Source organism: Cellulomonas algicola (assembly GCF_003851725.1).
Taxonomy (GTDB): Bacteria; Actinomycetota; Actinomycetes; order Actinomycetales; family Cellulomonadaceae; genus Cellulomonas; species Cellulomonas algicola.
In genome coordinates this window covers 1-43,728 of the sequence record NZ_BHYL01000070.1, presented here as the reverse complement: position 1 = coordinate 43,728, position 43,728 = coordinate 1, and the positions used below count along the sequence as shown (strand labels likewise).

Annotated in this window: 44 protein-coding genes; 16 read left to right on the top strand and 28 right to left on the bottom strand. The window is 73.7% G+C overall.

Annotated elements, in window-relative coordinates:
- Both CTKZ_RS05640 and CTKZ_RS05635 read left to right on the top strand, forming a co-directional pair.
- Positions 1-1,090, top strand: a 1,090-nt coding sequence (locus CTKZ_RS05640; protein ID WP_124342033.1) for a DUF3516 domain-containing protein, incomplete at its 5' end; no start/stop codon positions are given.
- A 141-nt stretch (positions 1,091-1,231) separates the two neighbouring features.
- Positions 1,232-1,846, top strand: a complete 615-nt coding sequence (locus CTKZ_RS05635; RefSeq protein ID WP_124342032.1) for a VIT1/CCC1 transporter family protein — start codon at positions 1,232-1,234, stop codon at positions 1,844-1,846.
- 31 nt (positions 1,847-1,877) lie between these two features.
- Here CTKZ_RS05635 and CTKZ_RS05630 read toward each other — a convergent pair whose 3' ends face one another.
- Positions 1,878-2,276 carry a YccF domain-containing protein gene (locus tag CTKZ_RS05630; protein WP_124342031.1) on the bottom strand — a complete coding sequence of 133 codons (399 nt, stop codon included), beginning with the start codon at positions 2,274-2,276 and terminating at the stop codon, positions 1,878-1,880.
- An 85-nt stretch (positions 2,277-2,361) separates the two neighbouring features.
- Between CTKZ_RS05630 and ybaK the strand changes: the two genes are divergently transcribed.
- Both ybaK and CTKZ_RS05620 read left to right on the top strand, forming a co-directional pair.
- The gene (gene ybaK, locus CTKZ_RS05625) at positions 2,362-2,865 is read left to right on the top strand and encodes a Cys-tRNA(Pro) deacylase (protein ID WP_124342030.1); all 504 of its coding nucleotides are present in this window, start codon (positions 2,362-2,364) and stop codon (positions 2,863-2,865) included.
- Between the two features lie 29 nt (positions 2,866-2,894).
- Positions 2,895-3,662, top strand: coding sequence for a YggS family pyridoxal phosphate-dependent enzyme (locus CTKZ_RS05620; RefSeq protein ID WP_124342029.1), 768 nt, complete (start codon positions 2,895-2,897; stop codon positions 3,660-3,662).
- Between the two features lie 99 nt (positions 3,663-3,761).
- Here CTKZ_RS05620 and CTKZ_RS05615 read toward each other — a convergent pair whose 3' ends face one another.
- Positions 3,762-3,947: a hypothetical protein gene (locus CTKZ_RS05615; RefSeq protein ID WP_124342028.1), complete on the bottom strand. Its 186-nt coding sequence runs from the start codon at positions 3,945-3,947 to the stop codon at positions 3,762-3,764.
- A 238-nt stretch (positions 3,948-4,185) separates the two neighbouring features.
- On the opposite strand from CTKZ_RS05615, the gene CTKZ_RS05610 reads away from it, so the two are divergent.
- Complete coding sequence (locus CTKZ_RS05610; RefSeq protein ID WP_124342027.1) at positions 4,186-4,551, top strand: YidH family protein; 366 nt, start codon at positions 4,186-4,188, stop codon at positions 4,549-4,551.
- Positions 4,548-4,868: a DUF202 domain-containing protein gene (locus CTKZ_RS05605; RefSeq protein WP_124342026.1), complete on the top strand. Its 321-nt coding sequence runs from the start codon at positions 4,548-4,550 to the stop codon at positions 4,866-4,868. Before CTKZ_RS05610 ends, CTKZ_RS05605 begins: the two co-directional genes overlap by 4 nt.
- 78 nt (positions 4,869-4,946) lie before the next feature.
- Here the strand turns inward: CTKZ_RS05605 and lplB are convergent, their stop codons facing one another.
- The 3 genes from lplB to cimA form a co-directional block, all read right to left on the bottom strand.
- The gene (lplB, locus tag CTKZ_RS05600) at positions 4,947-6,023 is read right to left on the bottom strand and encodes a lipoate-protein ligase small subunit (protein WP_124342025.1); all 1,077 of its coding nucleotides are present in this window, start codon (positions 6,021-6,023) and stop codon (positions 4,947-4,949) included.
- A gap of 25 nt (positions 6,024-6,048) precedes the next feature.
- Positions 6,049-6,924, bottom strand: a complete 876-nt coding sequence (locus tag CTKZ_RS05595) for a sensor domain-containing protein (protein WP_124342024.1) — start codon at positions 6,922-6,924, stop codon at positions 6,049-6,051.
- 90 nt (positions 6,925-7,014) lie between these two features.
- Positions 7,015-8,646 carry a citramalate synthase gene (gene cimA, locus CTKZ_RS05590; RefSeq protein ID WP_268904333.1) on the bottom strand — a complete coding sequence of 544 codons (1,632 nt, stop codon included), beginning with the start codon at positions 8,644-8,646 and terminating at the stop codon, positions 7,015-7,017.
- 347 nt (positions 8,647-8,993) lie between these two features.
- Between cimA and CTKZ_RS05585 the strand changes: the two genes are divergently transcribed.
- Together CTKZ_RS05585 and CTKZ_RS05580 are read left to right on the top strand one after the other, a co-directional pair.
- A complete protein-coding gene (locus tag CTKZ_RS05585; protein ID WP_200829647.1) occupies positions 8,994-9,680 on the top strand; it encodes a DUF6069 family protein in 687 nt (228 codons plus the stop codon).
- 78 nt (positions 9,681-9,758) lie between these two features.
- Positions 9,759-10,064, top strand: coding sequence for a hypothetical protein (locus tag CTKZ_RS05580; protein ID WP_124342023.1), 306 nt, complete (start codon positions 9,759-9,761; stop codon positions 10,062-10,064).
- Between the two features lie 43 nt (positions 10,065-10,107).
- On the opposite strand, the gene CTKZ_RS05575 is transcribed toward CTKZ_RS05580, so the two are convergent.
- The 12 genes from CTKZ_RS05575 to CTKZ_RS05520 all read right to left on the bottom strand — a co-directional run bounded on the left by CTKZ_RS05575 (position 10,108) and on the right by CTKZ_RS05520 (position 22,057).
- Complete coding sequence (locus CTKZ_RS05575; RefSeq protein WP_124342022.1) at positions 10,108-11,217, bottom strand: branched-chain amino acid aminotransferase; 1,110 nt, start codon at positions 11,215-11,217, stop codon at positions 10,108-10,110.
- 126 nt (positions 11,218-11,343) lie between these two features.
- Positions 11,344-12,408, bottom strand: a complete 1,065-nt coding sequence (locus CTKZ_RS05570; protein ID WP_124342021.1) for a 3-isopropylmalate dehydrogenase — start codon at positions 12,406-12,408, stop codon at positions 11,344-11,346.
- A 105-nt stretch (positions 12,409-12,513) separates the two neighbouring features.
- Complete coding sequence (locus CTKZ_RS05565) at positions 12,514-13,056, bottom strand: ASCH domain-containing protein (RefSeq protein ID WP_124342020.1); 543 nt, start codon at positions 13,054-13,056, stop codon at positions 12,514-12,516.
- Positions 13,057-13,159: 103 nt separating this feature from the next.
- Positions 13,160-14,188, bottom strand: coding sequence for a ketol-acid reductoisomerase (ilvC, locus tag CTKZ_RS05560; RefSeq protein ID WP_124342019.1), 1,029 nt, complete (start codon positions 14,186-14,188; stop codon positions 13,160-13,162).
- Between the two features lie 45 nt (positions 14,189-14,233).
- Positions 14,234-14,758: an acetolactate synthase small subunit gene (gene ilvN, locus CTKZ_RS05555; RefSeq protein WP_124342018.1), complete on the bottom strand. Its 525-nt coding sequence runs from the start codon at positions 14,756-14,758 to the stop codon at positions 14,234-14,236.
- Positions 14,759-14,761: 3 nt separating this feature from the next.
- Positions 14,762-16,636 carry an acetolactate synthase large subunit gene (locus tag CTKZ_RS05550; protein WP_124342017.1) on the bottom strand — a complete coding sequence of 625 codons (1,875 nt, stop codon included), beginning with the start codon at positions 16,634-16,636 and terminating at the stop codon, positions 14,762-14,764.
- Positions 16,637-16,922: 286 nt separating this feature from the next.
- Positions 16,923-17,480, bottom strand: a complete 558-nt coding sequence (locus tag CTKZ_RS05545) for an AMIN-like domain-containing (lipo)protein (protein ID WP_124342016.1) — start codon at positions 17,478-17,480, stop codon at positions 16,923-16,925.
- A gap of 178 nt (positions 17,481-17,658) precedes the next feature.
- Positions 17,659-18,225, bottom strand: a complete 567-nt coding sequence (locus tag CTKZ_RS05540) for a pyridoxamine 5'-phosphate oxidase family protein (protein WP_124342015.1) — start codon at positions 18,223-18,225, stop codon at positions 17,659-17,661.
- A 149-nt stretch (positions 18,226-18,374) separates the two neighbouring features.
- Positions 18,375-19,001, bottom strand: a complete 627-nt coding sequence (locus CTKZ_RS05535; RefSeq protein ID WP_124342014.1) for a response regulator — start codon at positions 18,999-19,001, stop codon at positions 18,375-18,377.
- The gene (locus CTKZ_RS05530; protein WP_124342013.1) at positions 18,998-20,278 is read right to left on the bottom strand and encodes a sensor histidine kinase; all 1,281 of its coding nucleotides are present in this window, start codon (positions 20,276-20,278) and stop codon (positions 18,998-19,000) included. Before CTKZ_RS05530 ends, CTKZ_RS05535 begins: the two co-directional genes overlap by 4 nt.
- A gap of 58 nt (positions 20,279-20,336) precedes the next feature.
- On the bottom strand, positions 20,337-21,173 hold the full coding sequence (locus tag CTKZ_RS05525; RefSeq protein ID WP_124342012.1) for an ABC transporter permease: 837 nt from the start codon (positions 21,171-21,173) through the stop codon (positions 20,337-20,339).
- Positions 21,170-22,057, bottom strand: a complete 888-nt coding sequence (locus CTKZ_RS05520) for an ABC transporter ATP-binding protein (protein ID WP_124342011.1) — start codon at positions 22,055-22,057, stop codon at positions 21,170-21,172. Before CTKZ_RS05520 ends, CTKZ_RS05525 begins: the two co-directional genes overlap by 4 nt.
- Before the next feature lie 173 nt (positions 22,058-22,230).
- Here CTKZ_RS05520 and CTKZ_RS05515 point away from each other — a divergent pair, with 173 nt between their 5' ends.
- Positions 22,231-22,977 (top strand): DUF2306 domain-containing protein, encoded by a 747-nt coding sequence (locus CTKZ_RS05515; protein WP_124342010.1) that lies wholly within the window; start codon positions 22,231-22,233, stop codon positions 22,975-22,977.
- 21 nt (positions 22,978-22,998) lie between these two features.
- Here CTKZ_RS05515 and CTKZ_RS05510 read toward each other — a convergent pair whose 3' ends face one another.
- Positions 22,999-23,994 (bottom strand): hypothetical protein, encoded by a 996-nt coding sequence (locus CTKZ_RS05510; protein WP_124342009.1) that lies wholly within the window; start codon positions 23,992-23,994, stop codon positions 22,999-23,001.
- Positions 23,991-24,938 carry an ABC transporter ATP-binding protein gene (locus tag CTKZ_RS05505; protein ID WP_124342008.1) on the bottom strand — a complete coding sequence of 316 codons (948 nt, stop codon included), beginning with the start codon at positions 24,936-24,938 and terminating at the stop codon, positions 23,991-23,993. The genes CTKZ_RS05510 and CTKZ_RS05505 overlap by 4 nt, the downstream gene beginning before the upstream one ends.
- A gap of 104 nt (positions 24,939-25,042) precedes the next feature.
- Between CTKZ_RS05505 and CTKZ_RS05500 the strand changes: the two genes are divergently transcribed.
- On the top strand, positions 25,043-25,678 hold the full coding sequence (locus CTKZ_RS05500) for an AMIN-like domain-containing (lipo)protein (RefSeq protein ID WP_124342007.1): 636 nt from the start codon (positions 25,043-25,045) through the stop codon (positions 25,676-25,678).
- 56 nt (positions 25,679-25,734) lie between these two features.
- Here CTKZ_RS05500 and CTKZ_RS05495 read toward each other — a convergent pair whose 3' ends face one another.
- The 5 genes from CTKZ_RS05495 to CTKZ_RS05475 all read right to left on the bottom strand — a co-directional run bounded on the left by CTKZ_RS05495 (position 25,735) and on the right by CTKZ_RS05475 (position 32,878).
- Entirely contained in the window at positions 25,735-27,453 is a 1,719-nt protein-coding gene (locus tag CTKZ_RS05495) for a glycoside hydrolase family 13 protein (protein ID WP_124342006.1), read from the bottom strand.
- 67 nt (positions 27,454-27,520) lie between these two features.
- Positions 27,521-28,462, bottom strand: a complete 942-nt coding sequence (locus CTKZ_RS05490; RefSeq protein WP_124342005.1) for a carbohydrate ABC transporter permease — start codon at positions 28,460-28,462, stop codon at positions 27,521-27,523.
- Entirely contained in the window at positions 28,459-29,394 is a 936-nt protein-coding gene (locus CTKZ_RS05485; RefSeq protein WP_124342004.1) for a carbohydrate ABC transporter permease, read from the bottom strand. The genes CTKZ_RS05490 and CTKZ_RS05485 overlap by 4 nt, the downstream gene beginning before the upstream one ends.
- Positions 29,391-30,659: an ABC transporter substrate-binding protein gene (locus CTKZ_RS05480; protein ID WP_124342003.1), complete on the bottom strand. Its 1,269-nt coding sequence runs from the start codon at positions 30,657-30,659 to the stop codon at positions 29,391-29,393. The genes CTKZ_RS05485 and CTKZ_RS05480 overlap by 4 nt, the downstream gene beginning before the upstream one ends.
- Positions 30,656-32,878: an alpha-galactosidase gene (locus tag CTKZ_RS05475; RefSeq protein WP_124342002.1), complete on the bottom strand. Its 2,223-nt coding sequence runs from the start codon at positions 32,876-32,878 to the stop codon at positions 30,656-30,658. Before CTKZ_RS05475 ends, CTKZ_RS05480 begins: the two co-directional genes overlap by 4 nt.
- A 163-nt stretch (positions 32,879-33,041) precedes the next feature.
- Between CTKZ_RS05475 and CTKZ_RS05470 the strand changes: the two genes are divergently transcribed.
- The 3 genes from CTKZ_RS05470 (at position 33,042) to CTKZ_RS05460 (ending at position 35,108) form a co-directional block, all read left to right on the top strand.
- Positions 33,042-34,202: an ROK family transcriptional regulator gene (locus CTKZ_RS05470; protein WP_124342001.1), complete on the top strand. Its 1,161-nt coding sequence runs from the start codon at positions 33,042-33,044 to the stop codon at positions 34,200-34,202.
- A gap of 139 nt (positions 34,203-34,341) precedes the next feature.
- Positions 34,342-34,785 carry a hypothetical protein gene (locus CTKZ_RS05465; RefSeq protein ID WP_124342000.1) on the top strand — a complete coding sequence of 148 codons (444 nt, stop codon included), beginning with the start codon at positions 34,342-34,344 and terminating at the stop codon, positions 34,783-34,785.
- Positions 34,782-35,108: a winged helix-turn-helix domain-containing protein gene (locus CTKZ_RS05460; protein ID WP_124341999.1), complete on the top strand. Its 327-nt coding sequence runs from the start codon at positions 34,782-34,784 to the stop codon at positions 35,106-35,108. The genes CTKZ_RS05465 and CTKZ_RS05460 overlap by 4 nt, the downstream gene beginning before the upstream one ends.
- 52 nt (positions 35,109-35,160) lie before the next feature.
- Here CTKZ_RS05460 and ilvD (CTKZ_RS05455) read toward each other — a convergent pair whose 3' ends face one another.
- From ilvD (CTKZ_RS05455) to CTKZ_RS05445, 3 genes are all read right to left on the bottom strand, one after another.
- The gene (gene ilvD, locus CTKZ_RS05455; protein ID WP_124341998.1) at positions 35,161-36,870 is read right to left on the bottom strand and encodes a dihydroxy-acid dehydratase; all 1,710 of its coding nucleotides are present in this window, start codon (positions 36,868-36,870) and stop codon (positions 35,161-35,163) included.
- Between the two features lie 62 nt (positions 36,871-36,932).
- On the bottom strand, positions 36,933-37,352 hold the full coding sequence (locus CTKZ_RS05450; RefSeq protein ID WP_124341997.1) for a type II toxin-antitoxin system VapC family toxin: 420 nt from the start codon (positions 37,350-37,352) through the stop codon (positions 36,933-36,935).
- Positions 37,349-37,597, bottom strand: coding sequence for a type II toxin-antitoxin system prevent-host-death family antitoxin (locus CTKZ_RS05445; protein WP_124341996.1), 249 nt, complete (start codon positions 37,595-37,597; stop codon positions 37,349-37,351). The genes CTKZ_RS05450 and CTKZ_RS05445 overlap by 4 nt, the downstream gene beginning before the upstream one ends.
- A gap of 245 nt (positions 37,598-37,842) precedes the next feature.
- Between CTKZ_RS05445 and CTKZ_RS05440 the strand changes: the two genes are divergently transcribed.
- The 3 genes from CTKZ_RS05440 (at position 37,843) to CTKZ_RS05430 (ending at position 41,659) form a co-directional block, all read left to right on the top strand.
- Positions 37,843-40,281 (top strand): putative bifunctional diguanylate cyclase/phosphodiesterase, encoded by a 2,439-nt coding sequence (locus tag CTKZ_RS05440; protein ID WP_124341995.1) that lies wholly within the window; start codon positions 37,843-37,845, stop codon positions 40,279-40,281.
- A gap of 117 nt (positions 40,282-40,398) precedes the next feature.
- Positions 40,399-40,947, top strand: coding sequence for a hypothetical protein (locus CTKZ_RS05435; RefSeq protein WP_124341994.1), 549 nt, complete (start codon positions 40,399-40,401; stop codon positions 40,945-40,947).
- A 1-nt stretch (position 40,948) separates the two neighbouring features.
- Positions 40,949-41,659, top strand: a complete 711-nt coding sequence (locus CTKZ_RS05430; protein WP_124341993.1) for a GNAT family N-acetyltransferase — start codon at positions 40,949-40,951, stop codon at positions 41,657-41,659.
- Between the two features lie 49 nt (positions 41,660-41,708).
- On the opposite strand, the gene ilvD (CTKZ_RS05425) is transcribed toward CTKZ_RS05430, so the two are convergent.
- Positions 41,709-43,571, bottom strand: coding sequence for a dihydroxy-acid dehydratase (gene ilvD / locus CTKZ_RS05425; protein WP_124341992.1), 1,863 nt, complete (start codon positions 43,569-43,571; stop codon positions 41,709-41,711).
- Positions 43,572-43,728 lie beyond the last annotated feature (157 nt).

Genomic DNA, 43,728 nt, shown 5'->3' with positions numbered 1-43,728 from the left:
GGTCGAGCGGCCGGGGGTCGAGGACCGGTCGGCGCCCCACGGCCGCCGCCGCGCGGTCCGTCTGACGCAGGACCTGCCCGCGAACTTCGCGCTCAACCAGGCGCTGTCGCCGTTCGCGTACGCCGCGCTCGACCTGCTCGACCGCGACGACCCGGCGTACGCGCACGACGTGGTCTCGGTCCTCGAGGCGACGCTCGACGACCCGCGCCAGGTGCTCGCGGCGCAGGAGAACCGCGCCCGCGGCGAGGCCGTCGCCGCGATGAAGGCCGACGGCCTCGACTACGACGAGCGCATGGCGCTGCTCGAGGACGTCACGTACCCGAAGCCGCTCGCGGAGCTGCTGGAGGCCGCGTTCACGACCTACCGGCAGACCAACCCGTGGGTCGCCGACCTCGCGCTGTCGCCCAAGTCGGTCGTGCGCGAGATGCACGAGAAGGCGATGACGTTCGCCGAGTACGTGTCGCACTACCAGCTCGACCGCACGGAGGGCGTGCTGCTGCGCTACCTCGCCGACGCGTACCGCGCGCTGCGCCAGACGGTCCCCGAGGACGCCCGCACCGAGGAGCTGTGGGAGATCGTCGAGTGGCTCGGCGACCTGGTCCGCCGCACGGACTCGAGCCTGCTCGACGAGTGGGAGCGCCTGTCGAACCCGCTCGACGAGCCCGGCGCCGACGCGCCCGGCGGCACCGACGACGACACCCCCGAGCCGATCACCGCCAACCCGCGGGTCTTCCGCGCGCTGGTCCGCGGCGCGCTGTTCCGCCGCGTCGAGCTGCTCGCCCGGGAGGCGTACGACCCGCTCGCCGCGCTCGGGGACCGCGACGACGAGGGCACGCCGTGGACGTCGGACCGCTGGGCCGAGGCGCTCGACCCGTTCTACGACGACCACGACGAGGTCCTCACCGGGCCGGCGGCACGCGGACCGGCGCTCTTCCAGGTGACGGCGACCCCGACGACGTGGCAGGTCCGGCAGCTGCTCGACGACCCCGAGGGCGACCACGACTGGCGGGTCGACGCCGTCGTCGACCTGGCGGGCTCGGACGAGACGGGCGAGGTGCAGCTCCGCGTGACGGCCGTCGGGCCGCTCTGACGGACCCCGCGCACGGGCCTCCCGCTGGCCGTCGGCGGCGGTGAGGCGAGGCTCAGTGAGGTAAGGCTCGACTGTGTTTCCGCAGGTCAGGCCAGCCTTTCCTGCGATGACAAGGCCCGGCGACGTGCCTACGGTGGACGCATGAGCGTCCTGTCGACCCACCTCGTCGGACCGCGTCGCTCCCCCGCCGGGAGCCCTGTCGAGCCGTCCGCACCGACCCCCGAGCCCCTGAGCGCCGGCCGCCTCAACCGGCTCCGCGCCGCCGTCCTCGGCGCGAACGACGGCATCGTGTCCGTCGCGGCGATGGTCGTCGGCGTCGCCGGCGCCGCACCCGCCCGGTCCGCGGTCGTCACCGCGGGCATCGCAGGCCTGGTCGCCGGGGCGCTCTCCATGGCCGCGGGCGAGTACGTCTCCGTCTCGTCGCAGCGCGACGCCGAGCGCGCGGGCATCGCGACGGGCGCCCTCGACGACGACACCGAGCTCACCGACCCGTGGCACGCCGCCGGGGCGTCGCTCGTCGCGTTCCTCGTCGGCGGGCTCGTCCCCGTCCTCGCGGTGCTGCTCGTCCCGACCGCCGGTGCGCGCGTGCCGGTCGTCGCTGCGGCCGTGATCGTCGCGCTCGTCGTGACCGGCGCGCTGAGCGCCCGGGCCGGCAGCGCACCCGTCCGCCGGGCCGTGCTGCGCAACGTGATCGGGGGCGGTCTCGCGATGGCCGTCACCTACGGCGTCGGCAGCGTCGTCGGGCTCGCGCTCTGACGCCGGCGGGTGGCGCGCGGCGACGCCGGCGTCAGGCGCCGTAGGCCGCGAACGGGCGGTCCGTGGGGACGATCTCCTTGCCGAGCGGCAGCAGCGACACCGGGATCATCTTGAGGTTCGCGATGCCCATCGGGATGCCGATGATCGACACGAACAGCGGGATCGCCGTGACGACGTGGCCGATCGCGAGCCAGATCCCCGCGACGACGACCCAGATGACGTTGCCGATCGTCGACCACGCGCCCGCGGTCCGCTTGTCGACGACCGTGCGCCCGAACGGCCACAGCGCGTACCCGGCGATGCGGAACGACGCGATCCCGAACGGGATCGTGACGATGAGCAGGCAGCACAGCACGCCCGCGGCGACGTAGCCGAGCGCGAGCCAGAATCCCGCGAAGACGAGCCAGATGACGTTGAGCAGGGTGTTCACGCCCCCAGCCTCGCACCTCGCGGGACCCGCGTGACGGCCCGGACGGCCCGCCCGGTGCGTGCGTGCGCGTCCTAGGCTGGCGCCCGTGGCCAAGAAGGACGCGAAGCACGCCCCGACCGGCACCCCCGCGCTCGTCGCGCTCGCCGCGGCCGGGGTGCCGCACACCGCGCATCCCTACGATCACGACCCCGCGAGCGACGTCGGGTACGGGCTCGAGGCCGCGCAGGTCCTCGGGGTCCCCGCGGAGCAGGTCTTCAAGACGCTCATGACGAGCGTCGACGGCCGCCTCACGGTCGCGGTCGTGCCGGTCACCGGGAAGCTCGACCTCAAGGCGCTCGCGCACGCGGCCGGCGGCAAGAAGGCGGCGATGGCGGCGAAGCCGGACGCCGAGCGCGCGACCGGCTACGTCGTCGGCGGCATCTCGCCGCTCGGCCAGAAGGCCGCGCACCCGACCGTCGTCGACGAGACGGTGTGGCTGTTCGACACCGTGTTCGTCTCGGGCGGTCGCCGCGGCCTCGACGTCGAGCTCGCGCCCGACGACCTCGTCCGGCTCACGTCCGCGACCGTCGCCGACATCGCGCGCGGCTGACCGCGGGCCGCGCGGTACCGTCTGACGCCGTGACCGAGACCGCGTCCGGCGCCGACGACGAGCGCACCTTGCTGGCCGACCGCCTCGCCGCCGTGCGCGCGCGCGTCGCGGCGGCCTGCGCCGCGGCCGGACGTGACCCGCGGTCCGTGCGGGTGCTGCTCGCCACGAAGACGGTCGACGCCGCGCGCGTGCGTGCCGCGCTGGCCGCCGACGCGTCGGCGGTCGAGGCGGACCCGTCGCTCGCCCCCGTCCTGATCGGCGAGAACCGCGTGCAGGAGCTCGTCGCGAAGGGGCCGGACCTGGCCGACCTGGCGCCCGTGACGCACCTCATCGGCCCGCTCCAGTCGAACAAGGTGAACGCCGCCCTGCGCTGGGTGTCGTGCGTCGAGTCGGTCGAGTCGATCGCGCTCGCGCGGCGCCTGTCGGAGCGCTGCACCGACCGGGCCGTCCCGCTCGCCGTCCTGGTGCAGGTCAACGTCTCGGGCGAGCCGACCAAGCACGGCGTGCCGCACGAAGCGGCGACCGACCTCGCGATCGCGGTCGCGGCCCTCCCCGGCCTGCGCCTCGCGGGGTTCATGACCGTGGGGCTCCGGTCGCCCGACCCTGTGGCGGTGGGCGCGGGGTACGCGGCTCTGGCCGCCCTGCGCGACGACGTCGTCGCGTCCGGCGCCCCGGGGACCGCGCAGGCGCGCGGGCTGTCGATGGGCATGAGCGGGGACCTGGAGATCGCCGTCCGGCACGGCGCGACGCTCGTCCGCGTGGGCTCGGCGGTGTTCGGCGCCCGTCCGCCGCTCTGACCCACCGGCTCACCAGTGCGGCAGCGTCGTGCGCGACGTCGGGCCTCGTGGCCCACGTACCGCCGTCAGCGGGCTGCGCCTGCCAGCGGGCGGCGCACGTCAGCGGGCTGCGCCCGCCTCGGCGCGCCGGCTCGCGGTTCGGTCGGTGCGTGCGGGATGTCCGCCGCGCAGCAGCACCTCCTGGGCCGTGCGCAGCTCCGCGCGGGCGCTGCGGTGCAGGCGCGTGTGCAGCTCGCGCTGGTGCAGCACGTGCATCCGGCGCAGGTCGCGCTCGAGCAGCGTCACGATCGTCCCCTCCCTCACCCGGTCGCCGTTCAGGAGGCGCCACGCGTGCGTCAGATACGTCGCGGCGGCGTGACGCAGGTCGCACGTCCAGGTGACGACGCGGGGCACCGGCAGGCGCGTCGCGCTCCCCGTGGTCGCGCGTCGGCCGTGCCAGTGCCGTCCGAGCCTCGCGCAGCCGGTCCGGTCGGTCGTGTCGTGCGTGACGCTCGACCGCCGCGGCTGACGCGAGGATGGGGCCATGTCCCCCGACACCCGCCGCCCTCGCTGGGTCTACGGCACCGGCGACGAGCCCGACGCCCGGTTCTCGCTCGCCAACGAGCGCACCTTCCTCGCCTGGGTCCGCACCTCGCTCGCCCTCCTCGCCGGCGGGGTCGCCCTCGAGGCGCTCGACCTGCCCGTCGAGCCGCGCCTCCGGCTCGCCGCCGCGACCCTGCTCGTCGTGCTCGGTGCGGCCGCTCCTCTGCTCGCGTGGCTGGGGTGGGCGCGTGCCGAGCGGGCGATGCGCCGCGGCGACCCCCTGCCGCCCCCTGTCGGGTTCCTCGCGCTCGTCGTCGGGGTGCTCGTCGCGGGCGTCCTCGTCCTGCTCGGGCTGCTGCTGTCGTGACCGTCGAGGACGTGGGCCTGGCTGCCGAGCGGACGCGGCTCGCGTGGCGCCGCACCGCGCTCGGGCTCGCTGCGGGCGGCGTCGCCGGTGGGCGGCTGCTGCAGGACGTCGTCGGACCCGTCGCCTGGGTGCTCGGGCTCGCGGGCCTGGTGGGCGCCGGTCTGGTGCTCCTGGCCGCCGGCCGTCGCCGGGGCTGGCTGCTCGCGACCAGCCGCGGTGAGCGGCCCGGCGGTCAGCTCGTGGGCGTGTGCGCCGTCGGCGTCGGGCTGCTCGGCGTCGCCGCGCTGGTGGTCGTCCTGGCGCACGGGACCACCTGACGCCTCGCGGCCGTCGCGGGCCCGCCGCCGGACCGCGTGCGCGCGCGACGGGACGACCGGCGACTCCGGACCCCCGGGTCAGGGCACGCGCGCCGTCCACGCGGGGTCGGCGAACTTGGTGCGCGCGAGCTCCCGCGCCCGCGCGAGCTCGTCGGGGCGCAGCTCCCCCTCGCGTGTGGCGTAGTGCGCCTCGAAGTGCGCCCGGAACGCCGCGATCACCGCCTCGCGCGGCAGGTGCGTCTGCGAGCGCACCGGGTCGACGCGCTTGTTCGCGCTCCGCGTGCCCTTGTCGGACAGCTTCTCGCGCCCGATCCGCAGGACCTCGAGCATCTTCGTGGCGTCGATGTCGTACGACATCGTCACGTGGTGCAGCACCGCGCCGCCGACGACCCGCTTCTGGGCCGAGCCCGCGATCTTCCCCGCGGGGGACGAGATGTCGTTGAGCCCGCTGAGCTCCGCGCGCACGCCCACGTCGGCGAGCGCACCCAGCACCCACTGGTTGAGGAACGCGTACGAGTCCTCGAAGCTCATGCCGTCCACGAGCGACGCGGGCACGACCAGCGAGAACGTGATGCAGTTCCCGGCCTCCATGAACATCGCGCCGCCACCGGAGACGCGACGCACCACCGTGATCCCGTACCGCTCGACCGCCTCGAGGTCGACCTCGTTGCGCAGCGACTGGAACGACCCGATGATCACCGCCGGCTCGACCCACTCCCAGAACCGCAGCGTCGGCCCGCGCCGGCCCGCCGCGAGCTCCTCGGTGAGCACCTGGTCGAGCGCCGTGTGGACCGCGGGCGGCAGCGGGCCGGGGTGCAGGACCTCGAACGTGTGGTCCGCCCAGGCCGTCGACAGCCCGAGCGCGCGGCGCACCGCGACCGCCACGGCGCGCGCGTCGAAGCCGACCATGACCGGCGGCTGCGAGAGGCGGCCCTCCGCGTGCGCCGTCGCGAGCGCGTCGTCCACCACGGCCGCCAACCGCGACGTCGGGGCGTCCGCGGGCTGGCCGTCGAGCGCGGACCGCACGACGTCGAGCGCCTCGTCGGGCTCGAGGAAGAAGTCGCCGCTCACGCTCGTGCCGCTCAGGTCGCCGTCGACCACGTCGACGTCGACCACCACGAGCTTGCCGCCCGGAACCTTGTACTCGCCGTGCACGCCCCCACCCTAGGCGGACTGCGCGTCAGCCCAGGGCGAGCACCGCCTCCTGCGCGCGGTGCTGGACCATCGTGTCGAGCGACTCCGGGTCGCCCAGCGTGTCGAGCGCGGCCTGCGCGTCCGCGTCCGCGAGCGCCGAGGCCGTCCACGTCACGATCGCGTTCCCGACCAGGAGGTGGCCGCGGTACGCCGGCACCTCGTCGCCCTCGGCGGCGTGCACCACCGGCTGCACGATCGACGGGTACACCCCCTGCCCCTCGATCGCCGCGTCGGCGGTCCAGGTCGCACCGTCGACGCCGGGGTTGACCTGGGAGTAGGTGGGGCACGCGTCGACGGTCGTGACGAGCTGCGCGAACGCCTGGCGGGCCGACGCCGGGTCGGGCAGCACCGTCACCTGCTGGACGAACGTCATCGCGTCGTTCGCCCAGATGCGTCCGCCGTAGGCGGGAGGTGGCGCGGCGACCACGGTCACGGCGGTCGTGCACGACGCGGGGTCGACGCTCGAGCCCTCGGGCAGCCCCCAGACCATCTCCCCCGTGTCGGTCCGGTCGATGCCGTCGCGCGCGGCCGGCACGTCGGTCTCGAGGTCCGTGTCCGTGACGAACAGGGAGCCGAGGGTCGTCGCGTCGAACACGGCCTCGTCCGCGGGGGGCACGACGCTCACGGTGGGCGTCGGCGTGGGGGACGAGCTCGTCGTGGTGCTGTCGGCCGAGGGGGTCGGCACGGGCGCGGCGGTCGCCCACGGACGGACGACGAGCAGCACCACCACGACGACGACCGCGACGACGAGGAGCCACCACCAGCCGCGCGCGCGGTGCTCCCGCGGCGGCTCCCACGTCGACCCGTCGGGCGGGCCGCCGTCGGGCGCGGTCCCGTCCGCCTGCGGCTGCGTGCCCGCCACGTCGTCGCTCCTCCCGACGGGCCGGTCCAGGTCAGCGCACCCGTCAGCACCGACCCTAGGTCCCGGCCGGGCAGCCGGGAGGGCGAAATCTCAGCGCGGCGCGACGCCGCGTGCGTGCAGGCCCCAGATGGTCGAGTCGGTGAGCGCCTCCCACGACGCCTCGAGCAGGTTCGGGCCGACGCCGACCGTGCTCCACGACCGCTGGCCGTCGCTCGTCTCGATGAGGACGCGCGTCACCGCGTCGGTGCCGTGCATGGAGTCGAGGATGCGCACCTTGAAGTCGATGAGCTCGAACGTCTCGACCTCCGGGTAGACGCGCACGAGCGCCTGCCGCAGCGCGTGGTCGAGCGCGTTGACGGGGCCGTTGCCCTCACCGGTGCTGACGATCCGCTCGCCGCCGGCGTGCAGCTTGACGGTCGCCTCGGCCGTCGCGAGCGTGCCGCGGCCCCCGACCCGCTCGACGATCGTGCGCCACGACTCGACGCGGAAGTACTGCGGGCGTGCGCCGTGCACCTCCTCGACGAGCAGCAGCTCGAACGACGCGTCCGCGGCCTCGTACGTGTACCCGCGGGCCTCGGCGTCCTTGACGCGGTCCGTGATGCGGCCGAGCACCTCGGGCTGCCCGGACAGGTCGAAGCCGAGCTCGCGGCCCTTGAGCTCGATCGACGCGCGGCCCGCCATGTCGGACACGAGCATCCGCATGTCGTTGCCGACCTGCATCGGGTCGATGTGCTGGTAGAGGTCGGGGTCGACGCGGATCGCCGAGGCGTGCAGCCCGGCCTTGTGCGCGAACGCGCTCGCCCCGACGTACGGCTGCCGCGCGAACGGCGAGATGTTGGTGATCTCGGCGATCGCGTGCGCGATGCGCGTGAGCTCGGGCAGGCCGCCCGGGGCGTCGTCGGCGCGACGCAGCACCGGCAGGCCGTACTTGAGCTCGAGGTTCGCGACGACCGAGAGCAGGTCCGCGTTGCCCGTGCGCTCGCCGTACCCGTTGACGCAGCCCTGCACGTGCGCGCACCCGGCCTCCACGGCCGCGAGCGTGTTCGCGACCGCGCAGCCCGAGTCGTTGTGCGCGTGCATCCCGAGCACCGCGTCCGGGCCGACGGCCTCGCGGATCTCGTGCACGATCTGCGTGACCCAGGCCGGGATCATGCCGCCGTTGGTGTCGCACAGCGCGACGACCTCGGCCCCCGCCTCGAACGCCGCCAGCACCGCGGCCCGCGAGTACGCCGGGTCGAACCGGTAGCCGTCGAAGAAGTGCTCCGCGTCGACGACGGCGCGCCGCCCCTCCCGCACGAGGAGCTGCACCGTGTCCGCGATCATGGCGAGGTTCTCCTCGCCCGTCGTGCGCAGCGCGCGCTCCGCGTGCCGCAGGTCGCTCTTCGCGACGAGCGTCACGACCGGCGCTTCCGAGTCGAGCAGCGCGCGCACCTGCGGGTCGTCGACGGCCCGCGTCCCCGCCTTGCGCGTCGACCCGAACGCCGCGAGCTCGGCGTTCTTGAGGTCGAGCTCCTTCGCCGCGCGCTTGAAGAACTCCGTGTCCTTCGGCACCGCGCCCGGCCAGCCGCCCTCGATGAAGCCCACGCCCAGCTCGTCGAGCAGCGGCGCGATCGCGAGCTTGTCCGCGACCGAGAGGTTCATGCCCTCCTGCTGGGCGCCGTCGCGCAACGTCGTGTCGTAGACCTCGAACGACAGGGCCGTGGGCTGGGGTGCTGCGGTCACGGTCGGCTCTCCTCGGTGCGGGGACGGGCGTCCCGGCGGCGTCCTGACGCTACCTGCGGGTGGCGGCGTCCCGTCGACCCCGGCCCCGCGGTGGTGGGCGGTGACGTGGTCGGCGTGCGGCCGGGCGGGGGTGGTGCCCGACCAACAAAAAGACCCCCCGAGAACGGGAGGTCTGCGCGTCAGCGGTGTCTGCTGACGCGCTACTCGATAATGAGCGTGAAGATGGTCACGGCCTCATCGTGGCACACGTCACGGTGAGTGGTCACTCGTTCCACCCAATGGACAGCCGGGCGGTGCACCGCAGGTGAGGGGGCACAGCCCGCGCGCGACGAGCTGCGAGGAGACCCATGTCCGACCCGAACGCACCCGTGCCCCAGCCGCCCGAGCGGCAGTCGACGCGGCCCGCCGCGCAGCCGTCGGCGCCGACGCAGCCGTACGCCCAGCCCGTCGCGCAACCCGTGGCTCAGCCGGTCGCGCAGCCCGTGGCGCAGCCGGTCGCGCAGCCGCCCGTCGTCCAGCCGGCGGTCGTGCAGCCCGCCGTGGCCGCACCGGCCGCGCAGCCGCTCTACCCGGCGGGCACCCCCGTCGCCGCCGTCCCCGTCACCCCGGTCCGGCCCGGGCTCGACGCGGGCCGGTACTGGGCGGGTGTCGGCGCGACCGCGCTCGTCGCCGCGCTCGTGGCGGTCGCCGGCGTGCTCGTCCTGCAGGAGATCCTCGGCATCGACCTGGTCGTCCAGGACCTCTTCGGCACGGACTCGCCCATGACGTCGCTCGTCGTCGGTGCCGTGGTCGCCGCCCTCGTCGCGGGCGCGCTGCTCCACGTCCTGGTGCTCACCACGCCGCGGCCCCGGTCGTTCTTCGGCTGGATCATCGGCCTGGTCACGCTCGTCGCCGCGCTGCTGCCGCTGACGTGGACCGACGACGCGACCTCGGCGGTCGCGACCGGCATCGTGCACCTCGTCATCGGGATCGCGATCTGGTCGCTGCTGTCGGGCGTCCTCACCTGGACCCGTCGACCGGTCCCGCGGGTCTGACGGAACGGACGCTCACCCGGGGGCCCGACGGGCGCGGCCTCGGACGGACGACCGCGGCCCTGCTGGCACGATGTGGGGATGGACGAGGCACCGGTGCTGGCCGACCTGCGCGCCGCGCGCGACAACCTGAGCGCGCGCGGCGAGGAGGCCGCGGCCGCCGCGCTCGGGCACGTCATCGGCGGCGCGGAGTACGCCGAGTACAAGGAGGGCTGGCCGTGGTCGGACGCGCAGGTCCGGTCGCTGGCCGAGCTCACCGCACGCAGGCTCTCCGACGAGGCGGACCTCTACGCGACGGCGGGCGACGCAGCGCGCGCCGAGGCCTCGAGACGCGGCGCCGCGGCGCTCGAGGCGTACAGGCCGATCAGGCACGAGGGCGGGACCTGATCGCGGTCCCGCCCTCGTCGCCGTCGCGGTCCGGGGGACGCGGTCAGACCAGGCGGTGCAACCAGCCGTGACGGTCGGTCGCGCGGCCGTACTGGATGTCGGTGAGCTCGGCGCGGATGCGGCCCGTGACGGGGCCCGTACCGCCGTCGCCGACCGTGAGGTCGAAGTCGTCGCTCGCGAGGCGCCCGATCGGCGTGACGACCGCGGCGGTGCCGCACGCGAACACCTCGGAGACCGAGCCGTCCTGGATGCCCGCGCGGAGCTCCGCGAGCGGGATGGGCCGCTCGTTGACCTCGTGCCCGGCGTCGGACAGGAGCTGGAGGATCGAGCCGCGCGTCACGCCCTCGAGGATCGAGCCCGAGACCGGCGGCGTCGACGCGCTGCCGTCGGCGCCGATCACGACGATGTTCATGCCGCCGAGCTCCTCGAGCAGCGTGTTCGTCGTCGCGTCGAGGAAGCAGACCTGCTCGCAACCCTTGGCGTACGCGTTCTGCTGCGGCAGGAGGCTCGCGGCGTAGTTGCCGCCGCACTTGGCCGCCCCGGTGCCGCCCGCGCCGGCGCGGTGGTACTCGGTGTCGACCCAGATCGACACGGGCTTGAGGCCGCCCGAGAAGTACGGGCCGACCGGCGACGCGATGACCAGGTACTCGGCCTCGAGCGACGGGCGCACGCCGAGGAAGCTCTCCGAGGCGTACATGAACGGCCGCAGGTACAGGCTGGTCTCCTCGCCCGTCGGCACCCAGTCGCGGTCCGTCTGGACGAGCGCCGTGATCGAGCCGAGGAAGTCGGCCTCCGACAGCGGCGGCAGCGCGAGGCGCTGGGCGGAGCGCGCGAACCGCGCGGCGTTGGCCTGCGGGCGGAACGTCCAGACGGAGCCGTCGGCGTGCTGGTACGCCTTGAGGCCCTCGAAGATCTCCTGCGCGTAGTGCAGGACGGCGGTCGCGGGGTCGAGCTGCAGCGGGCCGTACTTCTCGACGCGGCGGTCGTGCCAGCCCTCGCCGTCCCGGTAGGAGATGCGGGCCATGTGCTCGGTGAAGACCGTGCCGAACTTCGGCGACTCCAGCGCCGCGGCGCGGGTGGTCTCGTCGACGGGGGTGTCCGTCAGCCGGATCTCGAACTGGTCGGCGGACGTGGGTGCTGCGAGGGTGCTCATGTCGGGGGGCCTTTCACCAGGGTCGTTGATGACGGTACCGGTGAGGACGGCCGGGTGGACAGGTCGCGCCAGGACCGCAGGTCGACGACGGGTCGACCGTGCGCGCGGCGGCGCGGGGAGCGGACGTCAGCCGGCGACGCGCGCGGCGAGGTCCTTGCCCACCTCGGCCGTCGACCGTACTCGGTCCGCCGAGCCGCGCTCGACCAGGTCGGCGGCGACGGCGGCCTCGACGCGGCGCGCCGCGTCGGTCTGGCCCAGGTGGTCGAGCAGGAGCGCGACCGACAGCACGGTGGCGGTCGGGTCGGCCTTGCCCTGGCCTGCGATGTCGGGCGCGGAGCCGTGCACGGGCTCGAACATGCTCGGCGCCGTGCGGTCCGGGTTGATGTTCGCCGACGCGGCCAGGCCGATGCCGCCGGTGATCGCCGCGGCGAGGTCCGTGAGGATGTCGCCGAAGAGGTTGTCCGTGACGATCACGTCGAAGCGCGACGGGTTGGTCACGAGGAATATCGTCGCCGCGTCGACGTGCAGGTAGTCGACCGTGACGTCGGGGAACTCGGCGTTGACGGCCTCGACCGTGCGGCGCCACAGGTGGCCCGCGTGCACGAGGACGTTGTGCTTGTGCACGAGCGTGAGCTTCTTGCGCGGGCGGGCGGCGGCCCGGGCGAACGCGTCGCGCACGACGCGCTCGACGCCGAACGCGGTGTTGACGCTCACCTCGTTGGCGACCTCGGCCGGCGTGCCGACACGGATCGCACCGCCGTTGCCGACGTACGGGCCCTCGGTGCCCTCGCGGACGACGACGAAGTCGACCTCGCCGGGGTTCGCGAGCGGGCTGGTCACGCCCGGGTACAGGCGGCCCGGGCGCAGGTTCACGTAGTGGTCCAGCGCGAAGCGGAGCTTGAGCAGCAGACCGCGCTCGAGGACGCCCGACGGGACGGACGGGTCGCCGATCGCGCCCAGGAGGATCGCGTCGTGGCCGCGGATCGCGTCGAGGTCGGTGTCCGTGAGCGTCTCGCCCGTCGCGTGCCAGCGGCGCGCGCCCAGGTCGAAGTCGGTGGTCGACACCGTGGTGCCCGTGCCGTGCAGCGCGGCCTCGAGGACCAGCAGCCCCTGCTCGACGACCTCGGTCCCGATGCCGTCACCGGCGACGACGGCGAGGCGGAGGGCCTGGGCAGGAGCGTTCGGTGCCATGAGAGCACCCTAACCCTCGTCCCAGTGGCCGGAACGGCCATCTCGATACCTGGAATGCGTGCGCCGGGGCCCTCCCGCCCTCGCGGCCTGGTCGACCGCGACGCCTCAGTCGACGGCCGGCGTCGGCCCGCTCGTCGGGTACACGAGCTCGAACCGCTCGGTCACCACCGCCAGGTCGGGCGAGAACCGGTCGTCGCCCAGCACGCGGCGCCAGTACTTCTCGTGCTCGGTGCGCCACGACGCGAGCGACAGGTCGTCCTCGCCCTCGGCGTGCGCGTGGTCGTCGCCGACCTGGTCGAACGGCACGACCTCGACCTCGGTCGTGCGCAGCAGCGCGCGCGGCTCGCCCGTGCCGTCCAGGACGATCGACAGGTCGCCCACGACCGGCAGGCCCAGGCCCTCGTCCTCGAGCTCCGCCAGGGCGGTCGACGTGCCCGTCTTGCGGCCGTCGAGGACGAGCGCGAGCAGCTGGTCGGCGAGCGCCGGGTTGTCGCCGAACGACCACGACGGCGGCGGGACGACGTCCTTCGGCTGCTCCCCCATCACGGCGTCGAGCTTGCCGAGCCCCAGGTGCCCGCGGGCCGCCTGCCAGAACGCGGTGATCCGCTGGTCCTCGCCGTGCGCGCCGATCGTCGACTGGTCGGTCATCGTCGTCCCTCCGTCGGTGGTGCGCCCATCTTGGCGTGAAGCACGACGGGCGTGCGACCTGGGCGGGAACCCTGGTCGCACGCCCGTCGAGGCATGCGGTCCGTCAGCGAGCGGCCGAACCCTCGACATAGTCGGAGTCCGACGGCTTCACCCATGCGAACAGCTTGCGCAGCTCGCGGCCGACCGGCTCGATCGGGTGGTTCTGGCCCTTCTCGCGCAGCTCCTTGAACTCCGGCGCGCCGGCGTCCTGGTCGTCGATGAAGCGCTTGGCGAAGGCACCGTTCTGGATGTCCGCGAGGACGGCCTGCATGTTCGCCTTGACGTCCGGCGTGATGACGCGCGGGCCCGAGACGTAGTCGCCGTACTCGGCGGTGTCGGACACCGACCAGCGCTGCTTGGTGATGCCGCCCTCGAAGATGAGGTCGACGATGAGCTTGAGCTCGTGCAGCACCTCGAAGTACGCGACCTCGGGCTGGTAGCCGGCCTCGGTCAGCGTCTCGAAGCCGTACTGGATGAGCTGCGACACGCCACCGCACAGGACGGCCTGCTCGCCGAAGAGGTCGGTCTCCGTCTCCTCGGTGAAGGTCGTCTTGATGCCCGCGGCGCGCAGGCCGCCGATGCCCTTGGCGTAGGACAGCGCGAGCTTCCACGCCTCGCCCGACGCGTCCTGCTCGACGGCGACGATGACCGGCACGCCACGGCCGTCGGCGTACTCGCGGCGGACCAGGTGACCCGGGCCCTTCGGGGCGACCATGAGGACGTCGTGGCCGGCGGCCGGCTTGATGTAGCCGAAACGGATGTTGAAGCCGTGGCCGAAGACGAGCGCGGCGCCGTCCTTGAGGTTCGGCTCGATCTCGTCGCGGTAGACGATCCGCTGCACCTGGTCGGGCGCGAGGATGACGACGACGTCGGCACCGGCGACCGCCTCGGCGACCGTCGCGACCTTGAGGCCCTCGTTCTCGGCCTTGGCGCGGGACGCCGAGCCCTCACGGAGGCCGACGGTGACGTCGACGCCCGAGTCGCGCAGGTTCAGGGAGTGCGCGTGCCCCTGGCTGCCGTAGCCGATGACGGCGACCTTCTTGGACTGGATGACCGACAGGTCGGCGTCGTCGTCGTAGAACAGCTCAGCCACGGTGGATCTCCTCGTTCGTGTTCGGTGGTGCAGTCAGGAAGGGTGTCAGGCGGAGCGCGAGACGCGCTCGAGCGCCCGGTCCGTGATCGAGCGCGAGCCGCGGCCGATGGCGACCGTGCCGGACTGCACGATCTCACGGATGCCGAACGGCTCCAGGGCGGTCAGGAGGGCGTCGAGCTTGCCGGGGCTGCCCGTCGCCTCGACGACGACGGTGTCCGGGACGACGTCGACGACGTGCGCCCGGAACAGCTGGACGACCTCGAGGACCGACGTCCGCTGGGCGGTGTCGGCCTTGACCTTGACGAGCAGCAGCTCGCGCTGCACCGAGGACGCGTCCTCGAGCTCGACGATCTTGATGACGTTGATCAGCTTGTTGAGCTGCTTCGTCACCTGCTCCAGGGGCAGCTCGTCGACGTCGACGACGACGGTGATGCGCGAGATCTCCTCGTGCTCCGTCGGGCCCACGGCGAGCGAGTGGATGTTGAACGAGCGGCGGGCGAACAGGCCCGCGACGCGCGTGAGGACGCCGGGCTTGTTCTCGACCAGCACGGAGAGGGTGTGGCGGCTCATGGGTCAGTCCTCCCGGTCCCACGCGGGGCTGATGCCCCGGGCGTACTGGATGTCGTCGTTGCTCACGCCCGCGGCGACCATCGGCCACACCATGGCGTCGCGCGACACGGTGAAGTCCACGACCACGGGGCGGTCGTCGATCTCGAGTGCGCGCTTGATGGTCGCGTCGACGTCGGCCTTCGACTCGCAGCGCAGGCCGACGCAGCCGTACGCGTCCGCGAGCTTGACGAAGTCGGGCACGCGCACGGTGCCGTGGCCGGTGTGCAGGTCGGTGTTCGAGTACCGCGACTCGTAGAACAGCGTCTGCCACTGGCGGACCATGCCGAGCGACGAGTTGTTGATGACCGCGACCTTGATCGGGATGTCGTTGATCGTGCAGGTGGCGAGCTCCTGGTTGGTCATCTGGAAGCAGCCGTCGCCGTCGATCGCCCACACCGTGCGGTCCGGCTGGCCGACCTTCGCACCCATCGCCGCGGGCACCGAGTAGCCCATGGTGCCGAGGCCGCCCGAGTTCAGCCACGAGTTGGGGCGCTGGTACTTGATGAACTGCGCGGCCCACATCTGGTGCTGCCCCACGCCCGCCGCGTAGATCGCCTCGGGGCCCGAGAGCTCGCCGATGCGCTGGATGACGTGCTGCGGGGCCAGGTGGCCGTCGGACGGCTCGTCGTAGCCCAGCGGGAACGTCTCGCGCCACGCGTCGAGCTGCTTCCACCACGCCTCGAGGTCCGGCTTGCCGTGCTGGCCGTGCTCGCGCGCGAGCTCCGGCAGCAGGTCCGTGAGGACCTCGCGCAGGTCGCCGACGATCGGCACGTCGACGGCCTTGTTCTTGCCGATCTCCGCGGGGTCGATGTCGGCGTGCACGACCGTGGCGTTCGGCGCGAACGACGCGAGCTGGCCGGTCACGCGGTCGTCGAACCGCGCGCCGAGCGCGACCACGAGGTCGGCCTTCTGCAGCGCGGCGACGGCGGCGACGGTCCCGTGCATACCGGGCATGCCGAGGTGCTGCGGGTGCGTGTCGGGCAGCGCGCCGCGGGCCATGAGCGTCGTGACGGCCGGGGCGCCCGACGCGTCGACGAGCGCGCGCAGCTCCGCGGCGGCACCGGCGCGGATCACGCCGCCGCCGACGTACAGCACGGGCCGGCGGGACGTCGCGAGCAGGCGCGCGGCCTCGCGGATCTGCTTGGCGTGCGGCTTGGTCACCGGGTGGTAGCCGGGCAGCGACACCTCCTGCGGCCACGAGAACGTCGTCTGCGCCTGCATGGCCGACTTCGAGATGTCGACGAGCACGGGACCGGGCCGACCGCTCGCGGCGATGTGGAACGCCTCGGCGATCACGCGCGGGATGTCGTCCGCGTCGGTCACGAGGTAGTTGTGCTTGGTCACCGGGAGCGTGATGCCGACGATGTCGGCCTCCTGGAACCCGTCGGTGCCGATGAGCGACGCGACGACCTGGCCCGTGATCGCGACGAGCGGCACCGAGTCCATGTGCGCGTCGGCGATGGGGGTCACGAGGTTGGTCGCACCCGGACCGGACGTCGCCATGCACACGCCGACCTTGCCGGTCGCGGCGGCGTACCCGGCGGCCGCGTGGCCGCCGCCCTGCTCGTGCCGCACGAGGATGTGCCGCACCTTCGCGGAGTCCATGAGCGGGTCGTACAGCGGGAGGATCGCGCCGCCCGGGATGCCGAAGACGGCCTCGACGCCCTGCTCCTCGAGCGAGCGGACGATCGACTGCGCGCCCGTGACCTTCTCGACCGTCGTCGGGGCGGCCGGGACGCGCTCACGGTCGCCGCGGGCGTGCGCGACGGCGGCGGGGCTGGCCTGCGGGACGGGCGGCGCGGGCGTTCGCGGCGGTGCCGGGTGAGGACCCTGGACCATCGGTGTCTCCCTGGGTGGTGCGGTGGGGTGTTCGTCGGGCCGGAACACAGAAAAACCCCTCGGGCCCCGACGTGGGAGGCGGGACGAGGGGTGCGCGCGCGGACGAGACCTGGTGCGGTGGCCTCAGCCGGCGCGCTCAGGAAGTACTACGAGGATCGTCTGCACGCGAGCGACCCTACGCCTCCGTCGGTGCGGTGTCACGCCGTCTCACATGATGGTTCACGTGTCCACCCGTCGGAACGGTGGCCGCCCGTCCTCGCAGGTCGGGCGGCCATCCCCCGCGCGGTCAGCAGGTCGTCCCTGTCGCGCACCACTGGTGCCCGACGTCCACGACCAGCCGTGAGCCGCTGCCCGGACCGGCGAGCACGAACGCCCGGAACGGCAGGCGCGCCCGGACACCCAGGCCGATCGTCGTGTACCCCTCGAAGCTCCCGGCCCACACGACGTCGCGGAAGGTCCGGTAGGCCGACGTGTCGACCAGCCGGCCGCCGGAGGCGACGAACCATGAGTCGGTCGGGATGACGCCGGCGTCGGCCACGACTTCGAGACGCGCGCCCCCGCGCACGTCGACCGGCAGGCCGGAACCGTCCTGCGTCACGACGGGCACGTACCGGACGGACCAGCCCGTGAGCGGCGCGTTCACGTCGAGCACCAGCCGGTCGTAGCAGTCGTGCCGGCCGGCGCGGACCCCCGTCACCTCCCCGTTCGGGTAGCCGAAGGCCGACTTGTCGAAGGAGCCCCACACCTGGCCGCAGTAGGCGGCCGCGGACGCGGCGGGGGCGGAGAGCAGGTTCAGGCCTGCGACGAGAGCGAGAGCGAGCAGGGAGACGATCGACTTGCGCACGAGGCACCACCTCGGGACGTCGGGCAGGGTGCTTCCCCAGGGTGCGGTGGCTGGCCCGGCGGCGACGGCGTCGTCGGGCCGGCACCGGGACGCGTCCGCCGGTGGGCGCTGTCGGGCGGGCGCGGCGCGAGGCCCACACCGGGAGGAGCCCACCGCACCCCCGCCAGATACGTCGGGGTCAGACCGCGGGCTCCGGGTCGAAGTCGAACGCCGGGAGACCGTCGATGCTCGTGCGGTTCTTCTGCCGCCGGTACGCCGCCTGCCCGTCGGCCCCCTTGCGCTCCATGTACGGCGGCAGCAGGTCCCGCTCGCCGACGTAGTCCATGAGCGGCACGCCGTACCCGCACGAGTCGGAGACGCGCTCGACGTCGACGACCACCACGGCTCGCGCACCGCGTGTCTCGGGGAACAGCGCGAGCAGCTCGGCGAAGCCGTCGTCGTAGAGCGTCACGAACCGGCCGCGGCCGTGCAGCCGCACGATGTTCGGCGGGCCGTCGAAGGCGCAGAACATCACCGTGATCCGGCCGTTCTCCCGCAGGTGCGCGATGGTCTCGGCGCCGCTCGCGGTGAGGTCCAGGTACGCGACGGTGTGGTCGTCGAGGACCACGAACGACCCGTCGACGCCCTTGGGCGACACGTTGACGCGCCCGTCCGGGCCGCTCGGGGCGGTCGCGACGAAGAACACGTGCTGCGCGAGGAGGAAGCGCCGCATGCGCTCGTCGATCCGCTCGTGGACCTTGCCCATCGTGCCGCCTCCCGTCGTGCCACCCTGCCGTCGACCCGTCACGCTAGCCGTCGCGGCGCGCGGTACGACGACCGCGTCCGCGCGCCGGTCACGGGGCACGTGGCAGGCGGGCCGGACTCGGCCGGGTCCCGCCCGCGTCCGGCCGGGTCTCACGCGCCGGGCAGGATGCCGCGTTCGATCGCGACGGTCACCGCGCGCGTCCGGTCGTCGACACCGAGCTTCGCGAACGCACGGAGCAGGTGCGTCTTGACGGTCGCCTCGGTGATGAACAGCTCGCGGCCGATCGCGGCGTTGGACAGCCCGCGGGCGACGCTCGCGAGGACCTCCTGCTCGCGCGCCGTGAGCCGCTCCGCGTCGCCGCGCACCTGCTGCACGAGCCGGCGCGCGACCGACGGCGACAGCGCCGACTCGCCGCGTGCGGCCGCGCGGACGCCCGCGACGAGCTGGTCGCGCGGCGTGTCCTTGAGCAGGTAGCCCGTCGCGCCCGCCTCGACGGCCCGCAGGATGTCGGTGTCGGTCTCGTACGTCGTGAGCACCAGGACGCGCACGCCCGGCAGGGTGCCCGTGATGGTCGCCGTCGCGCTCGCGCCGTCGAGCACCGGCATCCGCAGGTCCATGAGCACGATGTCGGGCCGCAGGGTCTCCGCGAGCGCCACGGCCTGCGCGCCGTCGCCGGCCTCCCCGACGACCTCGAGGTCCGGCTCGACGGCCAGCATCCCGGCCAGCCCCGAGCGGACGACGGGATGGTCGTCGGCCAGCAGCACCCGGATCGTCACGCGTCCTCCCCCGTGGTCCCCGGGCGCGGCCCGGTGGCGCGCCCGTCGTCGCGCGCCGACGTGGCGGGCACCGTGTCGTGGGGCAACGTCACGGCGACGCGCGTGCCGCCGCCCGGGCCGCTGCCGACCTCGAGCGTCCCGCCGCCCGCGTCGACGCGCTCGCGCATGCCGCGCAGGCCGACCCCCTCGACCGCGTCCGCGGGCAGCCCGCGCCCGTCGTCGACGACCTCGAGCCGCACGTCGTCCCCGTCCCGGCCCACGGCGAGCCGCACGACGGTCGCGTCGGCGTGCTTGCGGACGTTCGCGAGGGCCTCCTGCGCGGCACGCAGCAGGACCACCGCGTGCTCCGGCCCGACCGCGCCCAGCTCGCGCAGGCCGTCGACCTCGACGCGGACGTGCGTCTCCGCCTCGAACCGGGCCGCGAGCCGGTCGAGCGCGTCGCCGAGCGTGCCGCGCTCGAGCTCGGGCGGGCCGAACGCCGCCACGAGGGCCCGCGCCTGCGCGAGGTTGTCGCGCGCGACCTGCTCGATCTGGCCGACGCGCTCCGTCGCGGGACCGACGCGGTCCCGGGCGAGCTCGGCCGACGCGGCCTGCGCGAGCATCACGACGCTCGTGAACCCCTGCGCGAGGGTGTCGTGGATCTCCTGCGCCAGGCGCGCCCGCTCGGCGAGCACCCCGCTCGCGTGGTGGGTCGACGCGAGCTCGGCCTGCGCGGCACCCAGCTCCTCGACCAGCGCCGCGCGCTCCTCGCTCTGCTCCGACACCCACGTGATCCACAGGCCCAGGGCGATCGCGAAGACGAGTCCCGTGCCGACCTGGCCGACCAGCTCCGCGGCGTCGGCGACCGTCGCGATCGCGCCCGGCTCGCGCACGACGATCGCCGCGGCGAACGCGACCGTCAGCAGCACGCTCCACAGCACGCCCTCGAGGCGGCGCGTCGCGAAGAACCAGATCTGCGAGTACCCGACGAACAGCAGCACCGACCCGAGCTCCGACAACCCGACCTCCAGGACCACGACGGTGACGAGCACCGCGAGGTACGTGCGGGTTAGCAGCACGTCGCCGCGCTGCGCACCGCGGCGGCCCAGCGCGAGGTAGGCGACGACGAGCGCCGCGAGCCCGAGGACCGCGACGGCGGCCTCGCGCAGCGACCGGACCTCGATCGCGATCGACACCCCCGCGACCGCCGTGATCGCGTAGAAGCCGACGTCCCACCCGCGCAGCGCGCGGACCCAGAACTCGTGCCGCGCGACCGGTCGGGGCGTGCGCCTGGTCATGGCGCCGAGCCTGCCACGTGCAGGTCCGTCGACGGTGCGTCCCGCCCCAGCGCGCACGTCAGCCGTCGTCACGCCGGCGCCAGCGGAACCAGCGCGCCCCGATCACGAGCCCGGCGACGAACCACACGCCCAGCACGAGCGCGGTGGTCACGAGGTCCACGTCACCCGCGACCGCGTCGGGCAGGAACGCCGCCTGCATGCCCTCGACCAGCCAGCGCAGCGGGAACACCGACGCGACCTGCTGCATCCACGTCGGCAGCGAGTCCCACTGGAAGAACACGCCGGAGACGAACTGCAGCACCAGCACGATCGGCGTCACCACGGCGCTCGCCGACCGGCCCGAGCGCGGGACCGACGAGAACGCCACGCCGCACACCGAGCCCGCAGCCGTCCCGAGCAGGTAGACCCACGCGAACGTCGCCCAGTCCCCCACGGTCGACGGCAGCGTCACGTCGAACAGCGTCGCGGCGACCGTCAGCAGGATCGCGGTCTGCACGAGCCCGCTGCCGAGGACCTGGCCGATCTTGCCCAGGAAGTACGCCGACGCGGGCATCGGCGTGCCGCGCAGCCGCTTGAGGCCGCCCTCGTCGCGCTCGACCGAGATCGAGATCGCGAGCGACTGGAAGCTCGACAGCATGACGCCCGTCGCGAGCATGCCCGGCAGGAAGTACTGCGCGAACGGGATCTCGACGTCACCCGCGCGGACGGTCGCGCCGTCCTGGCCGAAGACCGTCGCGAAGATCGCCATCATGATCACGGGGTAGGCGAAGATGAACACGACCGCGTCGCGCTCGCGGAAGAAGACGCGCAGCTCGTAAGCGGCGCGGACCAGGCCGAGGCGCAGGACGCCGGGGACGGCGGCGGGGCGCGCGGCCGACAGCGTGACGGTGCTCATCGCAGGACCTCCACAGGGGTGTCGGCGGGCGAGTCGGCGCCCTGGAGCAGGCCGAGGTACACGTCCTCCAGCGTGGGGCGCAGCACCTCGAGGCCCGGCACGTCGCCGAGCCGGGCGAGCAGGTCGGCGACCGTGCGGGACGCGTCGTAGGTGCGGACCTCGTGCCGGCGGCCGTCCTCGACCCACCGCACGAGCGCCCGGCGCGCGTCGCGACCGCCCAGGTCGGCGGGCGTGCCCTCCGCGACGACGTGGCCCGACGCGACGACGACGACCCGGTCGGCCAGCCGTTCGGCCTCCTCGAGGTAGTGCGTCGTCAGCAGGATCGTCGTGCCGTCGGCGCGCAGGCCCTCGACGAGGTCCCAGAACGAGCGGCGGGCCTGCGGGTCGAACCCGGTCGTCGGCTCGTCGAGGAACACGAGCTCGGGCCGGCCCACGATGCCGAGCGCCACGTCGAGCCGGCGCCGCTGGCCGCCCGACAGCTGCCGGGCGCGCGTACGGACCTTGTCGCGCAGACCGACGGCGTCGATCACCTCGTCGGGGTCGCGCGGGTCGGGGTAGAAGCGGGAGAAGTGCCGGACGAGCTCCCCGACGGTCGCCTCCGCGAGGTCGTTCGTGCCCTGCAGGACGATGCCGAGGCGCGAGCGCCACCCGCGTCCGGCCGCCTGCGGGTCCTCGCCGAGGACGCGGACGTGGCCCTCGTCGCGGTGCCGGTAGCCCTCGAGGATCTCGACGGTCGTCGTCTTGCCCGCGCCGTTCGGGCCGAGGATCGCGACGATCTCGCCGCGGTCGACGCGCAGGTCCAGGCCGTCGACGGCCTGCTTGGGCCCGTATCGCTTGCGCAGGCCCGCGACCTCGATCGCGGGGGCGCCTGCCGGTGTCGTCATGCCCTCAGCGTCGCCCTGGGCGAGGGCGCGCCGCGACGACCGAGGCGTTGTCCCGGCCGTCCACCGATCGGTTGACCCCGGGGCGCGCCGACCGTCCGGGGGTCGGCGACCGGGCACATGAGTGGGCCTGCCATACCGACACGAAACGGACACCGACCGTAGCGTCGGCGGACATGACGACCTCCACGTCCGCGCCTCCCGCGCCGCCGGCCCTGCCCGCCCGCGCACCGCGTCGCCGCCGGTCGGCCGGGCGCCGCGCCGGCTGGACCGCGGTGCTGCTCACGTCGCTCGCGATCGTCGCGTACTCGGGCGTGCCGTACCTCATGGGCGCGCTCGAGGACCTCGACCAGGACCGCGCACCGCTCGCGTCCGCGTACGCGGCCATGCCGCCCGTCGTGCAGGTCGCGCTCGTGCTGCACGTCGCCGGTGCCGCGGTCGCGCTGCTCGTCGGGCCGTTCCAGTTCTGGGCGGCGCTGCGGCGCCGGTTCCCCCAGGCGCACCGCTGGGCCGGGCGCGCGTACCTGCTCGGCGTGACCGTCGGCGGGGCCGCGTCGCTCGTCATGGCGCCGTGGAACACCGCCGGCATGGTCGGGTTCCTCGGTTTCGGCAGCCTCGGCGTGCTGTGGCTGTGGACGGGGTGGCGGGCCTACCGCGCCGTCCGCGGGGGCGACGTCCGGTCGCACCAGGCATGGATGATCCGCAACTTCGCGCTCACCTACGGCGCCGTCATGCTGCGCACGTGGGTCCCGCTGCTGCTCACGGCCCAGGCGTTCGCCGCGGGCGACGCGTTCGACCTCGACGCCGCCTTCGACAACGCGTACGACGCCGTCACGTTCCTCGCGTGGGTGCCGAACCTGCTGGTCGCCGAGTGGCTGGTGCGGCGGCGGGGGCTCCCGTCGTACCGGCTCGTCGACCGCTGACGGCCCGCACCGCCCCGGTCCTCAGACGTCACGAAGCCGGAACGTGAGCCAACCGGCCGCGAGCGCTACCAGGACCACGACCGAGGCGACGAGCGCCCCCTGCCCCGCGCTCACGTGGTGCGCGACCTGCTCGCACAGCTCGGCGCCGGGGACCGCCGGGTCGGGCACACACTCCGGCACCCAGTAGTCCGTCCCGCCGGAGAGCCACGCGCGCACGTTCGTCGACAGCGGGAGGAAGCCCGCGACCGGCAGGACGAGCGGCAGCGCCGTCTCGACGGCCGCCGCCCACCAGACCAGCACGCCGGTCACGGCGGCCGCGTGTCGCAGGGCGAAGGCGAGACCCACCCCCAGCGCGGTCGCGCCGAGCCCGCTCGCGAGCCAGCGCACCGACCGGTCCGCCGACGCGGCCCACTCGGCACCCGGTACGTCCGTCGACGTGCCGTTGACGAGGCACACGCCGACCAGACCGACGACGAGCACCGCGAGGCCGAGCAGGCCGCACGGGAGAGCGGCGAGCAGGGCGGCGGCGAGCTTGCTGACGAACACGCGTCCCCGGCGCGGTGCGAACGTCAGCCAGGTGCCGATCGAGCCCGACGTGAACTCCGCCGTCACCAGTCCGACGCCCACCATGAGCATGGCGAGGACGAGCATCACGCCGACCGAGGGCAGACGGGCGTCCAGCAGCTCGCCGAGGTCGGCACGCCGCGGCTCGTAGACCTCACGCGCGGGCGCGAGCAGCTCGCACGACGCGTCGTAGTCGTCGCCCAGCTCCGCGCGCATCGCCCGCTCGGCCTCGTGGCAGCGGGCGATGATCGCCTCTCCCTCCACGTCCCACGACCTGAGCGCCTCGGCGAAGGCCGCGTCGGCCGCCGCGGACTCCTGCGCCGACGGCGGGCGCGTCTCCCACCAGCCCGTCGCGACCAGGCCGACCGCGCCCAGGGTGAGGGCGACCGCCACGAACCACACGAACGGTCGCGCCCGCGCCCGGGCGAGCTCGGCACGCAGCAGCCCGCTCACGACAGGTCCCCGTTCGACACGCCGCCGACCGCCCCGGCCGTCGCGTCGGGCGGGCCGGTGAGCTCGAGGAACACCGACTCGAGGTCACGTCGCAGCACGACGACCTCCTCGGCGAAGACCTCCCCCCGGGCCAACGCCTCGTTCACCTCGCGCGCGTCACGGGCTCCCGTGACGACGAGGCGCGGGCCGTCGGTGCCGACGGACCACCCGCAGGCTGCGAGCAGCGCCGTCGCGCGCGACCGGTCGGACACGACCACGGCCACCGCGGAGGCGGCCTCGGTCGCGAGCAGGTCGGCGACGCGGCCCTCGGCGAGCAGGCGACCGCGCGCGACGACCGACACGGTGTCGGCGACCTGCTCGACCTCCGCGAGGATGTGGCTCGACACGAGGACCGTGCGGCCCTCGTCGGCGAGCCCGCGCATGGTCGCGCGGATGTCGCGGATGCCCGCGGGGTCGAGGCCATTCGTCGGCTCGTCGAAGATCAGCAGGTCGGGGTCCTTGAGGAGCGTCGCGGCGATCGCGAGCCGCTGCTTCATACCGAGCGAGTAGCGACGGAACTGGTCGACGCCCCGCTCCCGGAGGCCGACACGTTCCAGCACCTCCTCGACGCGGGTGTGCGGGACGCCGACGGCGGTCGCGAGCAGCCGCAGGTTGCGACGGCCCGAGAAGCCGGGGACGAACTTGGGGTTCTCGACGATCGCGCCGACGCGGCCGATCACGTCGGGGAGCCGCTCGGGCACGGGCGTGCCGAACAGGTGGACGGTGCCCGCGTCGGGCCGCGCGAGGCCCAGCAGCATGCGGATCGTCGTCGTCTTGCCCGAGCCGTTGGGCCCGAGGAACGCGTGCACGCCTCCCGCGGGCACGGTGAGGTCGAGGTGGTCGACCGCGACCACCTCCCGGAGCGTGAACGTCCGGTACGTCTTGCGCAGCGCGCGCACGCGCACCGCCGGTTCTCCTGCTGCGTCGATGGTCGCCTCCCCGTGTCCCTGCACGTCCCATCGGCAGGTGACGCCTACGGTGTGAGGACCTGCGACGACGAGGGAGACGGATGACGACGAGGCGCCGGACCGTCCTGACCACTGCCGTGCTGTGCACGCTGCTCGCCGCGTGCGGGCAGGGCACCCCGGGCGCGGACGGCTCGTCCTCGCCGACGGCGTCCGCGACGGGGTCCCCCACCGGGACGCCGACCTCGCCCGCGCCGTCGGCCACGACGCCCGTGCCAGAGCCGGGTGCGGAGGCGGAGGCGGGCGACTTCTCGCCCGCGAACGCGCAGCTCACGGCGGACCCGTCCGGCACGCCGGTGACCGTCACCGACGTGCGCGTCGGGTCGCACGAGGGCTACGACCGCGTGGTGTACGAGGTCGCGGGCGGGGGCGTACCGGGGTACCGCGTCACGTACGTCGACCAGGCCGTCGAGGACGGCAGCGGCGCGACGGTCGACGTCGCGGGTGACGCGGTGCTCGACGTGTGGCTGACCGGCACGGGCTACCCGCACGACACGGGTCACGAGGAGTTCGCGCAGGACGTCGGGCCGCGCGAGGGGACGGTCGTGCAGGTCACGCGGCCGCTGACGTTCGAGGGCATGACGCAGTCCGTCGTGGGCGTCGCCGGCGAGCGGCGGCCGTTCCGGGTGTTCGTGCTGCAGGACCCGGTGCGCGTCGTGGTGGACGTGCAGTCGTCCTGACGCCGGCAGGGCCGCGTCGCCGTCAGAGCGCCGCGCGAGCGCCCGGTCGGCGCGGCTCAGCGTGCGACGCGGCGGACCTGCGACTCCCACGGCCGCAGCCGGACCCGCCCGTCGGCGTCCGGCGCGGCGTCGTCGTCGTAGTTGCCGAGCACGAGCGTCGAGCCCGCGCCGGCGTCGACCGCGACGTCCTGCTCGTCGCCCGAGAAGTTGCCGAGCACCAGCAGGGTGTCGCCGTCGAGGGACCGCGTGAACGCGTAGACGTGCTCGTGGTCGGGCAGCAGCATCGTGAAGTCGCCGAGCGCGACCACCGGGTCGGTGTGCCGCAGCTCGATCAGCCGGCGGTAGTGGTGGAACACCGAGCGGTCGTCGGCGCGCGCCGCGGCCGCGTTGACCTCGACGTGGTTCGGGTGGACCGGCAGCCACGGGGTTCCGGTCGTGAACCCCGCGTGCTCGGTGGCGTCCCACTGCATGGGCGTGCGCGCGTTGTCGCGGCTCATCGCGGCGAGGCCGTCGAGCAGCTCGTCGTCGGTGGCGTGGCCGTGCGCGCGGGCCTCGGCGACGTGCCGCAGCGACTCGATGTCGCGGTAGTCGTCGAGCGAGTCGAACCGCGCGTTCGTCATCCCGAGCTCCTCGCCCTGGTAGACGTACGGCGTCCCCCGGTGCAGGTGGAGCACGGTGCCGAGCATCGTCGCGGACTCACGCCGGTAGGCGCCGTCGTCGCCGAACCGGGACACGATGCGGGGCTGGTCGTGGTTGTTCCAGTAGAGGCTGTTCCACCCGACGTCGGCGAGCTCGGCCTGCCAGCGCCCGAACGACGCCTTGAGGTCGCGCAGCCGCAGCCGTCGCACGTCGAACTTGCCGCCGGGGCCGTGGTCGAGCCCGACGTGCTCGAACTGGAACACCATGTCGACCTCGGCGCGCGCCGGGTCGGTGAACAGGCGTGCGTGCTCGACGGTGACGCCGGGCATCTCCCCCACCGTGAGCAGCCGGTCGGGGCGGCCCGCGAACACCTCGCGGTGCATCTCGGCGAGGAACTCGTGGATGCGCGGGCCGTTCGTGTAGGCCGCACTGCCGTCGCCGAGCACGCCGTCGCGGACCGGCCCGTCGGGCAGCGCCGGGTCCTTCGAGACGAGGTTGATGACGTCCATGCGGAAGCCGTCGACCCCGCGGTCGAGCCACCAGCGCATCATCGCGTAGACAGCGTGCCGGACCTCGGGGTTCTCCCAGTTGAGGTCGGGCTGCTTGCGGCTGAAGAGGTGCAGGTAGTACTCGCCGGTGGACTCGTCGAGCTCCCACGCGGGTCCCGAGAAGAACGAGCGCCAGTTGGTCGGCTCGGCGCCCGGCTGACCCGGTGCCATGCCGTGCCGCGGCGGGCGCCACCAGTACCAGTCGCGCTTCGGGCTCTCCGTCGACGCACGCGACTCGACGAACCACGGGTGCTCGTCGGACGTGTGGTTGACGACGAGGTCCATGACGAGGCGCATGCCGCGCTCGTGCAGCGCCGCGAGCAGCGCGTCGAGGTCGGCGAGCGTCCCGAACGACGGGTCGACGTCCTGGTAGTCGCTGATGTCGTACCCGTTGTCGTCCTGCGGCGACGGGTAGATCGGCGACAGCCACACGACGTCGACGCCGAGTGCGGAGAGGTGGTCGACGTGGTCGAGGACGCCCCGCAGGTCCCCCACGCCGTCGCCGTCGGAGTCGGCGAACGAGCGCGGGTACACCTGGTAGACGACGGCGCGGGTCCACCACGGGGCGTCCTCGACGGTCCACGTCATGCGATGTCGGTCCTTCCGTCAGCGAGCGGTGCGGTGCGGCGGGCGCCGTGCGCGGGCCGCGGCGGGGTCACTTGATCGCGCCGCGCGTGACGCCGGAGATCACCCAGCGCTGCGCGAGCACGTACACGACGAGCAGCGGGACCATCGCCAGCAGGTAGGAGGCGAAGGCGACCGTGTAGTTCGTCGAGAACTGCGCCTGGAAGACGTACTGCTGCAGGGGCAGCGTCGCGGCCTCCGGGTCGGACAGGATGACGAGCGGCAGCATGAAGTCGTTCCAGGCCCACACGCACGTGATGATGCCGACCGTCGCGTTCATCGGCCTCAGCAGCGGGAAGATCACCTTCCAGAAGACCGTCCACGCGTTCGCGCCGTCGACGATCGCCGCCTCCTCCAGCTCCTTCGGGATGGAGTGGATGTAGGCGACGTAGACGAACACGTTGAACGACAGGCCGAACACCGTGTACAGCAGGATCAGACCCGCCTGGTTGTCGAGGTGCAGCTGGGCGGTGAGCTTCGCGACCGTCAGCATGAGGATCGGGAACGGCACGAACAGCGCCGCGATGAAGTAGAAGAACAGCCCCTTGAACAGCCTGCGGTGCATGTTCCGGGCGATCGCGTACGCGACCATCGAGTTCGTCAGCAGCGTGAGGGTGACCGCGCCGACCGTGATGATCGCGCTGTTGAGCGCCGAGCGCGGGAAGTCCGTGAGCCGCCAGGCCTCGCCGAAGTTCCCGAACGTCGCCGGGCTCGGCAGGTCGAACCCGGCCCCCGAGAGCTGGTCGGGCGTCTTGAGCGCCGTGACGACCACGAGGTACATGGGCACGAGGATGCTCAGCGACAGGAAGATCATCAGGCCCGTGAGCCACCAGTTGGTGCGACCGCCGGGCTCTCCCGGCTCGGCCGCGCGGCGACGGTTGCGCCACGACGGGCGGCGCGGTCCGGTGGTGTCGACGGCGTCGGCGTCGTCGCCGACGAGGCCCCCGACGGGTGGTGCTGCGGTGGCGGTCATGCGACGTTCCCCTCTCCACGCTGCAGGACACGGAACTGGACGAGGGCGAACACGATGATGACGACCATGAAGACCACGGCGTTCGCGAGCTGGTAGCCGAACTCGCCGCCCTGGAAGCCGCCCTTGTAGATGAGGACGCCGACCGACTCGGTCGCCGTGCCCGGACCACCGCCCGTCATGGCGATGACGTGGTCGAACACCTGCAGGAAGCCCTTGAGCGCCAGGACCATGTTGATGATGAAGAAGCTCCAGATCATCGGGAACGTGATGCTGGTGAACTTGCGCCACGACCCGGCGCCGTCGAGCGACGCGGCCTCGTAGAGCTCGTGCGGGACGGTCTGGAGGCCGGCCAGGTAGAGCACGATGTTGAACGCGGCCGCCTGCCAGACGGCCAGGACGACGATCGCGATCCACGCGAGGTTCTCGTCGCCGAGGATCGACGTCGAGAACCGCTCGTTGCCGAGGGACTGCGCGATCGCCGGGATCGAGATCGCGAACAGGTACTGGAACACGTACCCGACGACGAGGATCGCCAGCACGTACGGCACGAAGTACACGGCCCGCAGCGTCGTGCGGAACTTGATGCGGCTGTTCAGCGCCATCGCCACGGCCAGCGCGATGACGTTGACGAGGATCGTCGAGACGATCGCGAACTGGAACGTGAACAGGTACGCGTGCAGGACGCGGTCGTCCGAGAACAGCGCGACGTAGTTCGCGAGCCCGACGAACTCGTACGGGCCGTACCCGGGCGAGTCCGTGAAGCTGTAGTACACGCCCTGCAGGACCGGCAGCGTGTGCAGCAGGAAGAACAGCGCGAACGCGGGCAGCACCATCCAGTAGAAGGCGCGCGCGGTCCGCGAGGCGATGCCGCCGCGGCGCACGCGCTGCGGACGGTCCGCCCCCGTCCGTGCGGGGGCCGTCGTGGCGGTCATCCTTCCTCCACCTTCCCCAGGCCCCAGGTGCGGCGGGCCGCGACCTTGTCCCAGGACTCGTCGAGCTGCGTGAGCATGGTCTGGGCGTCGCCCCCGAGCAGGTACTCCTGGAGCAGCGGCGCCAGGGGGATCGCGGGGATGAACTGGTGGTCGGTGAAGCCGACCAGCCGCTGGTCGTCGATGTACGGCTGGACGCCCGCGAGCGCGGGGTCCGTGTTGGCGGCGCCCTCGATCGCGGGAATCGCGACCTGCGCCTCGGCGTACTCCTGCACGACCTCCGGCTGCAGGAGGAACTCGACGAAGCGCTGCGCCTCCTCCGGGTGGGCGCTGTCCGCGCCCGTCGTGACCAGCACGTCGACGCCCGAGACGAGCGTCGTGCGCTCGGGGTCGTCGGTGGCCGGCAGCGCGAACGAGCCGACGGTGAACTGCGGCTCGAACGTGCGGATCTGCGGCACTGCGTACGAGCCGAGCAGCAGCATCGCCGACTCCCCCGCCGCGAACGCGCGCGTGCCCTCCTGGTAGCCGACGGCCGCCGGGTCGGGCTGCGTGTACTCGTAGAGCTCGCCCTCCTTCTCGAGGGCCTCGAGCCAGCCCTCCGCGAACGTCGTCTCGCCGGCGAACCGCTCCTCGAAGAAGTCGTCGGGGGCCGTCTGCGCGGTGAGCGGCGCGAGCGGGGACTGCGCCGTCCACGCGTCGGCGAGCATGCCGTAGAACGGCGTGACGCCCGCGTCCTGGAAGGTCTGGGCCGCGGCGATGAGCTCGTCCCAGGTCGTCGGGACCTCGACGCCGTGCTGCGCGAACAGCTCCTCGTTGTAGAGGACACCGCTCGCGTTCGCGGCGAACGGGATGCCGTTGACCGCGCCGGGCTCGCTCTGCCCGAGCGCCTGCACGACCTCGACGAACCCGGGGTTGATGTCGTCGAGGACCGGGTCGTCCGCGAAGTCCGTGAAGATGCCCGCCGACGCGAACTCCCCGAACGTGCCGTTGCCGTTGAGCGTGAGCACGTCGGGCACGTCGTCCTTCACCAGCCGCGTGCGCAGCGCCGTCTCCGGGTCGGGCACGTTCTGCACGACGACGCGGACGTCGGGGTTCTGCTCCTCGAACTGCGCGGCGAGGTACTCGAAGTACTGGACGGCCTCGGGCTTGAACTGGAAGAACGTGATCTCGGTGCGGTCGTCGCCGCGCGCGCACGCGGCGAGCGGCAGCAGGAGGGCCGCGGCCGCGAGCGCCGCGGTCGTGCGTCTCCTCGTCCGTCTCCTGGTCATGCGTCGTCTCCTGACGTCGGCCGGGCGGCGTCGGCGCCCCCGGTGCCGGGTGCGGGCGGCGCGTCGGTGCGCCGGACCTGCACGAGGACGGTCCGCTCGGGGAAGAGGGTGGGGGCGCGGAGCCCGACCTGCTGCAGGACGCGTCCGGTGGTCCGGACCCCCTCGTCCCACCAGGCCAGGGGCCCCCGACCGTGTCCCTCGATGGTGTTCCCCGGCGGCAGCGGGCGCACGTCGTAGCGCGCGTCCGGGTCGAGCCCGGGGAGCCGGACGGCTCCGGGCGGGCTCGTGACGCTCGTCGTCAGCTGGGTGACGGCGAAGATCGCGGCGGACCGGTCGGGCGCGACGACGCCGTCGACGCGCAGCGCACGGTCGGCGGGCTCGTCGTGCAGGCGGGTGCCGGTGTGCAGCAGGTCGCGGTGCTCCTGGTGCGCGGCGATCCACGTGGCCAGCTCGGCGCGCTCGTCGTCGGTCGCCTGCGTGACGTCCCACTCGACGCCGAAGTGGCCGAAGAACGCGGTCGCGGCGCGGAACGAGAGCGCGTGCCGGCGGCCCGTGGTGTGCGACTCGGGGCCGCCGACGTGCTGGCCCATGAGCTCCGGGGGCAGCAGCAGGCCGGTCCACCGCTGGATCTGCTCGCGCTCGACGGGGTCGATGGTGTCGGACACCCACACGCGGTCGGTGCGCTCGAGGATGCCGAGGTCGACGCGCGCTCCGCCGGACGCGCACGACTCGATCTCGACCCCGGGGTGGCGGGCGCGGAGCTCGTCGAGCAGGCGGTACACGGCCTGCGTCTGCCGGTGCACGCCGGGGACGCCGAGGTGGCCGTGGCCCGCGTCGACGAGCTCGCGGTTGTGGTCCCACTTGAGGTAGGCGATGTCGTGCTCGGTGAGGATCGCGTCCAGGCGCTCGAGGACGTGCGCGAACGCCTCCGGGCGCCCGAGGTCGAGCACCTGCTGGGTGCGTGCGGGCACGGGCAGCCGGCCGGGGACGGCGAGCAGCCAGTCGGGGTGCGCCCGCGCGAGGTCGGAGTCGGGGTTGACCATCTCGGGCTCGACCCACAGGCCGAACTGCATGCCGAGGCCCGTGACGGTCTCGATGAGCGGGTGCAGCCCGTCGGGCCACGCCTCGGCGGAGACCTCCCAGTCGCCGAGCCCGCGCGTGTCGTCGCGGCGCGAGCCGAACCAGCCGTCGTCGAGCACGAACCGTTCGATCCCGAGGTCGGCGGCGGTGCGCGCGAGCGCTCGGAGCCGGTCGAGGTCGTGGTCGAAGTACACGGCCTCCCAGGTGTTGAGCGTGACGGGTCGCGGCGTGCGCGGGTGCTGCGGGCGCGACCGCACGTACGTGTGGAAGCGGCTCGCGAGCTCGTCGAGGCCGGTGCCGTGGCTGCCGTAGAGCCACGGCGACACGTACTCCTCGCCCGGCTGGAGGACGACCTCGCCGGGCAGCAGCAGCTCGCCGCCGCTGAGGACCGCGTCGCCGCGCGGGGTGCGCTCGGCGGCGAACCGGTGGTTGCCGCTCCAGCCGACGTGCACGCCCCAGACGGCGCCGCGGCGCGCGTCGAAGCCCTCCTCGCCCGCGACGAGGACCAGGGTCGAGTCGGCGCCGGGACGACCGCCACGGGCCTCGCGCACGTGGCTGCCGCTGACGAACGGGAGGCGCTGCGGGCTGCGCTCGCGCAGGTGTCGTCCGGTGGTCCCGAGCAGCTCGGTCGCCACGTCGGGGACGGGCAGGGCCGGCAGGACACCGTGCAGGTCGAACGGGGTGTCGGCGGCGTTGCGGACCGCGGCGCGCAGGCGGACGACGCCGCTCGGGTGGAGCTCGAGGTCGACCGCGACGGCGATCCCGGCCTGCGCGTCGGCCGCGTGCGCGGTGAGCCGCTGGACGCCGTCGGCGCCCTGCTCGGGCCCGTCGATCGCGGTCGTCCGCACGCGCGGGCTGAACCCCGCGCCTGCGCGGTGTCCGGTCAGCCCCGGGGTGCCGGCCCAGCCGGTCGACGCCTCGGGCAGCGGGGTGACCGGCACGGCCACGTCGAGGCCGCCGGAGACGGGGATCGCGCACGCGGCGGCCAGCAGGCCGCGCAGCGCGTCGTCGTCGAGCGGGCCGAGGTCGGGCCCCCAGTGGACGATCCGCGGCAGGCCGCTGTCGGTGGTGTCGAGGACGACGCTCGTGCCGCCGGAGCGGAGGTGGAGCGGTGCGGTGAGTCGGGTGGGCGTGAGCACGGATTCATTCCATGGCGGAACTAAGTGTCCTGTCAACTGTGGTCGCGATCCCAATTCTCCGGATCCGTTCACCGGTCTTGCTTCCGTTGCGGAAGGTAAGGTCGGCGGCAGGACGCGTCGTGCCACGATCGCCACGACCGAGACGCCGGGGAGCGGAGGAGCCGTGGTCGCAGACGGACCGGAGTGGGCCGAGGGCGGCAGCGAGCTCCAGGTCGCCCTCGAGGTGCTGCTGCGCGGACCCCTGTCGCGCGCCGAGCTCGCCCGCCGGCTCGACCTCTCGCAGCCGACCCTGACGCGGCTCACCAAGGACCTCGTCCGGCGCGGCCTGCTCGTCGAGTCCGCCGCGCGCCCCGGCCGCGCCGTCGGCCGCCCGAGCCAGCCGCTCGACGTCGACGTGACGTCGCACCACTTCGTCGGGGTCAACCTCGCCGTCGGCACCGCGCACGCCGTCCTCGTCGACATGCGCGGCACGGTCGTCGCGACGCGCTCCGCGGACCTGCCCGAGGACGACCCGGACGCGGTCGTCGCGGTGGTCGGGTCGCTGGTCGACGCGGTCGTCGCCGCGGCGCCGTCGGGTGCGGTCCCGAACGGGCCCACGGGCATCGGCGTCAGCCTCGGCGGGCACTCCCCCGACGGCACGACCGTGCACCTCGCGCCCTTCCTCGGCTGGCACGACGTGCCGCTCGGCACGCTCGTGCGTGCGCGCACCGGGCTGCCGACCGTCGTCGAGAACGACGTCGCCGCCCTCACGTCCGCGGAGCACTGGTTCGGCGCCGGGCGCGACGTGCGGACGTTCGCCGTCGTGACGGTCGGCGCGGGCGTCGGCTACGGGCTCGTCGTGCACGACCGCCTCGTGCGGCACGCCGACATGGGGCTCGGCCTCGTCGGCCACTTCCCCCTCGACCCGAACGGCCCCCTGTGCCCCGAGGGCCACCGCGGGTGCGCGGGCGCGATGCTCACCACCGAGGCGCTCGAGGCCGAGGCCGCCGTCGCGCTGCGCCGTCCGGTCGCGGTGGACGAGCTGCTCGACCTCGCCCGGGACGGCGACCCGGCCGCGCGGCGCATCGTCGACGACGCGGGCCGTGCGCTCGGCCGGCTCGTCGCCGCGGTCGCGAACCTCACGATGCCCGAGCTCGTCGTCCTCACCGGCGAGGGCGTGGGGCTCGCGGTCGTCGCCGGCGACGCGGTGCGCGCGGCGGTCGCCGCCGACCGGCACCCGCAGGCCACGCCGGTCGACCTGGTCGTCGAGCCCGGCGACTTCTCGCAGTGGGCGCGGGGGGCGGCCGTCGTGGCGATCCAGGACTTCGTCCTGCGCAGCCGCTGACGCTCGCGCGCGCCGGTCGACACCGACATGGATTGCCGTTCCCGTGCGCCGAACGGCATCCGTGTGGGTATCAACCCGTCCCGACAGCTCGGAACAACTCCCCCTTGCACATCTACTTTCCGAAGTGGAAACTACTCGCATGACGGAGAACGAGACGACCCCCGCACCCACGCCGGACGAGGCCCGCGCGCTCCTCGCCCGCTCCGCCGCCGCAGCCGGAACCCTGCGCGCGAGCGGTCAGAACCGGCACGCCCTGTGGCTCACCGGCCACGCGGCCTCGACGTTCATGTTCTTCGTGGGACTCTCCACGATCCCCGACGACACGGGCGCCCTCACGCTCGCCGGCGCGTACGGGCTGACGCTCCTCGTGCTCTCGCTGGCGTGGCTCCGCGGCGCGCCCGTCACCAAGCAGGGCATGGGCCTGCGGTGGGTCGCCGCGGTGACGACGTGGGGCGTCGTCTACGCGATCGCGCTGGTCGTCGGCCTCACCTGGCTGCGCGAGTCGGTGCTCTGGTGGCTCGCTGCCGCGGTCCTCGCGACGTTCCCGCTGGCGCGCGGGGCCTGGCGCGAGGCGCAGGCGTGACACCGCCGCTGCCCGGCCCCGACGCGGTCGGCGAACCGGCGCGCGCCCGCCTCGACGAGGTCATCCACTCCCCCGTGCGACTCTCCGTCGTCGCCGCGCTCGCCGCGACCGACGAGGCCGAGTTCGGCGCGGTGCGCGACGCCGTCGAGATCAGCGACTCCGCGCTCTCCAAGGCCGTCACCGTGCTCGAGCAGGCCGGGTACGTGAAGGTCCGCAAGGGGTACGTCGGCAAGCGTCCGCGCACCTGGCTCGCCCTCACCCCTGACGGCCGCACGGCCCTCCGCGACCACCTCGCGGCCCTCCGCGCGATCGCCGGCGACTGACGAGCGGCGGCCCGCGACGCGGCCCGCGCGTCCGTCGAGCGGGCCAACGACGTCAGCTCAGGACCGCACCCTTCGACGCGGACTGGACGAGCTTCTGGTACTTGCCCAGGACGCCGCGCGTGTAGCGCGGCTCGATCGGCGCCCAGCCCTCGCGACGCGCGGCGAGCTCGGCGTCGTCGACCAGCAGGTCGAGCGTCGCGTGCGCGACGTCGAGCCGGATCCGGTCGCCGTCGCGCACGAACGCGATCGGTCCCGCGTCCACGGCCTCGGGCGCGATGTGGCCGACGCACAGGCCCGTCGTCCCGCCGGAGAAGCGGCCGTCGGTGATGAGCAGGACGTCCTTGCCGAGCCCGGCGCCCTTGATGGCCCCGGTGATCGCGAGCATCTCGCGCATCCCCGGCCCGCCCTTGGGGCCCTCGTAGCGGATGACGACGACGTCGCCGGCCTGGATCGTGCCGTCCTCGAGGGCGTCGAGCGCCGCACGCTCGCGCTCGAACACACGCGCGGTGCCCTCGAAGACGTCGGAGTCGAAGCCCGCCGACTTCACGACCGCCCCTTCCGGCGCGAGCGAGCCGTGCAGGATCGTGATGCCGCCCGTGCGGTGGATCGGGTCGTCGAGCGCGCGCAGGATCTTGCCGTCGGGGTCCGGCGGGGCGATGTCGGCGAGGTTCTCCGCGACCGTCTTGCCCGTGACCGTGAGGCAGTCGCCGTGCAGCAGGCCCGCGTCGAGGAGCGCCTTCATCAGCACGGGCACGCCGCCGATGCGGTCGACGTCGTTCATCACGTACCGGCCGAACGGCTTGAGGTCGCCCAGGTGCGGCACGCGCGCCGCGACGCGGCTGAAGTCGTCGAGCGTGAGGTCGACCTCGGCCTCGTGCGCGATCGCCAGCAGGTGCAGCACCGCGTTCGTCGAGCCGCCGAACGCCATGACGACGGCGATGGCGTTCTCGAACGCCTCCTTCGTCATGATCTGGCGCGCCGTGATGCCGCGGCGCAGCAGCTCGACGACGGCCTCGCCCGAGCGGCGCGCGAACTGGTCGCGGCGACGGTCCGCCGACGGCGGCGCCGCGGAACCCGGGAGCGACATGCCCATCGCCTCGGCGACCGACGCCATCGTGTTCGCGGTGTACATGCCGCCGCACGCACCCTCGCCCGGGCAGATCGCGCGCTCGATCCGGTCGACGTCCTCCTTGCTCATCAGCCCGCGGGCGCACGCCCCGACGGCCTCGAACGCGTCGATGATCGTGACGTCCTTCTCGGTGCCGTCGGACAGCTTGACCCAGCCGGGCATGATCGAGCCCGCGTAGAGGAAGACGCTCGACAGGTCGAGCCGCGCGGCCGCCATGAGCATCCCGGGCAGCGACTTGTCGCAGCCCGCGAGGAGCACCGACCCGTCGAGCCGCTCGGCCATCATCACGGTCTCGACCGAGTCCGCGATGACGTCGCGGCTCACGAGCGAGTAGTGCATGCCCTCGTGGCCCATCGAGATGCCGTCGGACACCGAGATCGTGCCGAACTCCAGCGGGTACCCGCCGCCCGCGTGCACGCCGTCCTTGACCGCCTTCGCCAGCCGGTCCAGCGACAGGTTGCACGGCGTGATCTCGTTCCACGAGGACGCGACGCCGACCTGCGGCTTCGCGAAGTCCTCGTCCCCCAGCCCGACCGCTCGCAGCATGCCGCGCGCCGCCGTCGCCTCCAGACCGTCCGTGACCTGCCGCGACCGCGGCTTGATGTCGACCGTTCCGTCCTGCGTCGTCGTCATGAGCCGAGACTAGGCAGCACGCGCCCGCCCGGCATCCGCCTCGCCGGGAACGCCCTTCGAGATCAGACGGTGCGCCACGGGTCGACGACCGCCAGCCCGTCGACGCCCGCGAAGTCGCCGACGTTCCGCGTCACCACCGCGAGGCCGCGCTCCAGGGCCGTCGCCGCGATGAGGCAGTCGCTGTACGGGCGACGGTCCGGCACCGACAGGGACGCCGCGCGCGTCGCCACACCGACGTCGACCGGGACGATCCGGCCGTCGAACTGCACGAGCACCTGCGTCGAGAGCCACTCGCGCAGCCGGGCGGCCTGCGCGGGGTCACGCCGGGCGACCGAGAGGATGCCGACCTCGATCTCGTACACCGTCATGACGGAGATGAGCAGCCCTGCCGCCTCGTGCCGTCGGACCCACGCGACGACCGACGGGTCGGGCTCACGTCGGCGCAGCTCCGCGACGACGTTCGTGTCGAGGAGGTAGGTCACAGGTCGACCGGTCGCGGCGAGAGCTCGACACGGCCCGGCTCGAACTCGATGGCGTCGTCGCCGCGCAGCGCGTCGGCCAACGACGGCCGCGGGGTGGGCGCGCTCAACCGGTCGAACTGCTCGATCGTCAGGAGCACGTGCGACGGGACGCCGCGGTCGGTGATGACGACAGGCCCGTCCGACGCGGCTCTCTTCGCCGCCGAGACGTCGTGGTTGAACTGACGTGACGTCATGGTGGTGGTCATCGCGCGCTCCCCTTGTAGGTACGTACCTACGATACCGGGGTCGCGCCGGCGGCTCCAGACCTCCCGGCGTCAGCGGGTGACGCAGACCACCCTGCGCCGGGCGGGTGCTGTGCGGCCGTGAGGCTCATGCGCGCGCCTGCCCTGCCGATCCGAGGGCGACGGGACCGTGCGGTCCTCGTCGCGTGCGGTCAGCAGCCCCGCCGCACCGCGCCGCGTGCGCACAGGACCGAGGACCCGGAGGCTCGATGACCGCGTCGGACGTGACGCCCGGTCGCGCCCCCGTTCCGGGTGTCCTCACCTGGCGGCGCTTCCTCGTCGCCGGACTCGCGCTGACCGCGGCCGTCATGGTCGTGCCGGGCTGGACCGGCGAGGTGCTGTGGGACGTCGTGCCCCTGCTGGCGTGCGCCGCGATGGTCGTCGGGATCCGCCGGCATCCCGGCCCGCACGCCCGGGCGTGGTGGTGGCTCGCCGCCGGCACGGCGTGGTGGGCGCTCGCCGACCTCGGCTGGACCGCCTGGTACGCGGCCGTCGGGGGCGACGCGGACCTCGTCCCGTGGTGGTTCGACATCGTCTACATGGCGACCTACCCCCTGCTCGTCGTCGGGCTGACCCGGCTCCCCCGCAACTCGCTGCGGTCCCGCCACGAGAGCGCGACGATGGACGCCGTCGTCGTGGTCGTCGGCACCGGCCTCCTGTACTGGGCGCTCGTCTTCCGCAGCTTCCTCGGGCCCGACGCGCTCCAGGACGCGGCGCACCTGGTCTCGGTGGTGTCGCTCGGGGCGGGCCTGGGTGTGGTCCTCATGGCGTCGCGGCTGCTGTTCCGCTACGGCGGGCGCAACGGCGCGTACGCGCTGCTGGGCTGCGGCGTCGCCGCGTCGACGGCCGGCGACGTCCTGTACACGCTCACCCTCATCGGCGACGGCAACCCGGGCATCTCGGTGCTCGACACGTCGCTCACCGAGGGCGTCGGCAGCGCCGCGTGGCTCGTGTGGTTCGTGCTGTTCGGCGCGGCCGCGCTGCACCCGGGCGTCGCGGGCTCCCCCGACGCCGAGCCGAGCCGCGGCCTCACGCTCGCGCGCGGCGTCGTCTTCTTCCTCCTCGCGTCGCTCGGGCCCGCCGCGCTGCTGCTGACGTTCCGCGTCGGGTCGACGGTGACCATGCCCTGGTCCGACCTCGCGGTCCCGGTGCTCGCGGTGACCGCGCTGTCCGCGTTCCTCGTCACGCGCCTCGTGGTCGGCACGAGCACCGCGCAGCGCCGGGCGATCCAGCTCGACCGGCAGGCCGCGGAGCTCGCGCGCGCGCTCGACGAGCAGAGCGCGCTCCAGAAGCTCCTCAGCCACCAGGCCCAGCACGACCCGCTGACCGGCCTCGGCAACCGCACGCGGTTCACCGAGCGGCTGTCCGCGCCGGACCGCCGGGGCAACGGCGAGCGCGCGGTGCTCATGGTCGACCTCGACGGGTTCAAGACCGTCAACGACGACCACGGCCACCACGCGGGCGACGACCTCCTCGTGCAGGTCGCGCGGCGGCTGCGCCGCGTCGTCGGCGGTGACGACACGCTCGCCCGGCTGGGCGGCGACGAGTTCGCCGTCGTGCTGGAGGACACCCACGAGTCCGACGCGCGCGACGTCGCGACGCGCGTGGTCCGCGCGCTCGGCGAGCCGTTCGTCGTCGACGGGCGGACGGTCCGGATCACGTCGAGCGTCGGCGTGCGGCTGGTCGACGCGTCCGTCGAGCCGCAGGCCACGCTGCGCGACGCCGACCTGGCCCTGTACGCCGCGAAGGCCGCCGGCAAGAACCAGGTCCGCCTGTTCGACCCGAGCCTGCGCGTGGCCCAGGACAGGCGCTCGCACCTCGCGGAAGGGCTGCGGCACGCGGTCGAGCGCGACCAGCTCGTCGTGCACTACCAGCCCGTCGTGTCGCTCGGCACCGGCCAGGTGCAGTCCGTCGAGGCGCTGCTGCGGTGGCAGTCGCCCGACGGGCTCGTGATGCCGGACGGCTTCATCCCGGTCGCCGAGGACACCGGGCTGATCGTCCCGATCGGCGAGCACGTCCTGCGCCGGGCGTGCGCCGACGTGCGGCCGTGGTTCGAGCGGCACGGCGTGCGCGTGCACGTCAACGTCTCCGCACGTCAGCTCCGCGAGCCCGACGTCGTCGAGCAGGTGCTGCGCGCACTGCGCGACGCGAGCCTGCCCGGGCGCGCGCTCGTCCTCGAGATCACCGAGACCGCGCTGCTCGCCGCCGAGGAGCCGGAGGCCACCCTCGTCGAGTCGCACCTGTCCCGCCTGCGCGAGCACGGCGTGCGCGTCGCGATCGACGACTTCGGCACGGGCTACTCGTCGCTCGCGTACCTGCAGCGCCTGCCGGTCGACATCGTGAAGATCGACGGCGCCTTCACGCGGTTCGCGGCCGAGCCGGGCGAGGAGGGCCGCCGTCGGCGTGCGCTCGCGAGCGCGATCGTCGACCTCTGCCGCAGTCTCGACCTGCCCGCGGTCGCGGAGCAGATCGAGACCGACGACGAGGCCGACGCGCTGCGGGCGCTCGGCTGCCCCGAGGGCCAGGGCTACCTGTTCGGACGCCCGGCACCCCGGGAGGCGATCGGCGCCCTGCTCGAACGCCCTGCCCGGCTCGGGTCGGTGCCGACGCCCCGGACCGCGCAGGACGCCGCCCGCCGGCCGGTCTGACGCCGTCGGACCGCCCGACCGCAGCGCCGAGGCGGACCTGGCGCGCGGTGGCGCCCTGCGGGATGCTCGGTCCAGACGCCGCGACGGGCGACGGGGAACCGCGGGCAGGTGGGTCGGATGGGCGACTTCAGCATGGGCACGTCCGAGGTCATCGCGGGCCTCGCGCTGACGGCGTCGATCATCTCGCTGCTCATCTCGTGGCGGAGCGCGCACCGCAGCACCAAGATCACCACGTACCGCAGCGCGACCGACCTCACGCTCGACATCGACCACCAGTTCGTCGAGCACCCCGAGCTGCGGCCGTACTTCTACCAGGGCCGCGAGCCGGCCCCCGACGACGCGACGCTCTCCGCACGCGTCGACGCCATGGCGGAGCTGATGCTCGACTGCTTCGAGTGCATCTGGGACATCCGCAAGACGTACTCGGAGTCCGACCGCATCTCGTGGGGCCACTACATCCTCGACATGCTCGGCACGTCGCCCGCGATGGAGCGCATGTTCGCGGAACGCCGCCCGCAGGACTGGTACCCCGCGCTCGACGACCTCCACCGCCTCGCCGACGAGGGCCGGCTGCGACCGCGCTGGACTCGTCCCTGGGCCTTCCGCCGCAGCACGGCCACGGACGCCCCGTCGGAGCCGCTCCCGGTCGCGTCGACGGAGCCGTGAGGTGGGCACGTCCGCCGAGCAGGTCCGACCGCCCGAGCCCACGCTCGTCCGGCTGAGCGAGGTGCCCGCTCCGGTCGTCGAGGACTTCTACGTCCGCATCCTCCAGGCGACGTTCCCGCCGGACGAGCTCGAGCCGTTGGAGTCGCTGCAGGAGTCGCTCGGGGAGACCGGCGACGGGCTGCTGGCGCTGGACGCCGACGGTGGCGTCGTCGGCGGCCTCGTGCACGAGCACTACGTCGACGGCGCCGTCCAGCTGCTCGCCTACCTCGCGGTCGACCCGGCGGGCCGGGCGCACGGCCTGGGCTCCCGCCTGGTGCGGGAGGCGGTCACGACGACGACGGCCACGCTCGTGCTCGGGGAGATCGAGGACCCACGGTCCTGGCCCGTCACGCCGACGAGCGACCCGCCCGCGCGGCTGCGCTTCTGGGACCGCAACGGCTCCCGCCTGCTGCCGCTCCCCTACGTGCAGCCCGCGCTGCGGCCCGTGCTCCGCCGCGTGCGCGACCTGCTGCTCATCGCCCTGCCGTCGCGCGGGGACGACACGGCGGAGACGGTGCCGGGTCCGCTCGTCGCGGCGTTCCTGCGCGAGTACTTCGCCGCGTCCGAGGGCCGGGCCGACCCGGCCGACCCCGACCTCGCGCGGCTCCTCGCGGCGTGCGACGTCGAGCGGCTCCCCCTGTGGTCGCTGGACCGGCTCGACGTGGTCGGCTGAGCGGGACGGCGTCGGGCGCCCGTCCGGGCCGCGCGGCGCGTGCTGCGGGTCAGGCGCGGCGGATGCGGCTCACGTCGCGCACGGCACCGCGGTCGGCCGACGTGGCCATCGCGGCGTACGCCTGGAGCGCGGGCGACACGTACCGGTCGCGGTTCACCGGCTGCCACGGGTTCTCCGACGCCTCCATCTTGGCGCGGCGCTCGGCCAGCACCTCGTCGGGGACGTTGATGCGGATGAGGCGCGTCTCGACGTCGATCTCGATCTCGTCGCCGTCCTCGATCAGGCCGATCGCGCCGCCCGCCGACGCCTCCGGGGAGACGTGCCCCACGGAGATGCCCGACGAGCCGCCGGAGAACCGGCCGTCGGTGATGAGCGCGCACACCTTGCCGAGCCCGCGGCCCTTGATGAACGACGTCGGGTAGAGCATCTCCTGCATGCCGGGGCCGCCCGAGGGGCCCTCGTACCGCACGACGACGACGTGTCCGGGCTGCACCTCCTTGCGGAGGATCTTGTCGACGGCCTCGTCCTGCGACTCGCACACGAGCGCCGTGCCGACGAAGTGGAAGAGCTCGGGGTCGATGCCCGCGGTCTTGATGACGGCACCGTCCTCGGCGAGGTTGCCGCGCAGCACGGCCAGCCCGCCCTCGACGGTGTAGGCGTGCGCGACGTCGCGGATGCAGCCGTTCGCGGCGTCGGTGTCGAGCGACTCCCAGACGTTCGACGTCGAGAAGGCCTGCGTCGTGCGGACACCGCCGGGCGCGGCGTGGAAGAGGGCCAGCGCCCGCTCGGTCGCGCGGCCTCCGCGGATGTCCCAGTCGTCGAGCCACGCGCGGAGCGTCGGCGTGTGCACCGACGTGACGTCGTGGTCGAGCAGGCCTGCGCGGTCGAGCTCGCCGAGCAGCGCGGGGATGCCGCCCGCGCGGTGCACGTCCTCCATGTGGAAGTCGGGGTGGTTCGGCGCGACCTTGGACAGGCACGGCACGCGGCGGCTGATCGCGTCGATGTCCGCGAGCGTGAAGTCGAGCTCGGCCTCCTGCGCGGCGGCCAGCACGTGCAGGACGGTGTTGGTCGAGCCGCCCATGGCGACGTCGAGCGCCATCGCGTTGGCGAACGCCGCGCGGTTGGCGATCGAGCGCGGCGCGACGCTGTCGTCCTCGTCGTCGTAGTAGCGGCGGGCCAGGTCGACGATCGTGCGTCCGGCCTCGAGGAACAGCTCGCGGCGCGCGGAGTGCGTGGCGAGCGTCGAGCCGTTGCCCGGCAGCGACAGGCCGAGCGCCTCGGTGAGGCAGTTCATCGAGTTGGCGGTGAACATGCCCGAGCACGAGCCGCACGTGGGGCACGCGTTCTCCTCGACACGGCCCAGCGCCTCGTCGGAGACGTTGTCGTCCGCGGAGTAGTTGATCGCGTTGATGAGGTTGAGGTGCGTCGTCGCGACACCGTCCGCGACGACCGCCTTGCCGGCCTCCATGGGCCCGCCCGACACGAAGATCACCGGGATGTCGAGCCGCAGCGCCGCGTTGAGCATGCCGGGCGTGATCTTGTCGCAGTTGGAGATGCAGACGAGCGCGTCGGCGCAGTGCGCGTTGACCATGTACTCGACCGAGTCGGCGATGAGGTCACGGCTCGGCAGCGAGTAGAGCATGCCGCCGTGGCCCATCGCGATGCCGTCGTCGACCGCGATGGTGTTGAACTCCTTGGCGACGCCGCCGGCCTCGCGGACCGCCGACGCGACCAGGTCGCCCATGTCCTTGAGGTGCACGTGCCCCGGGACGAACTGCGTGTACGAGTTCGCGATCGCGACGATCGGCTTGCCGAAGTCCTCCGACGTCATGCCCGTCGCACGCCACAGCGCGCGGGCGCCGGCCATGTTGCGGCCGTGGGTCGAGGTACGAGAGCGCAGTGGACGGCTCATCGCGGCAGTTCTCCTTCGAGGGGACCTCGTCGGTGCGGCGGGGCAGGCGGCAAGGCGGCGGCAGGTCGGACGGCTACCCGGCGGTAGCGCCTCGTCACAGTACGCCGCCGCAGGCCAGGGGCCGGCCGACGTCCGCACCGTGGTCCACGGACGACGG

What these genes read in the sequence shown, in the direction of transcription:
- CTKZ_RS05635 (WP_124342032.1), top strand. Translation starts at nt 1,232, where the DNA reads ATGAGCGTCCTGTCGACCCACCTCGTCGGACCGCGTCGCTCCCCCGCC.
- CTKZ_RS05610 (WP_124342027.1), top strand. Translation starts at nt 4,186, where the DNA reads ATGTCCCCCGACACCCGCCGCCCTCGCTGGGTCTACGGCACCGGCGAC.
- CTKZ_RS05585 (WP_200829647.1), top strand. Translation starts at nt 8,994, where the DNA reads ATGTCCGACCCGAACGCACCCGTGCCCCAGCCGCCCGAGCGGCAGTCG.
- CTKZ_RS05580 (WP_124342023.1), top strand. Translation starts at nt 9,759, where the DNA reads ATGGACGAGGCACCGGTGCTGGCCGACCTGCGCGCCGCGCGCGACAAC.
- CTKZ_RS05575 (WP_124342022.1), bottom strand. Translation starts at nt 11,217, where the DNA reads ATGAGCACCCTCGCAGCACCCACGTCCGCCGACCAGTTCGAGATCCGG.
- CTKZ_RS05570 (WP_124342021.1), bottom strand. Translation starts at nt 12,408, where the DNA reads ATGGCACCGAACGCTCCTGCCCAGGCCCTCCGCCTCGCCGTCGTCGCC.
- CTKZ_RS05565 (WP_124342020.1), bottom strand. Translation starts at nt 13,056, where the DNA reads ATGACCGACCAGTCGACGATCGGCGCGCACGGCGAGGACCAGCGGATC.
- ilvN (WP_124342018.1), bottom strand. Translation starts at nt 14,758, where the DNA reads ATGAGCCGCCACACCCTCTCCGTGCTGGTCGAGAACAAGCCCGGCGTC.
- CTKZ_RS05550 (WP_124342017.1), bottom strand. Translation starts at nt 16,636, where the DNA reads ATGGTCCAGGGTCCTCACCCGGCACCGCCGCGAACGCCCGCGCCGCCC.
- CTKZ_RS05540 (WP_124342015.1), bottom strand. Translation starts at nt 18,225, where the DNA reads ATGGGCAAGGTCCACGAGCGGATCGACGAGCGCATGCGGCGCTTCCTC.
- CTKZ_RS05530 (WP_124342013.1), bottom strand. Translation starts at nt 20,278, where the DNA reads ATGACCAGGCGCACGCCCCGACCGGTCGCGCGGCACGAGTTCTGGGTC.
- CTKZ_RS05525 (WP_124342012.1), bottom strand. Translation starts at nt 21,173, where the DNA reads ATGAGCACCGTCACGCTGTCGGCCGCGCGCCCCGCCGCCGTCCCCGGC.
- CTKZ_RS05520 (WP_124342011.1), bottom strand. Translation starts at nt 22,057, where the DNA reads ATGACGACACCGGCAGGCGCCCCCGCGATCGAGGTCGCGGGCCTGCGC.
- CTKZ_RS05515 (WP_124342010.1), top strand. Translation starts at nt 22,231, where the DNA reads ATGACGACCTCCACGTCCGCGCCTCCCGCGCCGCCGGCCCTGCCCGCC.
- CTKZ_RS05500 (WP_124342007.1), top strand. Translation starts at nt 25,043, where the DNA reads ATGACGACGAGGCGCCGGACCGTCCTGACCACTGCCGTGCTGTGCACG.
- CTKZ_RS05495 (WP_124342006.1), bottom strand. Translation starts at nt 27,453, where the DNA reads ATGACGTGGACCGTCGAGGACGCCCCGTGGTGGACCCGCGCCGTCGTC.
- CTKZ_RS05490 (WP_124342005.1), bottom strand. Translation starts at nt 28,462, where the DNA reads ATGACCGCCACCGCAGCACCACCCGTCGGGGGCCTCGTCGGCGACGAC.
- CTKZ_RS05485 (WP_124342004.1), bottom strand. Translation starts at nt 29,394, where the DNA reads ATGACCGCCACGACGGCCCCCGCACGGACGGGGGCGGACCGTCCGCAG.
- CTKZ_RS05480 (WP_124342003.1), bottom strand. Translation starts at nt 30,659, where the DNA reads ATGACCAGGAGACGGACGAGGAGACGCACGACCGCGGCGCTCGCGGCC.
- CTKZ_RS05465 (WP_124342000.1), top strand. Translation starts at nt 34,342, where the DNA reads ATGACGGAGAACGAGACGACCCCCGCACCCACGCCGGACGAGGCCCGC.
- ilvD (WP_124341998.1), bottom strand. Translation starts at nt 36,870, where the DNA reads ATGACGACGACGCAGGACGGAACGGTCGACATCAAGCCGCGGTCGCGG.
- CTKZ_RS05445 (WP_124341996.1), bottom strand. Translation starts at nt 37,597, where the DNA reads ATGACCACCACCATGACGTCACGTCAGTTCAACCACGACGTCTCGGCG.
- CTKZ_RS05440 (WP_124341995.1), top strand. Translation starts at nt 37,843, where the DNA reads ATGACCGCGTCGGACGTGACGCCCGGTCGCGCCCCCGTTCCGGGTGTC.
- CTKZ_RS05435 (WP_124341994.1), top strand. Translation starts at nt 40,399, where the DNA reads ATGGGCGACTTCAGCATGGGCACGTCCGAGGTCATCGCGGGCCTCGCG.
- ilvD (WP_124341992.1), bottom strand. Translation starts at nt 43,571, where the DNA reads ATGAGCCGTCCACTGCGCTCTCGTACCTCGACCCACGGCCGCAACATG.